58 protein-coding genes and 4 pseudogenes (1 of these 62 only partly in view) are annotated in these 54,509 nt (G+C 66.6%); 23 read left to right on the plus strand and 39 right to left on the minus strand.

What is annotated here, in order from left to right:
* From BN4332_RS23960 to BN4332_RS23970, 3 genes are all read left to right on the plus strand, one after another.
* Nucleotides 1-1,770: ABC transporter ATP-binding protein (locus BN4332_RS23960; protein ID WP_066901985.1), on the plus strand; the 1,770-nt coding region annotated here is incomplete at its 5' end.
* Nucleotides 1,767-3,503, plus strand: coding sequence for an ABC transporter ATP-binding protein (locus BN4332_RS23965; protein ID WP_066901986.1), 1,737 nt, complete (start codon nucleotides 1,767-1,769; stop codon nucleotides 3,501-3,503). The genes BN4332_RS23960 and BN4332_RS23965, both read left to right, overlap by 4 nt.
* Before the next feature lie 219 nt (nucleotides 3,504-3,722).
* Nucleotides 3,723-4,214: a hypothetical protein gene (locus BN4332_RS23970; protein ID WP_066901987.1), complete on the plus strand. Its 492-nt coding sequence runs from the start codon at nucleotides 3,723-3,725 to the stop codon at nucleotides 4,212-4,214.
* A 2-nt stretch (nucleotides 4,215-4,216) separates the two neighbouring features.
* Here BN4332_RS23970 and BN4332_RS23975 read toward each other — a convergent pair whose 3' ends face one another.
* From BN4332_RS23975 to BN4332_RS24000, 6 genes are all read right to left on the minus strand, one after another.
* On the minus strand, nucleotides 4,217-4,891 hold the full coding sequence (locus BN4332_RS23975) for a hypothetical protein (RefSeq protein ID WP_220096865.1): 675 nt from the start codon (nucleotides 4,889-4,891) through the stop codon (nucleotides 4,217-4,219).
* Nucleotides 4,892-5,241: 350 nt separating this feature from the next.
* Entirely contained in the window at nucleotides 5,242-5,448 is a 207-nt protein-coding gene (locus tag BN4332_RS33340; protein WP_160110924.1) for a hypothetical protein, read from the minus strand.
* Between the two features lie 41 nt (nucleotides 5,449-5,489).
* Entirely contained in the window at nucleotides 5,490-6,068 is a 579-nt protein-coding gene (locus tag BN4332_RS23985) for a hypothetical protein (protein WP_066901990.1), read from the minus strand.
* Complete coding sequence (locus tag BN4332_RS23990) at nucleotides 6,068-7,264, minus strand: type VII secretion target (RefSeq protein ID WP_074133169.1); 1,197 nt, start codon at nucleotides 7,262-7,264, stop codon at nucleotides 6,068-6,070. The genes BN4332_RS23985 and BN4332_RS23990 overlap by 1 nt, the downstream gene beginning before the upstream one ends.
* Nucleotides 7,261-7,776: a WXG100 family type VII secretion target gene (locus BN4332_RS23995; protein ID WP_066901991.1), complete on the minus strand. Its 516-nt coding sequence runs from the start codon at nucleotides 7,774-7,776 to the stop codon at nucleotides 7,261-7,263. Before BN4332_RS23995 ends, BN4332_RS23990 begins: the two co-directional genes overlap by 4 nt.
* A gap of 139 nt (nucleotides 7,777-7,915) precedes the next feature.
* The gene (locus BN4332_RS24000; protein WP_066901992.1) at nucleotides 7,916-9,178 is read right to left on the minus strand and encodes an amidohydrolase family protein; all 1,263 of its coding nucleotides are present in this window, start codon (nucleotides 9,176-9,178) and stop codon (nucleotides 7,916-7,918) included.
* 50 nt (nucleotides 9,179-9,228) lie between these two features.
* Here BN4332_RS24000 and BN4332_RS24005 point away from each other — a divergent pair, with 50 nt between their 5' ends.
* Complete coding sequence (locus BN4332_RS24005) at nucleotides 9,229-10,065, plus strand: AraC family transcriptional regulator (RefSeq protein ID WP_074133170.1); 837 nt, start codon at nucleotides 9,229-9,231, stop codon at nucleotides 10,063-10,065.
* Here the strand turns inward: BN4332_RS24005 and BN4332_RS24010 are convergent.
* Nucleotides 10,062-10,721 (minus strand): O-methyltransferase, encoded by a 660-nt coding sequence (locus BN4332_RS24010; RefSeq protein ID WP_066901994.1) that lies wholly within the window; start codon nucleotides 10,719-10,721, stop codon nucleotides 10,062-10,064. The two genes, BN4332_RS24005 and BN4332_RS24010, sit on opposite strands and share 4 nt — an antisense overlap.
* A gap of 56 nt (nucleotides 10,722-10,777) precedes the next feature.
* Here BN4332_RS24010 and BN4332_RS24015 point away from each other — a divergent pair, with 56 nt between their 5' ends.
* From BN4332_RS24015 to BN4332_RS24025, 3 genes are all read left to right on the plus strand, one after another.
* Nucleotides 10,778-11,440, plus strand: coding sequence for a histidine phosphatase family protein (locus BN4332_RS24015; RefSeq protein ID WP_435405175.1), 663 nt, complete (start codon nucleotides 10,778-10,780; stop codon nucleotides 11,438-11,440).
* 142 nt (nucleotides 11,441-11,582) lie between these two features.
* Nucleotides 11,583-11,885: a hypothetical protein gene (locus tag BN4332_RS24020; RefSeq protein WP_066901996.1), complete on the plus strand. Its 303-nt coding sequence runs from the start codon at nucleotides 11,583-11,585 to the stop codon at nucleotides 11,883-11,885.
* 103 nt (nucleotides 11,886-11,988) lie between these two features.
* Nucleotides 11,989-12,885, plus strand: a complete 897-nt coding sequence (locus tag BN4332_RS24025) for a DMT family transporter (protein WP_066901997.1) — start codon at nucleotides 11,989-11,991, stop codon at nucleotides 12,883-12,885.
* On the opposite strand, the gene BN4332_RS24030 is transcribed toward BN4332_RS24025, so the two are convergent.
* The 3 genes from BN4332_RS24030 to BN4332_RS24040 all read right to left on the minus strand — a co-directional run bounded on the left by BN4332_RS24030 (nucleotide 12,875) and on the right by BN4332_RS24040 (nucleotide 15,564).
* Nucleotides 12,875-14,026: an MCE family protein gene (locus tag BN4332_RS24030; protein ID WP_084459398.1), complete on the minus strand. Its 1,152-nt coding sequence runs from the start codon at nucleotides 14,024-14,026 to the stop codon at nucleotides 12,875-12,877. The two genes, BN4332_RS24025 and BN4332_RS24030, sit on opposite strands and share 11 nt — an antisense overlap.
* 243 nt (nucleotides 14,027-14,269) lie before the next feature.
* Complete coding sequence (locus tag BN4332_RS24035) at nucleotides 14,270-14,977, minus strand: SDR family NAD(P)-dependent oxidoreductase (protein ID WP_066901998.1); 708 nt, start codon at nucleotides 14,975-14,977, stop codon at nucleotides 14,270-14,272.
* A gap of 41 nt (nucleotides 14,978-15,018) precedes the next feature.
* Nucleotides 15,019-15,564 (minus strand): TetR/AcrR family transcriptional regulator, encoded by a 546-nt coding sequence (locus BN4332_RS24040; protein WP_066901999.1) that lies wholly within the window; start codon nucleotides 15,562-15,564, stop codon nucleotides 15,019-15,021.
* A 101-nt stretch (nucleotides 15,565-15,665) separates the two neighbouring features.
* On the opposite strand from BN4332_RS24040, the gene BN4332_RS24045 reads away from it, so the two are divergent.
* Nucleotides 15,666-16,226 carry a carboxymuconolactone decarboxylase family protein gene (locus BN4332_RS24045; protein WP_066902059.1) on the plus strand — a complete coding sequence of 187 codons (561 nt, stop codon included), beginning with the start codon at nucleotides 15,666-15,668 and terminating at the stop codon, nucleotides 16,224-16,226.
* 15 nt (nucleotides 16,227-16,241) lie between these two features.
* On the opposite strand, the gene BN4332_RS24050 is transcribed toward BN4332_RS24045, so the two are convergent.
* Nucleotides 16,242-18,431, minus strand: coding sequence for an elongation factor G-like protein EF-G2 (locus BN4332_RS24050; protein WP_066902000.1), 2,190 nt, complete (start codon nucleotides 18,429-18,431; stop codon nucleotides 16,242-16,244).
* A 145-nt stretch (nucleotides 18,432-18,576) separates the two neighbouring features.
* Here BN4332_RS24050 and BN4332_RS24055 point away from each other — a divergent pair, with 145 nt between their 5' ends.
* Complete coding sequence (locus BN4332_RS24055; RefSeq protein ID WP_066902001.1) at nucleotides 18,577-19,368, plus strand: hypothetical protein; 792 nt, start codon at nucleotides 18,577-18,579, stop codon at nucleotides 19,366-19,368.
* Here the strand turns inward: BN4332_RS24055 and BN4332_RS24060 are convergent.
* The 4 genes from BN4332_RS24060 to BN4332_RS24075 form a co-directional block, all read right to left on the minus strand.
* Nucleotides 19,348-20,706: a 9-bladed beta-propeller domain-containing protein gene (locus BN4332_RS24060; protein WP_066902002.1), complete on the minus strand. Its 1,359-nt coding sequence runs from the start codon at nucleotides 20,704-20,706 to the stop codon at nucleotides 19,348-19,350. The two genes, BN4332_RS24055 and BN4332_RS24060, sit on opposite strands and share 21 nt — an antisense overlap.
* A gap of 9 nt (nucleotides 20,707-20,715) precedes the next feature.
* Nucleotides 20,716-21,465, minus strand: a complete 750-nt coding sequence (locus BN4332_RS33345) for a hypothetical protein (RefSeq protein ID WP_074133171.1) — start codon at nucleotides 21,463-21,465, stop codon at nucleotides 20,716-20,718.
* Nucleotides 21,462-22,676: a hypothetical protein gene (locus tag BN4332_RS24070; protein ID WP_074133172.1), complete on the minus strand. Its 1,215-nt coding sequence runs from the start codon at nucleotides 22,674-22,676 to the stop codon at nucleotides 21,462-21,464. Before BN4332_RS24070 ends, BN4332_RS33345 begins: the two co-directional genes overlap by 4 nt.
* Before the next feature lie 132 nt (nucleotides 22,677-22,808).
* A complete protein-coding gene (locus BN4332_RS24075; protein WP_066902005.1) occupies nucleotides 22,809-23,093 on the minus strand; it encodes a WXG100 family type VII secretion target in 285 nt (94 codons plus the stop codon).
* A 219-nt stretch (nucleotides 23,094-23,312) separates the two neighbouring features.
* On the opposite strand from BN4332_RS24075, the gene BN4332_RS24080 reads away from it, so the two are divergent.
* Nucleotides 23,313-24,092: an alpha/beta hydrolase gene (locus BN4332_RS24080; RefSeq protein WP_353961797.1), complete on the plus strand. Its 780-nt coding sequence runs from the start codon at nucleotides 23,313-23,315 to the stop codon at nucleotides 24,090-24,092.
* 22 nt (nucleotides 24,093-24,114) lie between these two features.
* Here BN4332_RS24080 and BN4332_RS24085 read toward each other — a convergent pair whose 3' ends face one another.
* Genes BN4332_RS24085 through BN4332_RS33350 form a run of 3 tightly spaced genes read right to left on the minus strand, consistent with a single transcriptional unit; the run spans nucleotide 24,115 to nucleotide 25,604 of the window.
* Nucleotides 24,115-24,711 carry a TetR/AcrR family transcriptional regulator gene (locus tag BN4332_RS24085; protein WP_066902006.1) on the minus strand — a complete coding sequence of 199 codons (597 nt, stop codon included), beginning with the start codon at nucleotides 24,709-24,711 and terminating at the stop codon, nucleotides 24,115-24,117.
* A gap of 4 nt (nucleotides 24,712-24,715) precedes the next feature.
* Nucleotides 24,716-25,144, minus strand: coding sequence for a TIGR03668 family PPOX class F420-dependent oxidoreductase (locus tag BN4332_RS24090; RefSeq protein ID WP_066902007.1), 429 nt, complete (start codon nucleotides 25,142-25,144; stop codon nucleotides 24,716-24,718).
* A gap of 25 nt (nucleotides 25,145-25,169) precedes the next feature.
* Complete coding sequence (locus tag BN4332_RS33350) at nucleotides 25,170-25,604, minus strand: hypothetical protein (RefSeq protein ID WP_160110925.1); 435 nt, start codon at nucleotides 25,602-25,604, stop codon at nucleotides 25,170-25,172.
* Nucleotides 25,605-25,775: 171 nt separating this feature from the next.
* Here BN4332_RS33350 and BN4332_RS24100 point away from each other — a divergent pair, with 171 nt between their 5' ends.
* The 4 genes from BN4332_RS24100 to BN4332_RS24115 are packed head-to-tail and all read left to right on the plus strand — an operon-like array spanning nucleotide 25,776 to nucleotide 29,603.
* Entirely contained in the window at nucleotides 25,776-26,912 is a 1,137-nt protein-coding gene (locus BN4332_RS24100) for an ABC transporter substrate-binding protein (protein ID WP_066902009.1), read from the plus strand.
* Between the two features lie 8 nt (nucleotides 26,913-26,920).
* Nucleotides 26,921-27,781, plus strand: coding sequence for an ABC transporter permease (locus BN4332_RS24105; protein ID WP_066902010.1), 861 nt, complete (start codon nucleotides 26,921-26,923; stop codon nucleotides 27,779-27,781).
* A complete protein-coding gene (locus BN4332_RS24110; protein ID WP_066902060.1) occupies nucleotides 27,778-28,551 on the plus strand; it encodes an ABC transporter permease in 774 nt (257 codons plus the stop codon). Before BN4332_RS24105 ends, BN4332_RS24110 begins: the two co-directional genes overlap by 4 nt.
* Nucleotides 28,548-29,603, plus strand: a complete 1,056-nt coding sequence (locus BN4332_RS24115; RefSeq protein WP_066902011.1) for an ABC transporter ATP-binding protein — start codon at nucleotides 28,548-28,550, stop codon at nucleotides 29,601-29,603. Before BN4332_RS24110 ends, BN4332_RS24115 begins: the two co-directional genes overlap by 4 nt.
* On the opposite strand, the gene BN4332_RS24120 is transcribed toward BN4332_RS24115, so the two are convergent.
* Genes BN4332_RS24120 through BN4332_RS24130 form a run of 3 tightly spaced genes read right to left on the minus strand, consistent with a single transcriptional unit; the run spans nucleotide 29,600 to nucleotide 31,419 of the window.
* Nucleotides 29,600-30,169, minus strand: coding sequence for an orotate phosphoribosyltransferase (locus BN4332_RS24120; protein WP_003885421.1), 570 nt, complete (start codon nucleotides 30,167-30,169; stop codon nucleotides 29,600-29,602). The genes BN4332_RS24115 and BN4332_RS24120 overlap by 4 nt on opposite strands.
* 30 nt (nucleotides 30,170-30,199) lie before the next feature.
* Nucleotides 30,200-31,000: a HugZ family pyridoxamine 5'-phosphate oxidase gene (locus tag BN4332_RS24125; RefSeq protein WP_066902012.1), complete on the minus strand. Its 801-nt coding sequence runs from the start codon at nucleotides 30,998-31,000 to the stop codon at nucleotides 30,200-30,202.
* 29 nt (nucleotides 31,001-31,029) lie between these two features.
* On the minus strand, nucleotides 31,030-31,419 hold the full coding sequence (locus tag BN4332_RS24130) for a hypothetical protein (protein ID WP_066902061.1): 390 nt from the start codon (nucleotides 31,417-31,419) through the stop codon (nucleotides 31,030-31,032).
* Nucleotides 31,420-31,700: 281 nt separating this feature from the next.
* Here BN4332_RS24130 and treS point away from each other — a divergent pair, with 281 nt between their 5' ends.
* Nucleotides 31,701-33,446 carry a maltose alpha-D-glucosyltransferase gene (treS, locus tag BN4332_RS24140; RefSeq protein WP_066902013.1) on the plus strand — a complete coding sequence of 582 codons (1,746 nt, stop codon included), beginning with the start codon at nucleotides 31,701-31,703 and terminating at the stop codon, nucleotides 33,444-33,446.
* A pseudogene (locus tag BN4332_RS24145) lies at nucleotides 33,443-34,177 on the plus strand (maltokinase N-terminal cap-like domain-containing protein); the annotation flags it as partial. The gene treS and the pseudogene BN4332_RS24145, both read left to right, overlap by 4 nt.
* Before the next feature lie 255 nt (nucleotides 34,178-34,432).
* Here the strand turns inward: BN4332_RS24145 and BN4332_RS24150 are convergent.
* The 9 genes and pseudogenes from BN4332_RS24150 to glgX form a co-directional block, all read right to left on the minus strand.
* Nucleotides 34,433-35,533 (minus strand): acyl-CoA dehydrogenase family protein, encoded by a 1,101-nt coding sequence (locus BN4332_RS24150; protein ID WP_066902014.1) that lies wholly within the window; start codon nucleotides 35,531-35,533, stop codon nucleotides 34,433-34,435.
* Nucleotides 35,534-35,541: 8 nt separating this feature from the next.
* A complete protein-coding gene (locus BN4332_RS24155; protein ID WP_066902015.1) occupies nucleotides 35,542-36,699 on the minus strand; it encodes an acyl-CoA dehydrogenase family protein in 1,158 nt (385 codons plus the stop codon).
* A 57-nt stretch (nucleotides 36,700-36,756) separates the two neighbouring features.
* Nucleotides 36,757-37,509 (minus strand): ABC transporter permease, encoded by a 753-nt coding sequence (locus tag BN4332_RS24160; RefSeq protein ID WP_066902062.1) that lies wholly within the window; start codon nucleotides 37,507-37,509, stop codon nucleotides 36,757-36,759.
* A 43-nt stretch (nucleotides 37,510-37,552) separates the two neighbouring features.
* Entirely contained in the window at nucleotides 37,553-38,365 is an 813-nt protein-coding gene (locus BN4332_RS24165) for an ATP-binding cassette domain-containing protein (RefSeq protein WP_066902016.1), read from the minus strand.
* Nucleotides 38,362-38,805 carry a MarR family winged helix-turn-helix transcriptional regulator gene (locus tag BN4332_RS24170; protein WP_066902063.1) on the minus strand — a complete coding sequence of 148 codons (444 nt, stop codon included), beginning with the start codon at nucleotides 38,803-38,805 and terminating at the stop codon, nucleotides 38,362-38,364. The genes BN4332_RS24165 and BN4332_RS24170 overlap by 4 nt, the downstream gene beginning before the upstream one ends.
* Nucleotides 38,793-39,137, minus strand: a pseudogene (locus tag BN4332_RS24175) (isochorismatase family protein); the annotation flags it as partial. The gene BN4332_RS24170 and the pseudogene BN4332_RS24175, both read right to left, overlap by 13 nt.
* 10 nt (nucleotides 39,138-39,147) lie before the next feature.
* Nucleotides 39,148-39,600: pseudogene (locus BN4332_RS24180) on the minus strand (hypothetical protein); the annotation flags it as partial.
* A 2-nt stretch (nucleotides 39,601-39,602) separates the two neighbouring features.
* Nucleotides 39,603-39,764 (minus strand): annotated as a pseudogene (locus tag BN4332_RS24185) (MarR family transcriptional regulator); the annotation flags it as partial.
* Between the two features lie 300 nt (nucleotides 39,765-40,064).
* Complete coding sequence (glgX, locus tag BN4332_RS24190; protein WP_066902064.1) at nucleotides 40,065-42,182, minus strand: glycogen debranching protein GlgX; 2,118 nt, start codon at nucleotides 42,180-42,182, stop codon at nucleotides 40,065-40,067.
* 71 nt (nucleotides 42,183-42,253) lie between these two features.
* Between glgX and BN4332_RS24195 the strand changes: the two genes are divergently transcribed.
* Nucleotides 42,254-43,069, plus strand: a complete 816-nt coding sequence (locus BN4332_RS24195) for an enoyl-CoA hydratase/isomerase family protein (protein WP_066902017.1) — start codon at nucleotides 42,254-42,256, stop codon at nucleotides 43,067-43,069.
* On the opposite strand, the gene BN4332_RS24200 is transcribed toward BN4332_RS24195, so the two are convergent.
* The 7 genes from BN4332_RS24200 to BN4332_RS24230 form a co-directional block, all read right to left on the minus strand.
* Entirely contained in the window at nucleotides 43,062-43,631 is a 570-nt protein-coding gene (locus BN4332_RS24200) for an isochorismatase family protein (protein WP_066902018.1), read from the minus strand. The two genes, BN4332_RS24195 and BN4332_RS24200, sit on opposite strands and share 8 nt — an antisense overlap.
* A gap of 10 nt (nucleotides 43,632-43,641) precedes the next feature.
* Entirely contained in the window at nucleotides 43,642-44,925 is a 1,284-nt protein-coding gene (locus tag BN4332_RS24205) for a hypothetical protein (protein ID WP_066902019.1), read from the minus strand.
* Nucleotides 44,922-45,362, minus strand: a complete 441-nt coding sequence (locus BN4332_RS24210) for a hypothetical protein (RefSeq protein ID WP_066902020.1) — start codon at nucleotides 45,360-45,362, stop codon at nucleotides 44,922-44,924. Before BN4332_RS24210 ends, BN4332_RS24205 begins: the two co-directional genes overlap by 4 nt.
* Nucleotides 45,359-45,544, minus strand: coding sequence for a hypothetical protein (locus BN4332_RS24215; RefSeq protein ID WP_066902021.1), 186 nt, complete (start codon nucleotides 45,542-45,544; stop codon nucleotides 45,359-45,361). The genes BN4332_RS24210 and BN4332_RS24215 overlap by 4 nt, the downstream gene beginning before the upstream one ends.
* A complete protein-coding gene (locus BN4332_RS24220) occupies nucleotides 45,541-47,367 on the minus strand; it encodes a hypothetical protein (protein ID WP_066902065.1) in 1,827 nt (608 codons plus the stop codon). The genes BN4332_RS24215 and BN4332_RS24220 overlap by 4 nt, the downstream gene beginning before the upstream one ends.
* A gap of 76 nt (nucleotides 47,368-47,443) precedes the next feature.
* Nucleotides 47,444-48,238 carry a DUF427 domain-containing protein gene (locus tag BN4332_RS24225; protein ID WP_066902022.1) on the minus strand — a complete coding sequence of 265 codons (795 nt, stop codon included), beginning with the start codon at nucleotides 48,236-48,238 and terminating at the stop codon, nucleotides 47,444-47,446.
* A gap of 36 nt (nucleotides 48,239-48,274) precedes the next feature.
* Nucleotides 48,275-48,553, minus strand: a complete 279-nt coding sequence (locus BN4332_RS24230; RefSeq protein WP_435405209.1) for a hypothetical protein — start codon at nucleotides 48,551-48,553, stop codon at nucleotides 48,275-48,277.
* Between the two features lie 125 nt (nucleotides 48,554-48,678).
* On the opposite strand from BN4332_RS24230, the gene BN4332_RS24235 reads away from it, so the two are divergent.
* The 5 genes from BN4332_RS24235 (at nucleotide 48,679) to mmpH (ending at nucleotide 52,799) form a co-directional block, all read left to right on the plus strand.
* Nucleotides 48,679-49,011: a hypothetical protein gene (locus BN4332_RS24235; RefSeq protein WP_338066786.1), complete on the plus strand. Its 333-nt coding sequence runs from the start codon at nucleotides 48,679-48,681 to the stop codon at nucleotides 49,009-49,011.
* Nucleotides 49,012-49,172: 161 nt separating this feature from the next.
* Nucleotides 49,173-49,628 (plus strand): PPOX class F420-dependent oxidoreductase, encoded by a 456-nt coding sequence (locus BN4332_RS24240; RefSeq protein WP_066902023.1) that lies wholly within the window; start codon nucleotides 49,173-49,175, stop codon nucleotides 49,626-49,628.
* Between the two features lie 130 nt (nucleotides 49,629-49,758).
* The gene (manT, locus tag BN4332_RS24245) at nucleotides 49,759-51,003 is read left to right on the plus strand and encodes an MMP alpha-(1->4)-mannosyltransferase (protein WP_066902024.1); all 1,245 of its coding nucleotides are present in this window, start codon (nucleotides 49,759-49,761) and stop codon (nucleotides 51,001-51,003) included.
* The gene (locus tag BN4332_RS24250; protein WP_066902025.1) at nucleotides 50,997-51,719 is read left to right on the plus strand and encodes a class I SAM-dependent methyltransferase; all 723 of its coding nucleotides are present in this window, start codon (nucleotides 50,997-50,999) and stop codon (nucleotides 51,717-51,719) included. Before manT ends, BN4332_RS24250 begins: the two co-directional genes overlap by 7 nt.
* A gap of 33 nt (nucleotides 51,720-51,752) precedes the next feature.
* Nucleotides 51,753-52,799, plus strand: a complete 1,047-nt coding sequence (mmpH, locus tag BN4332_RS24255; protein ID WP_066902067.1) for an MMP endo-(1,4)-3-O-methyl-alpha-D-mannosidase — start codon at nucleotides 51,753-51,755, stop codon at nucleotides 52,797-52,799.
* Here mmpH and BN4332_RS24260 read toward each other — a convergent pair.
* Nucleotides 52,796-53,467, minus strand: a complete 672-nt coding sequence (locus BN4332_RS24260; RefSeq protein WP_066902026.1) for a class I SAM-dependent methyltransferase — start codon at nucleotides 53,465-53,467, stop codon at nucleotides 52,796-52,798. The genes mmpH and BN4332_RS24260 overlap by 4 nt on opposite strands.
* A 54-nt stretch (nucleotides 53,468-53,521) precedes the next feature.
* Here BN4332_RS24260 and BN4332_RS24265 point away from each other — a divergent pair, with 54 nt between their 5' ends.
* Nucleotides 53,522-54,091, plus strand: coding sequence for a TetR/AcrR family transcriptional regulator (locus BN4332_RS24265; protein ID WP_066902027.1), 570 nt, complete (start codon nucleotides 53,522-53,524; stop codon nucleotides 54,089-54,091).
* On the opposite strand, the gene BN4332_RS24270 is transcribed toward BN4332_RS24265, so the two are convergent.
* On the minus strand, nucleotides 54,068-54,509 hold the 3' portion of the coding sequence (locus BN4332_RS24270) for a TetR/AcrR family transcriptional regulator (protein WP_066902028.1). The gene runs 176 nt beyond the window's last position; only the last 442 of its 618 coding nucleotides appear in the window; its start codon lies off the right edge, out of view — the gene reads right to left on this strand; it ends in the stop codon at nucleotides 54,068-54,070. The two genes, BN4332_RS24265 and BN4332_RS24270, sit on opposite strands and share 24 nt — an antisense overlap.

Here is a 54,509-nt window from a genome sequence, read left to right on the forward strand (position 1 = left end):
GCCGCCGCCGCCGCGCGGGGCACGTGGCGAGCCCAGGGTGCGGGACGGCTGCTGGCACCGCTGAAAACCCCACTGATCGTGTCGGGCGTGCTGCAGGCGATCATCACCCTGATCCAGCTCGCTCCCTTCGTGCTGCTCGTCGAGCTGGCCCGGCTTTTGTTGACCGGTGCCGAGGAATCTCGGTTGTGGACACTGGGTTTGACCGCGGTCTGGTTGCTGGGCCTGGGTGCGCTGCTGGGTGCGGGTCTGACGTTGTGGCTGCATCGTCTCGATGCCCAATTCGCCCGTGAGCTGCGGACCCGGCTGTTGACCAAGATGTCGAAGCTGCCGCTGGGCTGGTTCACCGCCCGCGGCTCGGGCTCGATCAAGCAACTGGTGCAGGACGACACCCTGTCGCTGCACTACCTGGTGACCCACGCGATCCCGGATGCCGTTGCGGCCGTGGTCGCCCCGGTCGCCGTGTTGGTCTACCTGTTCACCGTCGACTGGCGGCTGGCGCTGGTGCTGTTCATCCCGGTGCTCACCTACCTGGTGCTCATGTCGGTGATGACCATCCAGTCGGGCGCCAAGATCGGTCAGGCGCAACGCTGGGCCGACCGGATGAGCGGCGAGGCGGGCGCGTACCTCGAGGGCCAACCCGTGGTGCGCGTGTTCGGCGGGGCCGCGTCGTCGAGCTTCCGTCGCCGCCTCGACGAGTACATCGGCTTCCTGGTCGCCTGGCAGCGTCCCTTCACCGGCAAGAAATCGGCGATGGACCTGGTCACCCGGCCCGGTACCTTCCTGTGGCTGATCGCCGTCGTCGGCACCCCGATGATCATCGGTGGATCGATGGATCCCGTCGACCTGCTGCCGTTCCTGTTGCTGGGCACCACCTTCGGCGTCCGGCTGCTGGGTGTCGGCTATGGGCTGGGCGGGATCCGCGGTGGCATGCTGGCCGCCCGTCGCATCCAGAACGCGCTCGACGAGGCCGACCTCGCCGTGCGCGAAGAGTCCGGTGCGGCCGGCGAGAGCGGCGCCGTGGTGTTCGACGGCGTCACCTTCGGCTACCGGCCGAGCGTCCCGGTGATCCAGGACGTCTCGTTCACCCTGCGCCCCGGCACCGTGACCGCACTCGTCGGCCCCTCTGGCTCGGGTAAATCCACCCTGGCCGCGCTGCTGGCACGCTTCCATGACGTCGACTCCGGATCGATCACGCTGGGCGGCAAGGACATCCGATCACTGTCGGCCGATGAGCTGTACCGCAAGATCGGCTTCGTGCTGCAGGAGACGCAGCTGGTGGCCGGTACCGTCGCCGAGAACATCGCGCTGGCCGATCCCGAGGCCGGGATGGACCGCATCGAGCAGGCCGCCCGCGACGCCCAGATCCACGACCGCATCATGCGGCTGCCCGACGGGTATCAGACGGTGCTCGGCGCGTCGTCGGCATTGTCCGGCGGCGAACGTCAACGGCTCACCATCGCCAGGGCCATCCTGGCCGACACCCCGGTGCTGATCCTGGACGAGGCCACGGCCTTCGCCGATCCGGAATCGGAATACCTTGTGCAACAAGCACTCAACCGACTGACCAAGGATCGGACCTTGCTGGTGATCGCGCACCGGCTGCACACCATCACCCACGCCGACCAGATCGTCGTGCTCGACGGCGGGCGCATCGCCGAAACCGGCACCCACGAAGAACTGCTGGCCGCCGGCGGGCGGTACCACCAGCTCTGGCAGACCGGCCAGTCGCTGCGCCCCGGCGACACCGTCACCGCAGGAGAAGCCCGATGATCCGCACCCTGATCGCTCTCATCCCGGCCGACCGCCGAGGCCGGGTCGGCGCGTATGCCGCGCTCACCCTGGTCTCGGTGCTCATCCGCGCGGCAGGCACGGTGCTGCTGGTGCCCCTGCTGGCGGCGCTGTTCAGCGATGCCCCACGCGATGCCCTGCCCTGGCTGGGCTGGCTCACCGCCGCGACCGTCGCCGGCTGGATCGTCGACACCACGACCTCGAGGCTCGGGTTCGATCTGGGCTTCGCCCTGCTGGATCACACTCAGCACGATGTCGCCGACCGGCTGCCGGGCATCCGGATGGACTGGTTGAGCGGCGCCAACGGGGCGAACACCGCCAACGCCCGTCAGGCGATCGCGGCCACCGGCCCTGAACTGGTCGGCATGGTGGTCAACCTGCTGACCCCGTTGATCGGGGCGATCCTGCTGCCCGCGGCCATCGCGTTTGCGCTGCTGTTCATTTCGGTACCCCTGGGACTGGCCGCCCTGGCCGGGGTGGTGGTGCTGCTCGGCGCGCTGTGGACGTCGGGCCGGCTCAGCCGCAAGGCCGATACGGTGGCCGACGAGACCAATCGGGCGTTCACCGAACGCATCATCGAATTCGCCCGCACCCAGCAGGCCCTGCGGGCGGCCCGGCGGGTGGAGCCGGCCCGCAGCATGGTCGGTGACGCGCTGAGCGCCCAGCACGGGGCCAGCATGCGCCTTCTGCTGATGCAGGTGCCGGGGCAATTGCTGTTCAGCCTGGCCAGCCAACTGGCCCTGTTGATCCTGGCCGGCATGACCACGTGGCTGACCGTGCGCGGCACCCTCGGCGCACCCGAGGCGATCGCATTGATTGTCGTGGCCGCCCGGTACCTCGAGCCGTTCACCGCGCTGGCGGAGTTGGCTCCGGCGATCGAGACGACCCGGGCGTCGCTCGGCCGGATCCGGGCCGTGCTCGACGCCCCGATGATGACGTCGGGCACCGTGAAGCTGAGCGGTAATGCCGCGCCGCGAATCGAATTCGACGGCGTGACCTTCGGCTACGGCGCCACCCCGGTGCTGCAGGACGTCAACTTCGTCCTGGAGCCCGGCGGCACCACGGCGATCGTCGGTCCGTCCGGTTCGGGGAAGAGCACGATCCTGTCGCTGATCGCCGGGCTGCACCAACCGACGGCGGGCCGGGTGCTGATCGACGGTGTCGACACCGCCGAGATGGATGCCGAAACCCGCAGGGCGGTAACCAGTGTGGTGTTCCAGCATCCCTATCTGTTCGACGGCACGATCCGGGAGAACATTCTGGTCGGCGATCCGGGTGCCGATGCCGAGCAGCTGGCCACCGCGGCGCGGCTGGCCCGCGTGGACGAGCTGACCGGCCGGTTGCCCGACGGCGACGGCGCCAAGGTCGGCGAGGCGGGCACGGCGCTGTCCGGCGGTGAACGACAGCGGGTCAGCATCGCCCGGGCACTGGTCAAACCGGCACCGGTGCTGTTGGTGGACGAGGCGACCAGCGCGCTGGACACCGAGAACGAGGCCGCGGTGGTCGACGCCCTCACCGCCGACGAGCGATCCCGAACCCGTGTCATCGTCGCGCATCGGCTCGCCAGCATCCGGCACGCCGACCGGGTCCTGTTCCTCGACGGCGGGCGCATCGTCGAAGACGGCAGCATCGACGAATTGCTCGCCGCGCGTGGGCGGTTTGACGAGTTCTGGAATCAGCAGCGCGAAGCCGCCGATTGGCAGATCACGCACTAGCTAATCGCCAGATTGGCGCCCGCATGCCCGCCGATTGTCACGCTGGAGTGTCTACCGAGCTCGAGAGCCACTCTGGCGTGACATTGGGCGGCGCGGTGGCCGCCAGCCAGCTGCTTGCGAGCCGATCGGCTACTTGTCGCCGACCTACTGTAACTATTACAGTTGGTCGTCCCGGAATGACTTTGGGGTGCCGGGCGAATCTGCTGGGAGGGCGCTGCGATGAAGAACGACAAGGGCGGTGGCACCATGACATACCGCATGCACGTGATCGCCGGAGGCGCAGCGGAGTTGGCGGCCAACGCTGGCGGACTGATCGTCGACCGGGTGATGAGCGGTTGGCGGGTGACGGTAGGGCTCCTCGACGGCGCCGATTCCCGCGCGGTGCGGATACTGGGCGCCGAGCTGGTCGATGCGGCGATGCCACCGGGCCGCCCGGACGAGGAACAATGTGTACTGGTCATGGGCGCCGATGCGCATGCCCGGGCGATCTCCGGTGATGGCCACGAGTTTCCGGCCGGATATGTCGAGGCTCTGCTCTGGGGTGAATCTCCTGAACCGCCTCACCTCTACGGCCACAATCTCAGCGCGGCGGCGCGGGCCTTCAAGGCCCAGGCGGTTACCGCCGCCGGCCTTACAGTCCACGAGGTGACCGGTGCCGAGACGTTCACGTCGATGAATGCGAAAGCCATCGGCATCAGTCTCCGCGCCTGACCTCAGTTCTTCTGTGCGCAGGTGGTCAGGAGCGTTTTCCCGTCTTGTTCGGCGACCTGGGCGGAGTCGAGCCAGCCGAATCCCGGGAACCAATAGGTGTTCTTGGAATGTCGGGCGGATTCGGCGACGACGGTGGTGAGGTCCATTTGGGTGGTCCAGAACGTGGCACCGGGCTTTATCACGCGCAGAAGCGCTGATTGAGCTGTGCGCCAGTCAAATCCGTTGGGAAGAGGCCGGGCGATGTGAAACCCGGGGTAGGGCCCGGTGGCCGTAAGGTTCTCGAACGGGATGCTGTTGGAGGGATCGGCGGTCAGGACGAGGTCGGCCTGGCCTGGCTGAAATGTCAGGATTACGTTTCGCACCGGGCCGCAGTAAGGGCCGGGCCAAATACGTAGCGCGCCATCGGTGACGCGGGCGCCGAAGATCCTTGGTGGACCGGGGTCTACATCTGGGTCGGGCTCGCAGAGTGTCAGAAGGGTTTTACCGTTCTTGGCGGCGACTTCGGCGGGGTCGAGCCAGCCGAAGCCGTCGAACCAGTACCTGCCCGGGTTCTGCGCGGACCCATCGATCGCTTCGGCGAGATCGGTCTGGCCGGGCCATGAATTCGGCGGGCCGTCCAGCGATATCAACAGAGTCTTGGCCGTCTGCCAGTCGAAGCCGGGCGGTAATGCATGCACTACGTCGAAACCCAGATACGGCTCACTGAGCGTGAGGTACTCGACCTGAACTCCGGGATCCGGTGCGATGTCATCGCGGGATGCCCCTGGCGGAGGGTTGACCTGAAGCGATCTGCCAGGTGTTTGCAGCCGCAGTGTTTCGGCGGCGTCGGGTGATGTCTTGAACATCAGATTGATCGAGGTGGTGCCGATACAGGGCGACCCGGTCCAGATGCGTAGTTTCCCATCGGTGACGCGAACACCGAATGCTACGGGAAGTTCCGGACCGAGGTACCGCCGGTGATGCGGGTCGCAGCCGCAGATCGCCACAAGCAACATGAGTGCGACTGCGCCGACGGTCAGTCGAGTTCTCATCGATAACCACCGTCCGCGGCACCGGCATTGCTCTCGAACGGGTTGAGTTGTTTGGTAATCGACTCGTCCGCCATCTTCTGCGCGTACTGATTTGCTATTTCCTGATGGCCGAGATCCGCCCACTGTTCAGAGCGGCGCTCTTCATGGTGCAAAAGCCGGTCCAGGTCTAGAGCGCCAGGCCGATCGCTGGTCCCATTAGGCATCAGCCTCTGCGCTTGAACTCGGTCCTTCCGTGCGCAGGTGGTCAGGAAGGGTCGGGTGTGCATAACGTCAGGAAAGTCTTGCCATTTTGGGCCACGACATCGGTTGGGGTCAGCCAACCGACGCCCTGGAACCAGTAGGCGTCAGTGGGGTGCTGCGCGGACTCGGCGAGCACGTTCGTGAGATCGGTTGACGTTCCCCAGGCGGTGGGTGGGCCCTCAATGCCGACGAAGAGAGATTTCGTGCGCTGCCAATCGAAATCGAGCGGCAGTGCCTTCGTGATCTCGAGGCCGGGGTACGGTCCGCCGACCGTGATGTACTCGACCGCGACGCCTGGGTCTAGCCCTTGGGCCGCGTCCGTGCCGGTAGCCGGGGACGTCTGCCTCAGTGCGGTTGCGGGCGTTCTGAGTTGCAGCGTCGCCTCGCTGTCGCGGGACATATCGAAAGTGAGATCGACACCCGTCGTGCCGTTGCACGGCGAACCTGTCCAGATCCGTAGTTTTCCGTCCGTCACACGAACTCCGAAACTTGGGTCCAGCGAAGGCTTTCCCAGCGGGTCACAGCCGCAAACAGCGAGTAACGTCATGAGCACGATGAGTATCGCGCTGGTCTGGCGGATCATTAGTGATAACCCCCGTCGGAGGCACCGGCATTGTCCTCGAACGGGTTGCGACTACCGGTAACTTGCTCCTCCAGCATCTTCTGCCCGTACTGCTCGACGAAATTTTTGAAGCCGAGATGAGCCCACTGCTGGGAATGGCGCTCCTCGTGATGCAAGATCCGATCAAGATCGAGTGCGCCCCTGAACGGTCGGTCATCGCCGTCGTACCACATACGACCCGAACTGATGATTGTGCGGAGTTGTTCCGCAGGATCCTCGGGGTCATCGATGTTCACCAGAAAAACATCGCCGTACGTGGAACCGCCTTGTTGGCTCAGCGGATCTTCGATCAAGTTGCCGCCCAATCCCATCAACATGCCATTCGGTGTAGAGGTGAGGCGTCCGGTGAAGTGTTCGGCAGCCGCGTAGCTCCATCCATTCGTGTTCTGCCTGTCGATGATGCGCTGTACCTCTTCCGCTGTGTATGGCGTTTCGGCGAAGTCGTTTTCATCGGGACCGCTCGGATTCCTGATCTTTGGATCTGAACTGCCGTAGCCAGTTCCAGCATTGAGGATGTATGTCATGAGAACTGCCTTTTTGGCGTCCTCAGCGCTGACACCCTTCGGCAGCAGAAAGTAAGTCTTGTCGTCGCTGACATCCGCTGTGCCGTTGTCGTCGGTGACCCGCTCCATGCCCTTGAGCACATCGAAGCTCTGGGGGGTGATGTTGTGGCGCCGCGCGATCTCGACGATGACCTCAGGTGGGACGTCATTGCTTGCGGCATTGGCCAGCCACTCCCGGTAGAAACCCTGGGATGGCCCTTCGAGCAATCCGGCTTCGTGTAGGGCGTCCTCATAATCGTTGACAGGGTCGTACCCAGGTTCGCCCGGATCGTCGCCGACCCGTATCTCTTCTTCTTCCGGTGGGTCGAACTCGATGCGCTCGGCGGCCTCGCTGTCACCGCGCTCATAAAGCGCCGCCGCGGAATCCAGTTTTCCGGAAAACACCGATGCGGCGTCACCGAGAGTTTGTGCATGCCGGAGAAACGCGTCGCCGACTTCGCGGCAAGCCGACCCAGAATCCAGCCCTGACACCGGTGCGGCCGCTGCCGCCAAGGCTGGTCCGGCGCCGTCGTTGAAGAAGCCGCTGGCCAGGTCGGCCAAATCGGACGCGGTGGAGCGCATCGACTCGACAGTCACCTTCAGAGGCGGGGTCACGTCAGCTCCCACCCGACCTTGCGCACCTGGTAGGCGGTGTCGCGGTCGGCAGCCTCGAACTGGGCGAGCTTCAGCTTGATGTCACACTCGACCGGGATACGCCGGGATTCCACGATGAGTGCGTTCACATCCGTCAGCGAGGCGTACCACGAAAGCCAAAGACCGGGCTTGACCGATCCGGTGTCGCCGACATCCCACCATGCCTCGGCGGAATCGATGGCAGCCTTGAGGCTGCTACGGAGTTCGGTGAGCTCTTTGCCACCGCTCGCGAGCGGTGTAGCCACCTCGTAGAGCTTGTCTCGGTATGCCACTTGATCTTCGAACATCTCGCGGCCTTGTTTCTGGGCGGCGTCGGCAGCGGTGCCAATCCAATCGTCCTTCAGCTCGGCGAACTTGCCTCTGACCTCCTCGATCTGGGAATTGACGCGCCGCGCTCCCTCTTGGGCCTGATGAGACGCAGCAAGCAATGCCTCGGGGTTGGACCCCAGCACCTGCGACACCGTGTACGACACGTGACGCCCCCTCGTTCGCGTGAGTAGTCACATTGTCACCCACCGAACGGCACCGCTGGAGCGCCAAATCGGTTGACTCTGCGCTCGGGGCATCGCGTGCTCGAACTTTCGCGCCCCCAACGCAGAGTCAACGGCGAAGTCAGGCCTCGGCGAGCTGCTTCTGCTGGTAGAGCCGGGCCCACTCGGCGCGCGGCCGGATCGAGGTGTCGACATCGGTGGCCTTGGCGCGCAGTGCGCCGACGGTGGCCTGATCCCGGGCGGTGTGCTGGAACGGATCCCAGCTGAAGAACCGCGCCGAGTTCTCCCAGGTGATCTTGTTGATGTCGGAATCGCTTGCGCCGGCGGCATTCAGCTCGGCCAGCACCTGCTCGGGCGCGTCGGGCCAGAAGCAGTCGCTGTGCGGGTAGTCGCATTCCCAGGCGATGTTGTCGATGCCGATCTCGTGGCGCAGCTTGAGCGAGGTCTTGTCGGTCACGTAGCAGGCCAGTGAGTGCTCGCGGAACACGTCGCTGGGCAGCTTGTCGCCGAAGTCGCGGCGCAGCCACTTCTGGTTGGTGTAGTGCCGGTCGCTGCGATCCAGATAGAAAGGGATCCAACCGATTCCGCCCTCGGAGAAGGCGAACTTCAGATCGGGATAGTTGCGCATCGCCGGGCCCCATAGCAGGTCCTGGGCGCACATCGCCGATACCTGGGTGGCCAGGATGATCAGGTTGTCGATCGGCGCGTCCTTTGCCATCGAGATCGCGCCGAATCCGGTGCCGATGTGCAGGCACATCACCACGTTCTCCTCGGACAGGGTGCGGAACACCGGGCCCCAGTAATCCTCGTCGAAGTAGCTCGGAAGTCCTTCCAGATGAGGAAGTTCCGGCATGGTGACGGCGCGGCAGCCCTTGGCGGCGACCCGGCGGATCTCGCGGCACATGGCCTCGGGGTTCCAGGTCGGCAGGATCGCGATCGGGATGAAGCGTCCGGGCGCCGACCCGGCCCACTCGTCGATGTGCCAGTCGTTGTAGGCCGACACCATCACCAGGGTGGCCTCTTCACGGTGCATGTTGAGATGCCGCGCGGAGAACCCGGTGAAGGTCGGGAAACACATCGAGGCCAAGATGCCGTTGCGGTTCATGTCGCGGACACGCTCGTGCGCGTCGTAGACGCCGGGACGCATCTCGGCGAATCCGGCCGGATCCCGGCCCCACTCCTCGGCGGGCCACGATACGACGGCGTTGAGGCCGGACACCCCTTGCGGACGGCCCTGGTACATCCACTGGTCGACGCCCTTGTCGTCGGTGACGACGATGGGGGCCTCGTCCTTGTACTTGGCCGGCACATGCCGCAGGAACATGTCCGGCGGTTCGACGACGTGGTCGTCGATGCTGATGAGGATCAGGTCGTCGGTCTTCATATCGCTCCTCGCGTGCGCACCTGCATACCCAAGTAGTACCGTCTGGCAGCGTGACCGTCTCTGCACTTTCGGACAGAGGTTTGACCCAATCGGCCAACGTGTCGCGTCCGGTGATCGAGCTGCGCCGTGGGGGTCAGGCGCTGGCCGGCAGCTACCTCTACGAGGGCGACGGGCTGATCACCGGATGGCATTCGCACGAGGTGCACCAGATCGAATACGCCCTGCACGGCGTGGTCGAGGTGGAGACCGATGCCGCGCATTACCTGCTGCCGCCGCAACAGGCCGCCTGGATTCCGGCCGGTCTGCAGCACCAGGCGGTGATGAATCCCGACGTCAAGACCGTCGCGGTGATGTTCGATGCGCAGCTGATCGCGGATCCGGGGGACCGGGCCAGGATCATCGCGGTCTCCCCGCTGATCCGGGAGATGATGATCTACGGGCTGCGCTGGCCGATCGACCGGGCGCAAGGCGACGACACCTCGGACGCGTTCTTCCGGACCCTGGCCAACCTCGTCGTCGAGGCGCTGGATCACGAGGCACCGCTGAGCCTGCCGACCACGGAGCATCCGATCGTCGCGGCGGCCCTGGCCTACACCAAGGAGCACCTTGCTTCGGTGACCGCCGACGACGTGAGCCGGGAGGTGGCGGTATCCGACCGGACGCTGCGCCGCCTGTTCGCCGAGACGATCGGGATCTCTTGGCGCACATACCTTTTACATGCCCGCATGCTGCGGGCCATGGCGCTGCTGGCCGGCCCTGGCCAATCGGTGCAGGCGACCGCGACGGCGGTGGGCTTCGAGAACCTGAGCTCGTTCACCCGGTGCTTCACCCAGTTCTGCGGTCAGACCCCGTCGGCGTACCGGTCACGCGCCCGGGAGGAACACTAGGCGCGGCAGCTGAGCTCCATGCTGTCGCTGTCGCGGGCCAGGAAGTTCACGCTCACGTACCCGTTCGACGGTTCCCGGACCCGATCCAGGTACGGCTGGGTGTCGGCCATCGACGTGTTGTCAGCGACCACGAGCGCACCGGTGGTCAGCTGCGGCTCCAGGAGCTCGAGCACAGGAAGGTAGAGCTCCTTCCATCCGTCGAGAAGGACGAACCCGATGTCTCCGGTCACCGACTTCAGCGTTTCCAACGCATCGCCTTCGAGCACGGTGATCACGTCGTCCAGCCCGGTCTCGGCGAAGGTTTGTTTGGCCGCCGCGATCTTGGTGGCGCTGAGTTCGGTGGTGAAGACCCGTCCTGACCCGTTGTCGCGCACCGCCGATGCCAGGTGCAGCGCCGAGAGCCCGAAAGACATCCCGAACTCGACCACGACCGCGGGCTTGGTGGCGCGAACCAGGGAGTACAACAGGCGGCCCGCTTCCGGCGTCACCGGCATGTAGATGTCGCTGAGCGCATCCGCGCGTTCCTGCGCGGTGGCATTCGACAAATCGGCGAATCGGCGGGAGCCGTCCTCGCGCATTTTCGCGAACTGTTCGGCGGATGCGGTGTACATCCGATCAAGGGCCCGTGCGACCCTGTCATCGTTAAGGGTAGTCATGCTAATGAAACTACGCGGAGAGGCTGAGGATAGGTCGGCTACAAATCTTGTGCGCGGTGATCGCGCTCGTCGTCGCGACCCTGCTGGCCCCGACGGCGGCCGCGGGCGGCTACCGCTCCATCACCCTGACCTTCGTCCGGCATGCCCAGTCGGCGGGTAATGCCTCGGGTCTGATCGACAGCTCGACCCCCGGCCCGCAGCTCACCGAACTCGGCCGAAGCCAGGCCGTCACCAGTGCGCAGCGGTTGTCGCCCAACCGCTACGACGGCATCTTCGCCTCGACCATGATCCGCACGCAGCAGACCGCCCAGCCCATGGCCGACACCCTGGGCGAGCCCGTCACTGTCCTGCCGGGCCTGCACGAGGTTGAGGCAGGCATCTACGAGGGCCAGCCGGAAGCGAGCGCGGCCCAGTACTTCGCCGCGCCCGAGCAGTGGTTGCGCGGCGACCGCAATGCCCGGATCCCCGGATCGATCGACGGCAACGAGTTCGACAGCCGGTTCGACGGGGCGGTCCAGCAGATCTACGACAGTGGTGATGACAATCCGGTCGCGTATTCGCATGGGGCCGCGATCATGTTGTGGGTGCAGATGAATGTGGCCAATCCGAATCCGCAATTGCTGATGGACCACCCGCTGAACAACACCGGCTACGTGGTGATCAAGGGCAACCCGACGGACGGCTGGACCCTGACCGACTGGGACGGCGCCGGAAACTAGCCGCCGACAGGGGGCCAATGTGATCCGCCGGTCATAAACTGTCGGCATGCGGCGCCGATCACGTCTGGGGCGCGCCGCGGCCGAGCGCGGTTACTGTGAGCCATGGCATCGGAGATTGGAGCGGGGCTATGAGGTTTCTGCCATGAGGTTTCGAGTGTTGCCATACGTGACCGTCGAGGTGGACGACCGGATACGGCTTCGGGTGCGCCGCGCCGGGGATCGGCTCCGGATCAACCTCAGGGCTTACCTCCGCAGCGCCGCCGATGAGGTCGAAACCGCCAGCGGCCGCGTCCGCGACCTGTGCGACAAAACGGTGAACCGCGTCGACCTGGCTGTGGCGAGCGTCAACGACAAGATCGCCCCCGACCCCGCCCCCGATGCCGCTCCGACACGACCCGCAGGGTCGTCCGACGAGCCTCCGAAGCGGCATCTGCAGGTCGTGTAACCCGGAGCGGCGCGATACCCGCCGGCGCTCTACGGTTGGAGGGCACTGGCCTTCTCCCCTCCAGAGGCGGCCGACACACTGGCCCGAAAGGGGTTGACGAGGCTTGCTCGGCAACAGTCTTGCGGTGCTGTTCGCCCTCTGCGCAGCGGTTTTCGCGGCTGTCGGCATTGTGGTGCGGCAGCGCGCCACGATGGACGTACCGCCCGAGAAGGGCGTCAGCACGGTCATGCTGCGCACCCTGCTACGCCGGAGGCTCTGGTGGGCGGGCACGGCGGCGGCGGTCGCCGGATACGTGTTCCAGGCGCTGGCACTCGGTTACGGTTCGCTGTTGCTGGTCCAGCCGGTACTGGTGTCGGCGCTGCTGTTCGCGCTCCCGCTCAGCGCCCGCTTGGCCAACCGGCGGGTCAGCCGCGCCGAATGGGTGTGGGCGCTACTGCTGACCGGGGCGCTCACCGTGTTCGTCGCTCTGGCCAGGGCCACCACCGGAACCTATGCGGTATCGGTTACCACCACCGTCACCGTCGCGGTGGTGTGCGCGGCGGCGGTCACCCTGTGCGTGCTGGCGGCCACCCGCAGCACCAACTGGCGCCGGGCGGTGCTGCTGGCCCTCGCGGTCGGCGTCATGTTCGGTGTGGTCGCGGTGCTCACCAAGATCGTGATGCACACAATCACCGAAAACAGCGTGCTCGTCGCGCTGACCACGCCCGCCCTGTACCTCGTGGTGATGCTCGGTGTGGTGGCGACGCTGCTGCAGCAGTCGGCGTTCCACGCCGGATCGCTGCAGACCTCGGTGCCGACCATGCTCGTGCTCGAACCCGTGGTGGCGGTGGTGCTGGGTTCCGTCGTGCTCGGCGAGCACCTGTCGATCACCGGATGGGAGCCGGTGGCGCTGTCGGTGGCCGTCGGCGCCATGGCCGCCGCCACCATCGCGCTCGGCCGCGACGAGGGCGCCTACGAGGAGAAGCTCGAGGCCGAACTGGAATCCAAGGTCACGGGTTGATGGTGTGCTCGCCGATCTGGCGGCCCCACACGTACTCGGTGACCAGCGGCTGACCGAGCTCGAAGTGGTTGTAGGGCGCGATCGAGGCACCGGTGTCCATCACCAAATACGGAGCCGGCCACAGATCCTTGGTGATCGGCTGCCAGCAGCCCGGCCGGCCCTCGGGCCCGCCGGTGGCATTCACGCGCGGCAGGTTGTCGGGGTATACCCAGGCGTTGGGCGCGCCGACCAGGAAGTTCTGCAGCTCGAAGCCGTAGCCGTTGCGGGTCTGCTGGGCGAACTTCGGCGCCGCCTCGGCGTAGTTGTGGATCATGCAGTACAGCGCGGGACTGTTGCGGTCGAGCATCGCGCTGACCGGAAGCAGATCCTGGTTGCCGCGGACCAGGTAGGGGCCACCGCGTTCGAAGATGTCGCCGCCGGTGTTGCCGAAGCCGACCGCGGCCACCAGGGCCTGGTCCAGGTTGCCGCGCTGCTCGTTGAGGGTGCGGGCGGTGGTGACGGCGTTGGTCAGCCCGTCGAACAGATCGGGGCCGGCGTTCGCGTAGAGCTCCCCGAGGTCGGCCAGGCCGGCGATGTCGCGCCGGATCTCGGGCATGCGGCCGTTGAGGTCGGCCAGGATGGTGTTGCCGTTGACGATCGACTCACCGAACTTGCTGCCGAGGCCGTCGAGCGCCTGCGCCGTGGCGGTCAGGGTCTGGTTCAGCTTGATCGGGTCGATCTGTTCGGAGATCGCGGTGATGGTCTCGAACAGTGTGTTGAACTCCGTCGTCACGCCGGTGGCGTGAATCGGCGTGGAGGGCGACACCCGCGCCGCCGAGGGATGCTCGGGCGCGGTGAACGAGATGTACTTGTTGCCGAACACCGTGGTGGCCCGCAGCTCAGCGGTCACGTTCTCCGGAATCAGCTTCAGGTACTGCGGCTTGATGTCGAGCGTCAGCTCGGCCTGGGAATCGCCGTCGGTGTCCACCACGTCCACGGCCTTCAGCCGGCCGATCGGCACGCCGTTGAACGTGACCTTCGAACCCGGGTCCATCGACAGGCCCGAGCGGTTGGACAGCACGGTCAGCTGCGTCTTTTCCTCGAACGCCCCGCGGAACTGCAGCCACGTCAACGCCAGCACCGCGACGAGTGCGATGACCATGCCCGCGCATGCGGTCTTGTACGGCGGGTCGTACCGCCAGTGCTTGAACCGCTCACCGGCGCGGTCCCGCAGTGTCGCGGTGGATCCGGCCACGCGCAAACCTCCGAATTATTGACGCAGCCAAAACTAAAAGGTCTGAAAACTTTCCCAAACAACCAGAGATAAGTGCAACTATCAGGGCCCCGGTGCGTCGAAAATCAAACCGCCGGCACCGGGAGACCTTCGTCACAGCGTAAGTGCTGATCAGGTATTACGGCCGCCGTTCACGCCGATGATCTGACCGGTGATATAGCCGGCCTCCTCGGAAATCAGGAATGCACAGGTGGCCGCAATGTCGTCGGGTTTACCCATTCGGCGCACCGGAGTGGCATTGATGGTGTCTTGAATATCGCCGAGTTCGCCCCGAGATTCCGCGGCGCGCAGCATCGGGGTGTCGATGAAGCCGGGCGGCACCGCGTTGACGGTGATCCCGGCCGGACCGAACTCCAGCGCCAGCGATTTGGTCAGCCCGTTCACCGCGGACTTGGCCGAGACGTAGTGGCTCATGAACGGCACACCCGAATGGGTGCTCGACGAGGAGATGTTGACGATGCGGCCCCAGCCCGCGTCGATCATGTCGGGCAGGGCGGCCTGCACCACATGGAACACTCCGTTGAGGTTGACGTCGATTACCCGCTGCCAGTCTTCGAAGGTGATGTCGGTGAACGGCTTGAACCCGCTCAGCCCGGCGGCGTTGACCAGGATGGTCACCGGCCCCAGTTGTTCGCGGACGGTCTTGAACACCGCATCCACCTGGGCCCGGTCGGTGACGTCGGCGGCGTAGGAGTGAGCGTCGTCCGTCGCCGTGAGGTCGAGAGTGGCCACCTGATAGCCGTCGGCGGCCAGTCGCTCGGCGACGGCCTTGCCGATTCCGGATGCGCCCCCGGTGACCAGGGCGGTCTTGACTGTCATCTCATTCCTTTCGGTAAGAGCCTGAATCGCAATACTTTTCGTCAGCGTCGGGGGACCCGCAGGCCGAGAGCGCGCCGAGCCGCCTCGGTCAGATGGCGGCAGAGCTGCTCGTCGGTGAGATCCGCCGAGGCGACCCCGGCGCCGCCGGCGATTCCGGAGAACACCATCGCGGCCTTGACCGTGCCCGCCGGGCCGGGATCGACATCGGCCAGCAACGCCATCTGGCGGTCGATGAGGGTGTCCCACTCGGGCCGGGTGCGCAGCGCCTCGTTCACGCTCGCGTCGCTGGCCAGCACCGACACCAGGGCACGATTGCGCACGGCCAGCTCCGCGTAGCCGCGCACCATGCGATCGGCCCGGGCGTGTGCGCCACGGTGGTTCTCGGCCTCGTCGACGATCTGCTGCATCTGCGCCAGCACCGGGTCGAGCACGGCGGTGAGCAGCTGTTCGCGGGTGCGGAAGTGGTAGTAGATGGCGGCCTTGGTGAAGCCGAGCTCGTCGGCGATCATCTGCAGCGACGTGCCCGCGAAGCCATGCCGGGTGAACAACCGGACGGCCGCGTCGACCAGGCGTTCCCGAGTCTCCATCCTGGACCTCCCTGGGTGCGCTGCGGCCGCTTCTACTTTACGATCGTAAAGTAGATCACTAGCCGATCGTAAAGCTGGGTCGACATGAAGGGACGATGGGCATGCTGACGCCGCTGCCGGCAGAGGGTTGGGACGATCAGGTACGCGAGGCCCTGGCCTCCACTGTGCCGCCGGAGCGCCGACGTCCGGACAAGGTGGGCAACGCGTTGTCGACGCTGGTCCGCCATCCGATGCTGGCCGGTGCCTTCCTGCCGTTCAACACCTACCTGCAGCAGTCCTCCACCCTGCCCGAGCGCGTTCGTGAGCTGGTGATCCTGCGGACCGCCTGCCGGCTGGGCTGTAACTACGAGTGGGGGCATCACAGTGCGCTGGCCCGGCGGATCGGCATGACCGAGGCGGAGGTCGAGGCGGCGCGAACCGGCCGCGCGGCAGACGAATTCGATCAAGCCGTGCTCGACGCGGTCGATGAACTGCACTCCGGGGCGCGGCTGTCGGCCCAGGTCTGGGAGCGCCTGGGCGCGCGCCTGGACGATCAGCAGCGCATGGACCTGATGTTCACCTTCGGCGGCTACAGCACACTGGCCTTGGCGCTCAACACCTTCGACGTCCAATTGGAGGACGGGGCGGGCACCGACGAGTTCTACGCCTCGATGGCGAACTGAGCGGCGCAGCCGCCGTCACGCGGTGCGGCGCACCCGGGCGGCGGCGGAGTCGGGCATCGGCTCGTAGCGGGCGAAACCACGGCTGAACGTCCCGGCCCCGTGCGACAACGACCGCAGATCGATCGCGTACCGCGTCAGCTCGACCTCGGGGATCTCGGCCTTCACCACGGTCCGGCTGTCGTCGGCTCTGTCGGTGCCGAGCACGCGCCCCCGCCGGCCGGCCAGATCGCTCATCACCGAACCGACCAGATCGTCGGGCACCACCACGGTCACCTCGTCGATCGGCTCGAGGAGGTTCACCCCGGCCGCCGCGGCGGCCTCCCGCAGCGCGAGCCCGCCGGCCACCTGGAAGGCGAAGTCCGACGAGTCGACGCTGTGCGCCTTGCCGTCGACCAGCGTCACGCGGATGTCGACGACGGGATAGCCGGTATCGCCGTGCTCACCGCCGACGCCCTTCTCCATCTGGGCCCGCACGCCTTTCTCGACACTCGGGATGAACTGGCGCGGTACGGCTCCGCCGACGACCTTGTCGACGAACTCGAACCCGGAGCCCTCCGGCAGGGGCTCGACCTCGATGTCGCAGACCGCGTACTGACCGTGCCCACCGGACTGCTTGACGTGCCTGCCGTGTCCTTTGGCCTTGCGGCCGAACGTTTCCCGCAGCGGCACCCGAAGCTCGACGGTGTCCACCGACACTCCGTAGCGCCGCGACAACGCATCGAGCACCACCCCGGCATGTGCCTCGCCCATGCACCACAGGACGATCTGGTGGGTTTCCGGATTCTGCTCGATGCGCAACGTGGGATCCTCGGCGGCCAGCCGCTGCAACCCGACCGACAGTTTGTCCTCATCGGTCTTGGCCCGCGGCTGCACCGCGATCGGCAGCAGCGGGTCGGGCATCGTCCACGGACGCAGCACCAGCGGATCGGCCTTGTCGCTGAGGGTGTCTCCGGTTTCGGCCCGGCTCAGCCGGCCGATCGCGCAGATATCCCCGGCCACCACCGACGGGGCCGGGCGTTGCTGCTTGCCCAGTGGGAAGGACAGCGTGCCGATGCGCTCGTCTTCGTCGTGGTCGGCGTGGCCGGCAATCTGGCTTGAGTCGGCGTGGCCGTGCGAACCGGCAGGCGACACTGATCCGTTGAACGCAGAAAAATGGCCCGACACATGCACGGTGGCGTCGGGCCTGATGGTGCCGGAGAACACCCGGACCAGGCTGACCCTGCCGACATAGGGATCCGACGTCGTCTTCACCACCTCGGCCAGCAGCGGTCCGGACGGATCGCATGACAGCGGCTTGCGTGAGGCGCCGTTGGCCGTGAACACCTCGGGCAGGCGGTGTTCGGGCGGTGACGGGAAGCCACGGGTGGCGACCTCCAGCAGTTCGAGCGTGCCGACTCCGGACCCGCTGCACACCGGGATCACCGGGAAGAACGATCCGCGCGCCACGGCCTTCTCCAGGTCGGCGATCAACACCGACTCGTCGATCTCCTCACCGCCCAGGTACCGCTCCATGAGCGTCTCGTCCTCGGACTCCTCGATGATCCCCTCGATCAGCGACCCGCGTAGCTCGGCGATCTCGTCGTCGTAGGACCCGTCGGGCGGCCGGGTGGTGCGGGTGCCCCCGCCGTATTCGTACTGCGTGCGGGTCAGCAGCCCGATCACCCCCTCGCCGGCCGGGAAGTACAGCGGTGCCACCTTGTCCCCGAACGCCTGCTGGGCGCCGGCCAGCGCATTGGCGTAGTTGGCCCTGGCGTGGTCGAGCTTGGTGATCACCACCGCCCGCGGCATGCCCACCGCCGCGCATTCCTGCCACAACGCCTTGGTCGGTTCGTCGATGGCCTCGTTGGCGGCGATCACGAACAGCGCGCAATCGGCGGCGCGCAGCCCGGCCCGCAGTTCCCCGACGAAGTCGGCATATCCGGGGGTGTCGATCAGATTGACCTTGATCCCGTTGTGCTGCAAGGGGGCCAGCGCGAGGCCGACCGAGCGCTGCTGGCCGATCTCGGCGTCGTCGAAATCGCACACCGTCGACCCGTCGACCACCGAGCCCGGACGGGTCAGCACGCCCGCCGCCACCAGCAGTGCCTCGACCAGGGTGGTCTTACCCGCGCCCGACGGGCCGACCAGGGCCACGTTGCGAATGGCGTCGGGACTGTCCGCGGTGGGCACCGTCCCGTTGCCGGCCGAATGAGTCTTGTCCGCCATGGCATTCCTCCTGGTGTCCTGTACTCCACCATTCCCCGATGTGACCTACAGCACAAGGCTTGAGGGCGGCGCCGATGAGCTAATGAGCAATTGCACGCGAGTATTCCGCGGTATTGCCGAATAGGAGGTTGCCAGAATGTGGTCTATGACGAATACGCCGAATCTCGCGACGGCACTGCCGTTGGAACTCGTCGGCACAGCAGCGGTGGTCGATCTTGAGGCGGCGTGCGAACTCTTTGGCTGTGAAACATTGCCGTATCCATTGGGCCGGAGCCGACCGGTGGGGTCGGTGTGGCTTCTCACCAGAGATGTGGGACCGATCGAGGATCGCCTCGACGGCGGCGATCTTCGTGGCCTGAGGACGTGGGTGGAAGCAGTTGCCCGGGCCGAGATGTGGGTGGGATGCCGCGTCAGCTACCGCGATGACGACATTCCCGATCTTCGGTTGAACGGCGTGCGGACCGACGAGGTGGCGTTTATTGCGGTACAGCGGAATCACCCGGAGGTTGTAGACATCGTCGATGTCTACGCGGTGTCTTCGGCGGACTTGGGTGCAGTGGTTGCGGATTCGGTTGGCCTGGTGCGCGCTGGAGTTCATCCGAGGATCGCGGTTTCAGGATGCGGGGACCGGTTGCCGGCCCCGACCGAGTTGATGGACGAATATGACAACTTCGGCTTCCCGATTCCACCCGCCGGACCTTCCGTGCGCGCTGTCGATGGACGCGATGTCGAGGTGATCGGGACCCTCGAATCGCTGTGTGGCCCGGCTCGGCATTGGGTGAGACCCGACGATGATGGCGACTACCTGTACGTGCCCGGTGATGCCGGCTTCGCGGAACCCCTTGATGCCGGGACTCTGCGGTCGTACATCGACGGACTTATCGGCAACGCTGATGCCGACATACGCACCGACACATCAGTCGGGTGGGACGAGTGATGACAGCTCGTTGTTTACGCGCAGAACAAGCGTCGTGTTCACGCGCCAAATGTCTTTGGCTTCGGCTTCAGTCGATCCGGGCATCGACCACAGGTTTTCGCACGTTGTCAGATCGATGGCCTGAGCCAGAGCCTTTGTGTTGCGCCCACCGCCGGTAACGACGACGTCGTCGCCGCTGGAGCCGATATACGAATACCAGAGTGCCTCGTTGTTGCACGTCTTGGCTTCATCGCCGGTGCGCAGGTCATACTGCCGCCACAAGCGATGGTCTTCATCGGTGGAGACCAACAGCGTCGTGCCGGCCAGTCGGGTGTAAGGCATCAGTTTCTGATTCGACAGCTCAAGCAGGGGCTTGCCAGTGATAGTGAGGATTCGGTCAGCGTCATCGGTCCGGGCCACCGGAATAACTGCAGACGCGGAGAGCAATTCTGCTTCGCCGTCCAGCCGACCCTGTTCGCGGCCGGCATTATCGAAGAACGTTATACCAGTGTCTATGTAATTGCGCTCCCGCTGGTAGGCAAAGCCATCCGGGTAGACGACAGCTCGGCGAGCTTTCTCACCGGCGGGCATCCTCGGTGAGAGCACCTTGCCGTCGACCAGGGAGAACACCACATCTGGTTCCCCGAGGCGCGACGCCACAGCCAGGACCGGCGCGGGGGCATCGCTGGCATCGTCTTCGGGGAACGACACGGAACCGGTGCCCGGCACATGCCAGGTCAATTCGGCGTGTGTGCCGATACCGTAGACGCCCTGATCATCGACGGTGGCCACCAGGTAATCGCCTAGCTGTTGGACGGCCGGATCTGCTTTGGGCATGGACCACTTCAGGTCGGTGGGCCCTTCATAGACCAATGCGCCGGTTTCGGTATCGATGACCCAGGCATGAGTCCGGACATCCGGTTCGGGGCCACCCCGAAGGCACGCGACCATCTTCGGGCCATTGGCAAAACAGGCCGAATTCAGCAACGCCTCGGCGCTTTCGTGCTTACCCAATCCGACCGGTTCGAACAGTCTGTGTCCGTTGCTCACGTCGATACCGATCACCCAGCCTTCCTCCTGGGACATTGCCAGGAAGATCGCCCGATCCCCGATATTGTGGATCGGCGAGTAGCGGATTCGGGCTTTGGAATCCAATCCGAGTGTGGCTGCGCCGGTCCGCCAACCGCGCACCGGTTGGCGTCGCATCGGCATCGCGAGCAGAGACTGTTCGGGCAAACCCAGATCCGCTGCCGTGGGTAATTCGTTGCGGGCCGGGTGGCCCTGTGTGACACAGCCGGTGGACATCAGCAGCATGACCACGATGAGCGCAATCGCTTGCAGTCGAGACCAGGTGCGCATCGCAGAGCCTTAGTCAGTGAAGTTTTGCTCATCGAGCCGGTGGACGGCGCGACCGTCAGTCAGTTCGGCACGGCATTCGGGGTGTTGCCAATAGAACCGGGCCCACTCCCGGAGCGCTCGACTGTTCGCGGTAATTGTGTCGGAGACCAGCATGGCATTCCGGCCCTCGGGTAGTGAAAAAACGATCATGTCGCGACGAATCCTTCTGCCTCTCGGCAGGTGGTCCGAAATCTGTTCGACTTCCTCCCACTTTCTATGCACCGAAACGCACCAATGTCCGCTCCATATTTCGAAGCCGTCGGGGGTCAGTCGTAAATGGCTTTCGCAGCCGTACCTGAGCATCCCGTAGAGACCCCATCCGCCGAATATGAGGACGAAAACGGAGATCAGGGGTGCTGTCCGCTGGATGATCCATGACGAGATATCGGAATCCATGCCAAGTGCCGTCAGTGCGAGGTACAGCGTTGCGGCGGAAACTCCAGCTATAGAACCTACGCAGAACACGACGTTGACACATTTTTGCGGCTGGATCAACGTGCCCCCGGATCCGTATTCTGTTCGCGGTCGAGCTCGGCCCGATAATGCATAAATTGTTTGGAATCCGACATCAAAACTGCACAGCGCTGCCCCAAATGCAATTACTGCGATGAGAGGGCTTCCGCGAATCAGCCATATGACGGTCCAGCACGCCCCGAAAAGGGATGCGCCGATGAAGAGGATGCCGAGAAATGACAAGTGGGTTTGTTTGATTGCATTCATCGTGGACAGAAAGTGTTTCCTATCCAGTTGCCCAGGGCTTGCCCGCCTGCGCCTGCAAGTATCGATACCGCTGCGGCACCAAGTGGCGTGCTGGGTGAGGCCACGATGCCGCCGAGGGTGCCGGCGGTAACCGAAGTGGCACCTTCTACGGCGGCGACGCACCTCTTGAAACTTGAGTCGGCAACCGCGACGTCCCATAACGCAGTGGCGATGCCCAGTGCCGGGCCACCGTACTTTGCGCCTGCGCGGATATTGTCAGAAGCTGTCGACAGTTTCTCCAGCGCACTGAGACCGCCGCCGGCGCCGGTCAAAATGGGGTGATTGAAAAAATCGAGCGGAACATCAGTCGGACCGCCATTAGGAGTGACGATCGTGCCGGTGACGTTACCGTTGGCGTGCTCAATCAAGGTAACCGCCGTTTGGTCGGCGAACTTGGTTGTTGTTACTTTTGCATTCTTGTAGCCTTCGGGCGCCAAGTCATTGAAAGTTACGAAACTCGTTTCGGCGATTACCTGGCCGTCTTTGCCGTAGTAGGTTTCTACCGTCGCCGGCCCGCGATCACGGAACGAAGATTGGGCGTTGACAACCTTGACGTGTTTGCTGCCGTCCTGCATGTAGACCGTCGTCGTAGTCGATACCAGTTCGCCGGTGGCGGGGTCGTGCTTCGTCTCTACAGTCGTGTCGCGGACCGTTTGAGACATGTCGGTGTCTCGGAGGATGCCCTGCTGCATCATCCCGACGGGGTTCGACGGGTTGGGGACTTCGTCACCGGGTTTCGGCAGACCGGGCAGCAGGATGTTGCCCGGAGAGCCTGGGTTGGGTGCCTCGAATCCGTGAGGTTGTGCCGCACTCATCACCTTGGCGGCGGCGTTGTCGTCGGCGGCGCCCACCGCCAACAACATCGCGTTGACAGCCACCTGTTCGGACTGAGCCCGCTTCTCCAGGGCGGCCGCTTGTTCGGCTGTCATTTGAGCACCGGTGATCAGGACCACCCATTGGTCACTGACGTGCAACTGGCCGCTTGCGTCGACGTCAGCGGCTTTGTTTAGCAGTGCAGTGCGGGCGCCACCGATCTGACCAGCGCTACTGCTGAGCGCGCCACCTACAGCCGTGGTGTATTTCGAGAAATCATCGGTTTGTTTCTTGGCCCGATCGAACATCGCCGTAGCCGCGTTGTGAGCGTCCCCCGACCATGATTTGGTCTCCGGCATGATCGTGAGGTTACTGCTGATTCGGGATATGGCTTGACCGACGACCGCGCCAGCACTCTTGATTGACTGTCCGGCAGGGCTCAGAGAGTCGGGATTCCAGCGCTCCAACCGGGGCCGTGAGGGGAGCACCGGTCAGAAGATCTTTCCAAAGCTGCCTGCGAGGCCGTCGTCGGTCGTCTCGTAGGTGTTGCCCGCCCCGCGCACAGCGGTACCCATGTCGTTGACGTCGGCTGCGATCTGCTCGGCCACCTCTTTGACGTGCGCGCCGACGAGCCGTGCCGCCCACTGCGTGGTCGATCCCTCCAACCCGTCCGCCGCGATGGCGACTTTGGTGCCGACATTGGCCTCACGAATCAGACCTGACGCGATGTCCACCTGACCGGCGAAGGCACGCAGGATCTCGGGATCAACCTCCACTAACGGACTCCGTTCCCTGGCTTTGTGGCTCTGTGCGGTAGCAAAGACACTAATGGAGGCCGACGGTGGGGTACGGCACCAATTTTGACCACAGCGTGTTCTCACGTGTTCTCAACGGAATCGAAATGTGAGCAGCCGCCGCAGCGGCTTCCTGACCGGCCGATGGGCCGTGGCGAATGCGAGTTGTCAGCGGTCCGTGCCCCACCCAGGCTCGATGACATGGACATCGAGAGGGCCATCGAGAAGGACGTCGACGCACAGGCCCGGCGATACGCCGGTTTTGTGCCCGAGCAATACCGGGACGAGTGGGTGGCGCCGGTATCGACGTGGTGGTCGTGGCGCGGGCGCGAGGTGCACATCGCGCGAGCCATCGTTCCCGACAGCGACATTCGCGTTCTCGTGCTCCACGGCGCCGGGGGGTACTCGGGCGCACTGTGGCCCATCGCCTCCGTCGCGGCATCCGAAGGCGTCGAGGTGCTGGCGCCGGATATGCCGCTCTACGGGTACACGGCCGAACCCCGGGCGGTGGCCGTCAGGTACGACGACTGGGTGGAGTTGGTGTGCGATTTGATCCGGGCCGAATGCGAGCGGGACGACCGCCCGCTGATCGTGTTCGGCGCCAGCATGGGCGGCCTGCTCGGCTACGAGGCCGCGGCCCGCACCGGTCGGGTTGCCCATGTGGTCGCGACTTGCCTGCTGGACCCCGCCGACCCGCCGGCCCNGTGCGACCGACCCGCGCGGTGGCGGAATGCGCGTGCCGCTCGGATTCCTCTGCAGTTGGATGAATTTCGCCCACACCTCGCCCGAGACGTTCGATGCCGCACCGGTGACGTTGGTACACCCGGGCGCGGACCGGTGGACGCCGGCTCGGTTGAGCGTCCGCTTCCTGCAGCGCATCGCCGCTCCCACTCGGCTGGTGATGCTGGACGGGTGCGGTCACTACCCGGTGGAAGAGCCGGGCCTCAGCCAGCTGGTGTCGGCGCTGCGCCGAGTCCGTGACGAAGTCCGCTCGGACTCGGTGTCAGTCGCGCAGCAGCCGCTCGACGAGCTCGAGTAGCGCGTCGGAGTTCATCCCGCGGCGCGGCAGCACGCGGTGCAGCTGCGCGTCCACCGCGTGTACCAGCATCTGCGCGGTGGCCACGGCGCTCTCGTCGTCGAGCCCGCCGACCCCGCAGCGGCGCAGGTGAAACGCCACCTCGTCGGTCAGCCGATCCTCGAACTGCTGCAGCGCCGCGAGCTCGTCGGCGCGCGGTTGCACCACCCGGTGCATGAGCCCGTGCAGGCCGGGACGGTCACTGTGCAGCTCGACCACGGTGTCGAGGATGGTCCGCATGGTGTCCTCGAACGGCGGCTGGCGCAGCCTGAGCTCGGCGCACACCGCCTCCAGCCGCTCGACGGCCTTCGCCACGTGCCGCCGCGCCAGTGCGTGCAACAGGGCCTGCTTGTTCGGAAAGTATTGGTAGATCGACCCGATCGACACCCCGGCCCGATCGGCGATGCGGTTGGTGGTCGCCGAGATACCTTCCCGGTCGAACACCTGCGCCGCGGCCTCGAGCATCACGTCGACGGTCTCCCTGGACCGCCGCTGTCGCGGCGCCTTGCGGGGTGCGTCGCTCATGCGGTCACACCTGCCACGAGGACCAGCGGGTGACGCGGACGGTGACGACCGGCCCGTTCAGCGCAATCCGCTCGTACTGGGGGTATTTCGCGCGCAGCAACCCGTAGCCCGTTGCCATCTCCTCACCGCTGTAGTGCGTCGCGGCGTGCCCGTCGGCCCGCACCCACCACAGCTGCGTCCAATCGTCGGCGTAATGGTCGACCAGCAGGCTGACGCGGGAATCGCCTTCGATGTTGGCCAGCCGGCGCAGGCGCTGGGTGGACTTGGGTTTGGCGTCCACCGCGGTGTAGATCGTGGCCGGGATCTCCGCCGACGTCGACAGTTGGACCGCGAACACCACCGGCACCAGGTGCGGTGCGCCGTCGGACCCCAGCGTCGCGAGCACCGCGCACGGTGCGTCTGCGAACTGGGCGATCGCCTCATGCCCAGGCATGGATCCAGGGTAGGCGTACCGGCGCTCAGTTGCGTGGATGCCGCGGTTGCGGGGCCACGCTGATCGGCGATCGGGTGACCGGGGTGCGCGTGACGCCGATCTCTGGCTTCTTGGTCGCGGTCGGCCGCTGGGTGGGCCGGTACACCGGTGCCTGCTGTGTTTCCTGCGGTGGGGGAGGCGGCGGTGCCGGCGGTGCAGGCGGCACGCCCACCCGCAGCGACGGCGAAGGGGCGGGACTGTCGGCCGAGGGTGATGGCGCAGAGGTCGTCGGCTCCGAGCCGTCAGGTGCCGGCGAATTCCCAAGCAGCAAAAGGACACCCGAAACCACGATGGCGCAGGCCGCCACGGCGACGGCGATCAGCGCCGACATGGCGCGGCGGGTGCGGTACCACGGCACGGCGGCCGGCTTGAAGGACCAGCCGTCGAGATCGAAGTAGCTGCCCGGTCCGGGAACAGACATCACGCGATGCTAACGCCCCGGCCCGCGCAATGCGGCCCCCGTTCGGAGAGGTCACGGTAGGGTGCCGGTGCGTGTTGTCCGCGGACTCGTTCACTCCTGCGACAGGCTGGCGACAGGTTCGCGCAACCGCTGCGCCACCGCGGCGCTTCCTGACCATCGGAGGGTTTGGCAATGACTTCATCCCGGATCGCGAAGGTATCCGCTCTGGCCGCGTCGGCTCTGGTCACGGTGGGGCTCGCGGCCTGTGCGCCGCCTCAGAAAGACGCGTCCGGTGGCGACACCGATACCGGGGTGAAGATCGCGGAGGCCAAGTCGGCAGCCGATTTCGGCGGCATGGACAAGCTCATCGAGGCGGCCAAGGCCGAAGGTGAGCTCAATGTGATTGCGCTTCCCCCGGATTGGGCGAACTACGGTGCGATCATCAAGGCCTTCTCGGAGAAGTACGGGATCAAGGTGAACTCGGCGCAGCCCGATGCGTCCAGCCAGGAAGAGATCAACGCCGCCAACCAGCAGAAGGGCAAGAGCAGCGCGCCTGACGTATTCGACCTGGGACAGTCTGTGGCCCTGGCGAATACCGCGATGTTCGCGCCGTACAAGGTCGAGACGTGGACCGACATCCCGTCGGCCTTCCAGGATCCGGACGGGGCTTGGGTCAACGACTACGGCGGCTACATGTCCATCGGCTTCGACTCGGCCAAGGTGCCGCCGGTCACCAGCATCGACGACCTGCTCAAGCCCGAATATCAGGGGAAGGTCGCGCTCAACGGGGATCCCACCCAGGCCGGTGCTGCGTTCTCCGGTGTGCTGATGGTCGCGCTGTCGCAGGGCGGATCCGCCGACGACATCGCACCCGGCGTGGAGTTCTTCGCCAAGCTCAAGGAGGCGGGCAATTTCCTGCCCGTCGACCCGACCCCGGCGACCATCGAGTCCGGACAGACCCCGGTGGTCATCGACTGGAACTACACGAATGCCTCGGAAACCAAGAAGCTTCCGACCTGGCAGGTGATGGTGCCGCAGGATGCCGCGGTCGCGGGGTACTACTACCAGGCGATCAACAAGGGCGCTCCGCATCCGGCGGCGGCCCGGCTCTGGCAGGAGTTCCTGTTCAGTGACGAAGGGCAGAATCTGTACGGGGCCGGTGGAGTTCGCCCGGTGCGCGCCGACAACATGGCGGCCGCGGGCAAGCTGGACAAGGAAGTCGCGGCGTCCATGCCGATCGTCCACGGCCCGGTCACCGTGCCCACCCCGCAACAGACGGAGGCGGCCACCAAGTATCTGGCGGACAACTGGGCGAAAGCCGTCGGCTGAGCCGGTCGATGTCTGATCGTGTGCTCTTCCGGCGGCTTCGGGATGCACTGCCGCTGTTGCCGTTTTTGACCGTCGTCACGGTGTTCCTGATCGTGCCCACGGCGACGGTGGTCGTCATGGCGTTCTTCGCCGACGGTTCGTTCTCGCTGGACCGCATCGCCGCGTTGTTCACCGGCACCGCGCTGTCGGCATTGCTCAAGAGCGTCGTGCTGTCGGCGACCACCGCGGTCATCGGTGCCGTGCTGGGTGCGGTGCTGGCGTGGTTGATCGTCAGCAGCCCGGCCGAGTCGATGGTGCGCCGCGCCGTGCTGGCGCTGTGCAGTGTGCTGGCCCAGTTCGGTGGGGTCGCATTGGCTTTCGCCTTCCTCGCGACCATCGGACTCAACGGTGTGCTCACCCTGTGGGTGCAGCAGCACCTCGGGTGGAATCTGGCCGGTTCGGGCTGGTTGTACGGCCTGGCCGGCCTGATCCTGGTCTACACCTATTTTCAGATCCCGTTGATGGTGATCGTCTTCCTGCCTGCCCTCGAAGGCTTGCGTGTGCAGTGGCGGGAGGCGGCCGTGAGTCTCGGCGCGTCGCGCTGGCAGTACCTGCGGGAGGTGGCCGTCCCGCTGCTGTCCCCGGCGTTCCTCGGCTCGGCGCTGTTGTTGTTCGCCAACGCCTTTGCCGCCTATGCCACCGCCGCGGCGCTGGTCAGCCAGGGCAGTCCGATCGTGCCGCTGCTGATCCGTACCGCCCTGACCAGCGAGGTGGTGCTCGGTCAGTCCGGATTCGCCTACGCCCTGGCACTGGAGATGATCGTCGTGGTGGCCGTGGTGATGATCGCCTACAACGCCTTGGTGCGCCGGACCGCGAGGTGGCTGCGATGAGCCGCGCCGTCCGGGCCGTTCTCTGGGTGATGTTCGGCCTGTTCTTCCTGTTCCCGCTGTACGCGATGGCCGACTTCTCCACCCGTAACCTGATATCCGGCGGCCGGACCCTGAACGCCTGGCGCAATCTGGTGGCCGACGAGGCGCTGTATCAGGCCATCGTGGTCTCGCTGCTGCTGGCGGTGTTCACCGTGGTCGCGATGCTAATCCTGTTGGTACCCACCATGATCTGGGTCAGACTGCGGGCGGCGTGGGCCGCTCGCTTCGTCGAGTTCCTGTGCCTGTTGCCATTGACCATCCCCGCGCTCGTCATCGTCGTCGGGCTCAAAAACGTATACCTGTGGGTGACATACTTCCTCGGTGAGTCGGCGCTGACCCTGACCTTCGTCTACGTGGTGCTGGTTCTGCCGTTCGCCTACCGGTCGATCGACTCCGCGCTGGCCGCAATCGATCTGGAGACCCTGTCGGAGGCCGCCCGCTCACTGGGGGCGGGCTGGATGTCCACCATCGTGCGGGTGATCGTGCCCAACATCTGGTCCGGGATCCTGTCGGCGGCGTTCATCTCCATCGCGGTGGTGCTCGGCGAGTACACCATCGCCTCGCTGAGCGGCTTCGAGACGCTGCAGGTTCAGATCGTCGCGATCGGCAAGAGTGACGGCCCCACCTCGGTGGCGGCCTCGCTGGCCACGCTGTTGTTCGGCTTCGCGTTGTTGTCGGTGTTGGCGGTCGTCACCCGCGGCCGCCGCGGAAAGGTGGGAATCCCAGCATGAGTGGTGTGCACGCGAACGGCAACGGGGGCGTTGCCGTCGAACTTCGCGAACTCACCCGCACCTATGGCAACGTTCACGCGCTCGACGGGCTGAGCCTGTCCATCGAACCGGGTGAACTGGTGGCGCTTCTCGGGCCGTCGGGCTGCGGCAAGACCACCGCGCTGCGCATCCTGGCCGGGCTGGACACCGCCACCTCGGGCACCGTGCTGGTCGATGGGCGGAACGTCGGTTCGGTGCCTGCCAACAAACGCGACATGGGCATGGTGTTCCAGGCGTACAGCCTGTTCCCGCACCTCACGGTGCTGGACAACGTGGCGTTCGGTTTGAAGATGCGTGGAAAAGCCAAGCGGGACAGGCTTTCCCGGGCGTCAGACATGCTGGACCTGGTGGGTTTGGCGGCGCACACGAACAAGTACGCCAGTGAGTTGTCCGGGGGTCAGCAGCAGCGCGTGGCACTGGCCCGCGCGCTGGCCGTCGAACCGAGGGTGCTGCTGCTCGACGAGCCGCTGTCGGCGCTCGACGCCAAGGTGCGGACACAGCTGCGTGACGAGATCCGCCGCGTGCAACTGGAGGTCGGCACCACGACCCTGTTCGTCACCCACGACCAGGAAGAGGCGCTGGCTGTTGCGGACCGGGTGGGTGTGATGAGCCAGGGCAAACTCGAACAGCTCGCGGCACCCGCCGAGCTCTATGCCCGGCCGGCGACGCCGTTCGTCGCCGAGTTCGTCGGTCTGCACAACAAGGTGCGTGCACAGGTGGCGGGCGGGCGGGCCCGGGTGCTCGGTGCCGAAGTCCCGACGCTGCGGGGTTCGGTGCCCTCAGGTCCGGGCACGGCCATGGTGCGTCCCGAATCCATCACGGTGCGACGCGATCCGCGCGGACGGGCCGTCGTGGCCTCGGTGGCGTTCCTCGGCCCGATCTCCCGGGTGTACCTCACGCTCCCGGACGACTCGGTGATCCACGCACAGCTGCCGAGCTCGCAGGCCCGCGCATTCGAACCCGGCGATCCGGTGATCGTCGGCCTGGAGCCGGCGCCGGTGCTGGTGATCTAGACGTCCTTGACGGGTTCGATGCCGAGGTCGCGGTAGGTGACGAGCGCCGCGAACGGCACTCCGCGCTTGGCGAACCGCCCGGTCGCGATGTCACCGCGGTCGACCATCGGGATCACCCCGGTCACCACGGCCCCGACGGAGGTGACCCGCTCATAGGCGATCTCGGTGGAGCCGCCGGTGCTGATCACGTCGTCGACCAGCAGCACCCGGGTACCGGGTTCGAGCCGGGTTCCTTCGATCCACTGCTCGCGGCCGCGCGACTTCTGCTCCTTGCGCACCGAGAACCAGGCCTTGCCGGTCACCATCGCCACGCCGTGGGCCAGTGGGTCGGCACCCATGGTGAGCCCGCCGACGGCGTCGAACTCGATACCGCTGGCCGCGGCCAGATCGGCGACCGCACGGCTGACGATCGCCATGCGCTCACCGGTGTCGATGGCGAACTTGCCGTCGATGTAGTCGTGGCTCAGCTGCCCGCTGGCCAACCGAAACGGCTCCTCGCGGTGTTCGTAGCCGCGGGTGCGGATCAGGTCGAAGGCGGCTTGCCAGGTCTCCGGGCGCTCAGGCATACCCGCGATCGTATTGCACCGGCAGGCCGGTCAATCCCTGGCCCGGGCGCGCCGGGCCAACTCGACTGTGGCCGCCCGCAACTCACCGTACGAGCCGATCGGTGCGGCGTAGCCCACCCGGATGTAGGCATTTCCGCGCTCGGTGGTGACCCGCAGATCCAGGCCGTAGCGGTCGGCGCCGGTGCACACCGCCGCGGTGGTGTCGGGATAGCCGCCGAGGGTGCGGGCCATGTCGGCCAGCGAATCGGCATGGTCGGCGTTGAGATGTTCGATCGCGCCATGGGCATGCGGCGAGACCGGGTCCGCTTCGGCGGCGGCATAGGCCTCGCCGGTGGTCGAGTCCATCCGGCCGTAGCCGCCGACCCAGCGCACGCGCCGCACCCGCAACACCCACAGTGAGAAGTCGCTGTAGTCGATGTAGTAGCGGGCGGCGGCCACGGCGTCCAGGTGGGCCTGCCTGGCCGCGGCGAGCTCGTCACCCGTGGGCCGTTCGGCGACCCCGGCCAAGGTGATGCGGCTGCTGGCCAACGGATCCGACCCGGAGTCGGGGGCGACGATCGAGATGCTGGCTCGAGGATCGGCGGCGAGGTTGCGGCCGTGCTCGGCCATGTTCGACACACACAGCACCGGGGCTCCGGCCAGCAGGCCGTAGGTGACGAATGAGGCCCAGGGGTCACCGTCGGTGGTGAGCGTGGCCAGCGTGCCCGCGTTTGTCGAGGCCGCGATGGTGCGGGCCTCCTCGGCCGCAGACGGGCGTGCCCCCTCGATTACCTCCGTCAGCGGGGGAGGAATCGAAGGGGCATCACCGGGGTCGCCATGATCGCGGGTCACGCAGTGACCCTATCGGCACATCGGGCGGCTCAGCCGCCGAGAGCGGCGATCAGGTCTTTGATCTGAGCGGTCTCGGACTCGGTGGCGGGCTCTTCGGCCTCGACGGCCTCGATCAGGTCCTTGCGCAGGCCGACGCCGTTGGCGGCTTCCTGGGTGGACAGCTTGGCCCGGCCGCGCGCGACATACAGACGCTGCCCGAGCGTTGCGCCGGGGCCTTCGGAAGCGATCGTCATCAGCTCGTCGTAGCGATGGCGCACGCCGCTGAGCGCGACGATGACCGACGGGGTGACGCGGCTCCGGCCGGCCGCCTCCGACAGCGACGTCTGCAGCTTGCGCAGACCGCTGAGGACGACCGCGGCGCGCTCGGCGAACTCAGGGTCGCCTACCGGAGGTAGTGCGTCGATGGCGGCGATGTACATGTGCATCGCGGCATCGGACAGACCAACGATTACTGGTGCTTCACCGTCATTTGGTGCGGACTCACCCACAGGCCATCCCTCGTCGAAAGTGCGATCGCCGGCCCGAGCCGGCGCGGAGATCAAAACGGGAAAAACGTAACCCGTCCCCGTCTCTTATTCAACCGTTAGTTTTTCCGCAAACACCCGCGAGCCGGCGAATCACGTTGCTGCAGGATCGTTTCGAGTCGGTGCGGTCTGCACCAGGTGTCGAGAGCCGACGAAGTGGGTACGTTGGGAGGCTGATGGACAACGTTGAGGACGGTCACTCGGTGGTCGAGCATCCGACTGCCGAGGACTTCGCTCATGCCAGGACGCTGCCGACCGACCGCGACTGGTTCAAACGGGCGGTGTTCTACGAGGTTCTGGTGCGGGCGTTCTATGACTCCAATGCCGACGGGGTCGGTGATCTGCAGGGCCTGACCCAGCAACTCGACTACCTCAAGTGGCTCGGGGTGGACTGTCTCTGGCTGCCGCCCTTCTACGATTCGCCGCTGCGCGACGGCGGCTACGACATCCGCGACTTCTACAAGGTGCTGCCCGAGTTCGGCACGGTGGAGGATTTCGTCACGCTGCTGGATGGTGCGCACCGCAGGGGAATCCGCGTCATCACCGATCTGGTGATGAACCACACCTCGGATTCGCACGGATGGTTCCAGGAATCCCGGCACAACCCCGACGGTCCGTACGGCGACTTCTATGTCTGGAGCGACACCAGCGACAGATATGCCGACGCGCGCATCATCTTCGTCGACACCGAGGAGTCGAACTGGACCTTCGATCCGGTGCGCCGTCAGTTCTATTGGCACCGGTTCTTCTCGCACCAGCCCGACCTGAACTACGACAACCCCGCCGTGCAGGAGGCCATGATCGACGTCCTGCGGTTCTGGCTGGACCTCGGTATCGACGGGTTCCGCCTGGACGCCGTGCCTTACCTGTTCGAGCGCGAGGGCACCAACTGCGAGAACCTGCCCGAGACCCACGCCTTCCTCAAGCGGTGCCGCAAGGTGGTCGACGACGAGTACCCGGGCCGGGTGCTGCTGGCCGAGGCCAATCAGTGGCCTGCCGACGTCGTGGAGTACTTCGGCGACCCGTCCACCGGCGGCGACGAATGCCACATGGCCTTCCACTTCCCGTTGATGCCGCGGATTTTCATGGCGGTGCGGCGGGAATCGAGGTTCCCGATCTCGGAGATCCTGGCGCAGACGCCACCGATTCCCGACATGGCGCAATGGGGCATCTTCCTGCGCAACCACGACGAGTTGACGCTGGAGATGGTCACCGACGACGAGCGCGACTACATGTATGCCGAGTACGCCAAGGATCCGCGGATGAAGGCCAACGTCGGCATCCGCCGCAGGCTGGCCCCGTTGTTGGAGAACGACCGGAACCAGATCGAACTGTTCACCGCGCTGCTGCTGTCCCTGCCCGGATCTCCGGTGCTGTACTACGGCGACGAGATCGGCATGGGCGACATCATCTGGCTCGGTGACCGCGACAGCGTGCGCACCCCGATGCAATGGACGCCGGACCGCAACACCGGGTTCTCCACGGCCAACCCGGGCCGGCTGTACCTGCCGCCCAACCAGGACGCGGTCTACGGCTATCAGTCGGTCAACGTCGAGGCCCAGCGCGACAGTTCGACGTCGCTGCTGAACTGGACGCGCAGCATGCTGGCCGTGCGCGGTCGCCACGATGCGTTCGCCGTCGGGACGTTCCGTGAGCTCGGCGGCTCCAACCCGTCGGTGCTGGCGTACGTCCGCGAGATCGAGAGCGACGGCGATGCCGTGCTGTGCGTGAACAACCTGTCGAGGTTCCCACAGCCCATCGAACTGAATCTGCAGGAGTGGAGCGGGTATACCCCCATCGAGATGTCCGGGTACGTCGAGTTTCCCAGCATCGGCCAGCTGCCGTATCTGCTGACCCTGCCGGGGCACGGGTTCTACTGGTTCCAGCTCCGCGAGCCTGAGCGAGAGGCCGTGCAACTATGAGTATCGAATTCGGGGACTGGTTGAGCCAACAGCGGTGGTACGCCGGCCGCGGCCGCGAGTTGTCCGCAGCCACATCGGGTCTGGTGGAGGCGTTCAGCCCGGATCTGGACCTGAACTTGCTGCGGGTGGCCTACGCCGACGGCAGCACCGAGCGGTACCAGGTGCTGGTCAAATGGGATGCCGATCCGCTCGACGAGTACAGCTCGGTGGCCACCATCGGCAGCGACGGTGACCGGACCGCCTACGACGCGCTCTACGACCAGGACGCCGCGCGGTTCCTGCTGCAGATGATCGATCGTTCGGCCGGCGTCGGGGCGGTGCGGTGCACCAAGGAGCCCGACGCCGTCCTGCCCCTGGATGCCGTGCCCCGGGTGTCGGCGGCCGAGCAGAGCAACACCAGCGTGGTGTTCGGACAGGACGCCGTGTTGAAGGTGTTCCGCCGGATCACCCCGGGGGTCCATCCGGACATCGAACTCAACCGGGTGCTGGCCCGGGCCGACAACCCGCACGTGGCCCGGCTGCTGGGATCAGTCGACATCGATTGGGACGGTGAACCTTTCGCTCTCGCGATGGTGACCGAGTTCGCCGCCAACTCCGCCGAGGGCTGGGACATGGCGACCGCGAGCACCCGAGACCTGTTCGCCGAGGGCGACCTCTACGCCGACGAGGTCGGCGGTGATTTCGCCGCCGAGTCCTACCGGCTGGGAGAGGCGGGGGCCTCGGGGCATGCCCTCCCCGTCTCTTTTACACATCTTGATGTGTATAAGAGAAAGGCGCCCGGGCTGGGGGTTTTGACGTCCTTGACGGGGTTGGTGCCGAGGTCGCGNCGAGGCCCGGTACCGGCCGTCGTGGTTGCCCGTCCCGCTGGCGTCGGTGGCGCGCCTGATCGGCTGACGCCCGGACGCGCCCTGGCGATACCGAAAGCGCCTCGCCCGCAAGAAACAGAACCGGACGAGGCGCTTTCACAAGCCGCTGAGCGTTTGGTGTCAGAGCGTGGCGATCTCGTAGCTGTCGAGCTGGCCGACCAGCGTCCGTAGCTGATCCGCCGACGAGCCGAGGGTGTGCTCGATCGCGGTCAGCCGAGCGGCGTAGTGGCCGATCGGGTACTCGGCGGTGACACCGATTCCGCCGTGCAGCTGGATGGACTCCTGCGCGATGTGCCGGCCCGAGCGGCCGATCTGCAGCTTGGCCCTGGCGGCGATCACCGGGTCGAGCTGACCGTCGGCGATGGACATCGCGGCATAGTTGCCCATGCTGCGGGCCAGCTCGAGCGACATGTACATGTCCGCGGCGCGCTGGGTCAGGGTCTGGAACTTGCTCAGTGTGACCCCGAACTGCTTGCGCTGCTTGAGGTAATCGGTGGTCAGGCGCAGCGACTCGTCCATCGCGCCGACCGCCTCGGCACACAGGCCGGCCGAGATCCGTACCAGCGCATCGGTGATCGCGGCGCTGGCGTCGCCGCCCTCACCCAGCGGCTCGGCGGGAGTGGACTCCAGGTCGACCTGGGCGCCCCGCTGGCCGTCGAAGGTGCGGTAACCCGTACGGGTGACCTGTGCGGCGTCCACCAGGAACAGCCCGGTGCCGCCATCCGGGAGGGCGGCGCTGACGATCAACGCGTCGGCGACGTCACCGGCCAGCACCGGGTTCTTGGTGCCGGTCAGCGTCCACGCATCGCCGCTGCGGGTCGCGGTCGTCGTCACCCCGGCGGTCCCGCGCACGCCCGGTTCGGCGTGCGCGAAGGCCAGGATCTTCTCGCCGGCGGCGACGTCGTCGAGCAGCGCACGCTGGGCCTGGCTACCCACCTCGGCGATGATGGCACCGGGCCCGAGTGCGCCGTGCAGCACCGGCTCCGGTGCGAGCCGGCGCCCGATCTCGTTCAGCACCACCATGATCTCGATCTGGCCACCGGAGTCCTCGTCGAATCCCAGGCCCAGAACGCCGATCTCGGCGAGTTGTCCCCACACCTGGCGATCGAAACCGGGGTCGGTCTCCACCACCTTGTTGCGCTTTTCGGTGTCGTAGCCGCTCAGCAGATCACGGGTGGTGCCGGCCAGCAGAGTCTGTTCGTCAGTTAGCTGAAAGTCCATGGCTCAACTCACAATCCGAGAATGGTGGACGCGATGATGGTGCGCTGCACCTCGTTGCTACCGCCGTAGATCGAGGTCTTGCGGTAGTTGAGGTAGTGCGGGGCGGCGTGCTGGGCCCATTCGGGCGAGGAGATGTCGCCCGCTTCGTAGGGCAGCGCATCGGCGCCGGCCACCTCGACCAGCAGCTCGGTGGCGGTCTGCTGCAGCTGGCTGCCGCGCAGCTTCAGCACCGACGAGGCCGGGCTGGGCTTGCCGTCGGCCGAATCCGATGTCACCCGCATCTGGGTGAGTTCCAATGCCAGCACGTCGTTTTCGGCCTCGGCCAGACGCGCGGCGAACAGCGGGTCGGCCAACAGGCCGTTGGCCGCCGCACGTTCCTTGACCTCGGCCAGCCGCACCTTGGTGCGGGCGACCTGGGCGATGCCGGTGCGCTCGTTGCCGAGCAGGAACTTCGCATACGTCCAGCCCTGGTTCTCCTCACCGACGAGCTGGTCGGCAGGAACCCGGACGTCCTCGAAGAACACCTCGTTGACCTCATAGCTGCCGTCGATCAGCTTGATCGGGCGCAGCGTGATGCCGGGGGTGTTCATGTCCATCAGCAGGAACGAGATGCCGGCCTGCTTCTTGGGGGCCTGCGGGTCGGTGCGGACCAGGCAGAAGATCCAGTCGGCGTGCTGACCCAGCGTGGTCCAGGTCTTCTGACCGTTGACCACGTAGCTGTCGCCGTCACGCACTGCGGTGGTGCGCAGCGAGGCCAGGTCGGAGCCGGCCTCGGGCTCGGAGAAGCCCTGGCACCACCAGATGTCGAGCGCCGCGGTCGGCGGCAGGAAGCGCTCCTTGATCTCCTGGGAGCCGAACTCGGCGATCACCGGGCCGACCATCCTGGCGTTGAACGTCAGCGGCTCGGGTACGCCGGCCAGCTGCATCTCGTCGAGCCAGATCTGGTGCTGGTTCGGTGTCCAGTCCTTGCCGCCCCACTCGACCGGCCAGTTCGGGACCGCCAGGCCGTGCTCGTGCAGGATCTTGTGGGCGGTGACGATGCCATCTTTGCCGATCGGCAGGCCCAGCCGGTGCTGTTCGCGAAGCTCGGCCGGAATCTTCGTGGTGTAGAAGGTGCGCAGCTCGTCGCGGAAAGCTGCCTCCTCCGGTGTGAGCGCCAGTTGCATGTCTGCACACTAAACCACCCGGTTGGTCGGGAGCTATGTCGGATGCGGAGTCGGGCGTCAGCGAACCAGCCGGCGCAACAGCAACGAAGCCGCGGCGACACCGAGGACCGCCGCCGTGATCAGCACGCCGATGTCGAGGGCCCAGTCGGTCGGTGTGCCGATCAGCAGCCCACGCAGCGCATTGACCTCATAACTGAGTGGATTGACCGTGGACAGCCAGCGCAGCCAGGTCGGCATGATGTCGACGGGGTAGAGAGCGTTGGAGGCGAAGAACAACGGCATGGTGATCGCCTGGCCGATACCCATCAGCCGGTCGCGTTTGCGCACCAACCCGGCCAGGGTCATCGACAGGCAGGCGAAGAACGCCGCACCCAGGGCCACCACGGCCATGGCGGCCAGGATGCGCAACGGGTTAATGGTCATCGCGATGCCCATCAGATACGCCAGCAGCACCACCCCGAGCACCTGCACCACCGAGCGCACCCCGGCCGCGAATGCCTTGCCGGCCACCAGCGCCGAGGCCGGGGCCGGCGTCACCATGAGCTTGGCCAGGATGCCGGCGTCGCGGTCCCAGATGATCTGGATGCCGTAGAAGATCGAGATGAACAGGGCCGACTGGGCGATGATGCCCGGCGCCAGGAACGTCAGGTACGGCACGCCGCCGGTGTCGACGACGTGCAACCGGCTGAAGGTCTGGCCGAAGATCAACAACCACAGGGCCGGCTGGACCATCCGGGTGAACAGCTCGGAGCGGTCGTGGCTCAGCTTCTGCAGTTCGACCAGTGCGAAGGCCGCCATGCGCACCGCCATCGCGCGGACGCGCCGGATCCCGCGCGGGGCCAGCACCAGGGTGTCAGCTGACACGGCGGGCCGTCCTGCGGGTTGCGCGCACGCCGCGGAGGCCCCCGGGCTGCGGCTCGGCGTCGGCGAGGTCGGAACCCGCGTAGTAGCGGAAGACATCGTCGAGTGAGGCGTCCTGGGAAACCGAGGCCTTCAACTCCGCTGGGGTGCCGATCGCCTGCAGCTGCCCGCGGTGCATGAGCGCCACCCGGTCGCACAGGGCGTCGGCCTCGCCCATGTAGTGCGTGGTGAGCAGCACGGTCATGCCGAACTCCGCCTGCATCCGGGCCACCTGGGTCCAGACGCTGTCACGGGCAATCGGGTCCAGCCCGACCGTCGGCTCGTCGAGGATCAGCAGCAACGGACGGTTCACCAGGGCCTGGGCCAGTTCGAGGCGGCGCACCATGCCGCCGGAGTACGTGCCCGCCACCGAGTCGGCGACGTCGAGCAGCTGCATCGACTCCAGGGCCTGGTTCACCCGGTCGGCGCGTTCGGCGCGCGGCACCCCGTACAGCCGCGCGAACAGCTCCACGTTCTGTCTGCCGGTCAGCGCGGCCTCGATCGAGAGTTGTTGTGGCACATAACCGATGTTGTGCCGAATGTCCATGGTGCGGCGGCCCGCGTCGAGGCCGAAGATCCGCACCTGTCCGTGTTGCACCGGGGTCAGGGTGGTCAGCACCCGCACCGCCGTGGTCTTGCCCGCGCCGTTCGGCCCGAGCAGGCCCATGGTCTCGCCAGGGCGTACCTGCAGGGTCAGATCGTCGACCGCGGTGAAGGTGCCGTATCGATGGGTCAGGTGTCTGCAGTCGATGGCAGGAGTGCTCATGCATCCCCCACTTCGCCATCGCGCAGTATTCGGGTCAGTTCGGTCATGACGTCCAATCCATTTGCCAGCTCGTTGATCTGGGTGTCATCGAGCTGCGCGAGTGCGGCCGCCAGCGCTGCCCGGCGGGCGGCCCTGGACTCGTCGGCGATGGCTTGCGCCGGCGCCGTGAGCCGCAGACGGACCACCCGGCGATCCGACTCGTCGGGCGTCCGGATCAGCAATCCGTCGGCCACCAGGCGCGAGACCAGCGTGGACGCCGTATTGGGAACCAGGCTGAGCTCGGCCGCCGATTCCCGCACCGAGATGTCGGGCCTGCGGCCGACCAGGCGCAGCAGTTCAGCCTGGGACTGGGTCAGCCCGGTGGCGTCGAACCCGCCGCCGGTGGACCGGCGCAGTTGCCTGCGGAACCGGCCGACGACGGCGAACNGACACCCTCGAATCCGCTGTAGGCCGCCGAATGGTGGCCTTTCTCGAACACGGCCTCCACCCCGGCCGGATCGAACTCGGGATGGAACGCCGCCCCCGGCGTATCGGCCACACAGTGTGGCGGCCACGAGTTCCGGAAGTCCGGCGTGTCGGAGAAATGGTCGCCCGGATCGATGTGGAAATCCTTGGTGGCCACCACATGGTCGTACCCGTGGTCGGAGGCTAGCAACGCGGTGATCCCCCGGGCGACCGCGGCTCCGCCGGTCACCGCCAGCGAGCCGCCTTCGCAGAAATCGTTCTGCACGTCGACGACGATAAGAGCCCGGGTCGGCCTGGACGCCTGCATGGTCTCGACGCTACCCGCCGAACAGCAGGTACAGCCCGGTGAAGGTGTAGCCGACCATCACCAGCATCGTCGCGAGCTGCCCGGTGAGCTGATGCTGCTTGGGCAGCAGACGCAGCGCCCGGTCGTGAGCCGCGATCACTCCGGCCACATGACCGGCCAGCACGAAGCCGACCTTCAAGGTGGCCAGCAGCGTCGGGTGCATCGACAGGAAGTAGTTGACCTCGACACCCTCCAGGCCGAACAGCATGATCACGGTCTGCTGGCCGCGCTCCACCAGGTAGGACAGATAGTGCGCGAACACGTAGCCGATGACGATCGGGATCAGCGAATGCGCCATGAGACCGGGTAATTCGCGACGCAGCCGGCGATCGACCCCGCCGGTGGCGCGGGTGGCGGCCCAGAACGTGACCGCGACCGTGGCGGCGAACACCAGCAGGCCCGTGGTGCGGATCAGNCCGATTCCCGCACCGAGATGTCGGGCCTGCGGCCGACCAGGCGCAGCAGTTCAGCCTGGGACTGGGTCAGCCCGGTGGCGTCGAACCCGCCGCCGGTGGACCGGCGCAGTTGCCTGCGGAACCGGCCGACGACGGCGAACAGATCGCTGACCAGATCCCGGCGGGTTTCCATACCCGCACGATACCTCTGTGACAGAGGTATATCCGAACGGGTGACTGTTCGGTGAATATCGGGTGAATCGACGGGATTGGGGTGAAAAGGCCTGCGGCAAACCCGCCGTGAGGCCGCAGCCGTGGCCGCAGGGTAGTTGCCGCCGCTCTTCGGCTCGTACCCCCCAGCCCGCCCGGCCGGTGACATCGAACAAGCGCTCAATGTCTACTTAGGCGGCCACGGCTGCTACATGTTCAAGGTACCAGACTTCCTGGTTAGGGCAGGGACATTGGTGCGATGAGCAACGCCTTGAATTGACGCTCAATCTGATTCGGCCTGCAGTACGAGCACCGCGCGCGCGTCCACGCTGACCGTGTTGCCCGCGGCGCTCGGACCGCGGGTGGAGTTTGCCGAAGTGCTGATCGCCGGAAGCCATCGCGCCGCGAATTGTTCCGGTGGTAAAGCGAACTCGATCGGCTCGTAGTGCGCGTTGAAGCACAACAGGAAGGAATCGTCGACCACCCGCTGGCCGCGGACGTCCGGATCGGCGATGCCCTGCCCGTTCAGATAGACCGCGACCGACTTGGCGTATCCGGTCTCCCAGTCCTCCGCGGTCATGTCGGAGCCGTCGGGTGCGAACCAGGCGATGTCGGGCAACCGGGCAGCACCGGTCTCGCGGACCGGCCGCCCGTCGAAGAACCTGCGGCGCCGGAAAACCGGATGCGCGGCGCGCAGGGCCGACACCGACCGGGTGAACTCGATCAGATCGACATCCGCACCGGCCCAGTCGATCCAGGAGATCTCGTTGTCCTGGCAGTACACATTGTTGTTGCCGCCCTGGGTGCGGCCGAGCTCGTCGCCGTGCGAGAGCATCGGAACACCTTGGGAGAGCAGCAGAGTGGCAAGGAAGTTGCGCTGCTGGCGGGCGCGCAGGGTGTTGATCGCCGCGTCGTCGGTGGGACCTTCGGCGCCACAGTTCCAGGACTTGTTGTTGCTCTCGCCGTCGCGGTTGTCCTCGCCGTTGGCCTGGTTGTGCTTTTCGTTGTAGGACACCAGGTCCCGCAGCGTGAAACCGTCATGGGCGGTGACGAAGTTGATCGAGGCGAACGGGCGACGGCCGGTCTGCTCATATAGATCGGCAGAACCGGTGAGGCGGGAGGCGAATTCGTCGAGGGTGGCCGGCTCGCCGCGCCAGTAGTCACGCACGGTGTCGCGGAACTTCCCGTTCCACTCGGTCCACTGCGGCGGGAAGTTGCCCACCTGGTAGCCACCCGGTCCGACGTCCCACGGCTCGGCGATCAGCTTGACCTGGCTGACGATCGGATCCTGTTGCACCAGTTCGAAGAACGCGCTCAGCCGGTCCACGTCGTAGAACTCACGGGCCAGGGTGGCGGCCAGATCGAAGCGGAATCCGTCGACGTGCATCTCGGTGACCCAGTACCGCAACGAGTCCATGATCAGCTGCAGGGCGTGGGGATGGCCGACGTTGAGACTGTTGCCGGTCCCGGTGTAATCCATGTAGTACTGCAGCTCGTCGTCGACCAGGCGGTAGTAGGCCGCGTTGTCGATACCGCGCATCGACAGGGTCGGCCCCAGGTGGTTGCCCTCGGCCGTGTGGTTGTAGACCACGTCGAGGATCACCTCGATGCCGTTGGCGTGCAACTCCCGCACCATGGCCTTGAACTCCTGGACGTGACCACCGGGGGTGGTCGACGAGCTGTAGCGGGGGTCGGGCGCCAGGAACCCGATCGTGTTGTAGCCCCAGTAATTCGACAGGCCCTTGTCGACCAGCGTCGAGTCGTCCACGAAGTGGTGCACCGGCATGAGCTCGATCGCGTTGACCCCCAGCCCCTTCAAGTGCTCGATGATCGCCGGGTGTGCGACGGCGGCGTAGGTTCCGCGCAGTTGCTCGGGGATGTCCGGATGCGTCTGGGTGAGGCCCTTGACGTGCGCTTCGTAGATGACGGTGTCGGCGTACTCATGCCCGGGAGGGTGGTCGACGCCCCAGTCGAAGTACGGGTTGATCACGACCGCCTTCGGCATGTCGGCCGCCGAATCGTCATCGTTACGGCTGTCCGGATCGTCGAAGTTGTAGGAGAACAGCGGCTGCCCCCACGCGAAGGAACCCTCGATCGCCTTGGCGTACGGGTCCAGCACCAGCTTGTTCGGGTTGCACCGGTGACCGTTCGCCGGGTCGTACGGGCCGTGCACCCGGTAGCCGTAGCGCTGTCCCGGCTCGACCCCCGGAATGAAACCGTGCCAGACGAATCCGTCCACCTCGGGCAGCGTCAGCCGGGTTTCGTGCAGCACCCCCGACTCGTCCGGATCGAACAGGCACAATTCGACCCGGTCGGCGACCTCGCTGAACAACGCGAAGTTGGTGCCCGAGCCGTCGTAGGTGGCGCCCAGTGGGTAAGCCTTGCCCCGCCACGTTTCCAAGGTCACGAAATCGACGATACGGCGCTCGGGGACCTGCGGCCGGGCGAACGGGCGGCGGTACCTTACGAGCTGTGACCACTCGCGCCGATCTGCCGCAGTACCGGACCCTGCGGGTCAACCTCGACAGATCCGTCGCGACCATCGCCTTGCACCGCCCGCGGCAGCGCAACGCGTTCGGCGGCGGAATGCGCGAGGAGCTGGCCGACGCCTACACGCGGTGTGACACCGACGACGCGATCCGGGCGATCGTGCTGACCGGAACCCCGCCCGCGTTCTGTGCCGGGGCGGATCTCGGCGCGGGGGAGGGCACCTTCACCGAGCCCGGACAGGAATTCAGTGCCGCCGGCCTGGCCGTGCCGGCCTGGACACTCGGCAAGCCGGTGATCGCGGCGGTCAACGGCCACGCCATCGGCATCGGGCTGACCCTGGCACTGCAGTGCGACATCCGGATCTTCGCCGCCGACGCGCGCTACGGCGTGGTGCAGGCCCGCCGCGGCATGGTCGGCGATGCCTACTCGCACTGGGTCCTGCCCCGGCTGGTGGGACTGGCCAATGCCGCCGAGATCCTGTTGACCGGCGCCACGTTCGACGGCCACCGCGCCGTCGAGCTCGGACTCGGCAGCCGCGTGCTGCCTGCCGAACAGGTATTGCCCGCCGCCCTGGAACTCGCCCACGACATCGCCGTCAACACCGCGCCGATGTCCGTGGCCGCGAGCAAAAGGCTGCTCTGGGACTCGTATGACCTCGACCGGGCGACGGTGGGTGCCCGGGAGACCGAGATCCACCTGCAGCTGATGGCGCATGACGACGCCCGCGAAGGGGTGCGCGCCTACGTCGAGCGTCGGGAACCACGCTGGACCGGCAGGCCCGTCGACCCGACTAGCTGATTTCCACACCCGCCGAACGTAATTCGGTCAACGCCGCGGTTGAGCTCTCGGGTGCCACGCCTGCCGTCAGCCCGGTCAGCACCCGGGTGCGCAACCCGGCCCGGACCGCGTCGGCAGCGGTGGCCGCGACGCAGTAGTCGGTGGCGATGCCCACGACGTCCACCGCTTGCACACCGCGCTCGGCCAGCCAGTCCGCCAACGCCGTCCCGGATTCGTCGACACCCTCGAATCCGCTGTAGGCCGCCGAATGGTGGCCTTTCTCGAACACGGCCTCCACCCCGGCCGGATCGAACTCGGGATGGAACGCCGCCCCCGGCGTATCGGCCACACAGTGTGGCGGCCACGAGTTCCGGAAGTCCGGCGTGTCGGAGAAATGGTCGCCCGGATCGATGTGGAAATCCTTGGTGGCCACCACATGGTCGTACCCGTGGTCGGAGGCTAGCAACGCGGTGATCCCCCGGGCGACCGCGGCTCCGCCGGTCACCGCCAGCGAGCCGCCTTCGCAGAAATCGTTCTGCACGTCGACGACGATAAGAGCCCGGGTCGGCCTGGACGCCTGCATGGTCTCGACGCTACCCGCCGAACAGCAGGTACAGCCCGGTGAAGGTGTAGCCGACCATCACCAGCATCGTCGCGAGCTGCCCGGTGAGCTGATGCTGCTTGGGCAGCAGACGCAGCGCCCGGTCGTGAGCCGCGATCACTCCGGCCACATGACCGGCCAGCACGAAGCCGACCTTCAAGGTGGCCAGCAGCGTCGGGTGCATCGACAGGAAGTAGTTGACCTCGACACCCTCCAGGCCGAACAGCATGATCACGGTCTGCTGGCCGCGCTCCACCAGGTAGGACAGATAGTGCGCGAACACGTAGCCGATGACGATCGGGATCAGCGAATGCGCCATGAGACCGGGTAATTCGCGACGCAGCCGGCGATCGACCCCGCCGGTGGCGCGGGTGGCGGCCCAGAACGTGACCGCGACCGTGGCGGCGAACACCAGCAGGCCCGTGGTGCGGATCAGGCCGGCGCCCAGCGATGAATCCGCGTGCGTGTCGACGAAGTTGCGCCACTGAGGCATGGCCGAGAAGCTGTCGAACGCGGTCGAGCCGAGCAGCACCGCCAGCACGGCGACGAGTCCGGGCCGCACCGGCAGCGACGGCAGATGGTCGAACGGGTTGCCCAGTACGAGGCGGCCGTCGTGCCGGCGCAGCGGTGAGACCCGCGAGGCGACGGTGCTGTAGACCTCGAACGGGTCGGCGCTCTCCAGCCATCGCGGTCCGCAGCCCACCGCTCCGGCGAACGTCACCGCGAGGTAGATCAGCAGCCAGTTACGAATGGCCGCAATAGATCCCGGGTCCGGGCTGGCCAGCTCCAGCCACACGAAGGCGAACAGCCCCGCGGCGGCCGGCCAGTACCCGAGCCGTTCGGGGTAGCGCCGCTCACCCAGCGGCAGGAACCGGGACAGCGTGCGGACCGGTGAGATCAGCCGCCATACCGGGCCGAACAGCACCGAGGCCGCGACCAATCCGACCCACAGCAGCACGTAGAAGACACCGGGCAGGGGGTTGGTGGCCGGCGGCCGGGTGAACGCGGTGAACGCCACCCAGCCGGTCAGCGCGAGCGAAAGCAGCCCCACCGTCCACCGGGTCGCCCGGGAATCCACCACCGTTGTCACCCAGGACGGCAGCGCGTGTCCCGGCTTGGCCGGATCGAACCGGGGCCGCCGCCAGGCCAGGGCCACCACCGCGAAGGTGAACGTCAGTGTCCAGGCCGCGCCGATCAGCGCGTACGTGTACGGAATCGGAAGGTCGGTCGAACCGCCCAGACCATGGGCCAGTACCGCGGTCGACCCGGCCGTCACTGCTGCACTTGCACGCTGGCGATGGTGCGCTTCAGCTGATGCAGCTCGATGTCGACGGTGCCTGGTACCTCCACGGTGAACTGGAACTGCTGACCGTTACGGGGCTCGATCTTGAAGGTGTGCTCGGGATTGGAGTGCACATGCAGCTCGTCGGCGGCATCGCTGTTGACCCGCACCACGATCGGCTGGCCCACCTTGCCCTGCAGCCGCTCGTTGGTCGGCGTGACCTCGCCGCCCTTGATGGTGGCGTCGATGAGCAGCCGGGCCGGCGCCTGCTGCTGGTCGGTCATGTCCGACGGGTTGACCGTGGTCGCCGACGGCGTGCCCGAACCGGCTGGGGCGTCGGCCTTCTCGCTGTCGCCGGAGCCGCCACAACCGGCCGTCACCAGGGCGATCGCCGAGACCAGGACGATGACACTGCGTTTGACGTTGATCACGGTGAACCATCTTCGCCGGAGGAGTGCACGTCGTCATCTTGAGATGGGTCACCGTCCTCGCCGCGTCGCCGGTCGCGCATCGCGACGTAAACCACCACACCCACCACGACCACTGCCGGTGCGAACGCGGGCAAAGCCAGCAGCAGCGTGTGGTCGGCCTGGTACTCGATCGGATAGGTCATTGCAGTCCGGCGGGTTCGCGGCCCGCGGCCAACTCCCTGGCGTTGATCCGCCCCGCACCCCAGGTCAAACCGGCGATCAGGATCAGTGTGCACACCAACACCACCAGCGAGGCCACGTTGTAGAGCCACGTCGGGTGGTCGAGGTTGCGTTCCCGCTGCAGGATCGTGATCTCCTGCACGAACTCCCGGGTGCTCGAGGCCTCGGCCGGCGTCTCCTCAGCACCGATACCTGGATCGGCGGGCAGGAAGATCGGTACGCCGGCCATGGTGGTGCCGTCCTGCACGCGCAGCAGCGTCTTCCAGCTGCCGGACACCGGGATGGGCTGGGTCGAGCGGTAATGCCCCGGGCCGACCTGCTCCAGCCGATCGATCATCAGGCCGCGATCATTGGCCAGACCGCCCTGCCAGGCCAGGATCGACACCCATTCCGGATCGTCACTGACCAGGTCATCCGGGGTGATCTGCACGTCGGCCGAGACCATCCGCTGTCCGTCACCGGCCGGAAGTTCGGTCAATGTGATGGTGGCCTCGGCATTCTCGGGAACCTCGGTCCGCAACCCGTTGGCCACCGCGCCACCGATCACCAGCACGGTGGCCACCACGATGGAGATGCCCACCGCGGGATTCGGCAACGGCCGGCCGGTGAGCACCAGCGCCAGCAGCGCGCCGCACAGGCCCATCGCGACGGCGACCGGGATCGCCATCGCCAGGGCTTCGCCCCACATGCTGGTGGGCCACGGATAGTGGTAGACCGCGCCGATCCACAGCGATTCCAGCCACAACCCGACAGTGGCCACGCCGAGCCCGCTCACGGCGCCGAACAGGATGGGCCGCTTGACAAGTGGGGTCAGCGCGATGAGTTCGACCACCAGGGCCGGGCCCAGGTACAGCGCGAACCAACTCGTCGGGGCACCGAAGACCGGGCCGACGATGAAGGCGACGGCCCCGCGCAGCGCGATCGCGAACCCGGCCGCGATCAGCGCGGCACCCGGGCCGAGCACCAATCGGGCGGCGACCGCGGCCAGGGCGGCCGCGCCCGCGATCATCATCGGTTGCAGTACCAGACGGAACTGTTCGACGCCGAAGTCGTACTCGATCTGGAACACCGACAGACCGATGAACAGGCCGCCGAAGGACAGGAAGTAGAGGAACTTGTTGAACTTGGTGTCCTCGGCCAGTTCCGGACCCATTGCGACCCGGCCCTCGTGCTCCAACAAGAGCACCGCGATCAGTGACAGGCCGGCTCCGCCGATCAGCATCAAATGAGTTGGGCCCCAAAGGGTCACGTCTTGCCCGAAGATCCGGTGCCAGATGTCGTCGAGCGGGAAGCCGATCAGCGCGTACAGCCCGCACAGCGCCATCAGCACACCGCCGACGGGGGCGTGCCAGTTGCGGGTGATGCGGAGCGCCGCAGGACCCGGCTTGTCGTACGGCAGCACGATGGCCATCGAACCGGCGATGAACAGCAGGAACAGCCCGATCAGGATGAAGTAGTGCGCCGGGTTGGCCAGCGGGCCGGCATCGCGGCCCTTACCGATGTGCAGGCTGACGTCCCAGATGAATCCGAACAGCGCACAGATGATGGTCGCGGTGAACAGGAACACCTGGAGTGCCACCCACGGCGGCCGGTGGAATTTACGGCCCAGCCGTTCGGCGAAGTTGTTCAGCCAGGTGATGCGCCGGTTGCGGTGCAGATAGCCGATCCACAGCAGCGCGACCGTGACGATCATCGCGACCACCGACATGCCGATCACCTGATCGAGAGCGGCGCCACCGCCCTCGGTACCGGCGGCCGCGCTGAGCGTTACGTCTGGTGAGCCCATCATGACCCCCGATCAACGGACTGTGGTGTCGGTGGTGATGTTGCCAGAACTAGGCGGGCCGAAACAGGCGTTCCCGTTAGCTCCACGCGGTGACGGGGCGATCCATGGGTTCGCCGTCGACGATTACGTCGACGTGTTCGTCGAAAAAGCAGATGCGGTCGCGGACGGGCGTCGCGTCGATCAGCGGTTCGTGATAGGACCAGGCGAGATCGGCCGGGCCGCCGGGCACCGAATAGTAGGTGGCCCGGCCCTTGTACGCGCAATAGGTGACGGTATTGCTGACGTCCAGGTCGGCCCGCACATCTTCACGGGGCAGGTAATAACGGGTCGGTAGTCCGGTCTCGAATAACAGTAGGGGGCTTGAGGATTCGGCCAGCACTGAACCGTCGACCTCGATCCGGACGCGTCGGCGGCTGCGCCGGATGTCGATCCGGTGGAAAGGATCGTGGGGATGGGCGACGATCGGCTCGTCCTCCTCACGCCATTCGAAGGTCGAGAAGTCCAGGACCAGATAGCCGCTCAGGTCGGCGTCGTCGGGCTGAAAAGCCGCGGCGGCCCCGGTCTCCTCACCGGCGATGACGTCGTACGAGGTACCGGGACAGGTGTGGGCGGTGAACGGCACCGAGGGGTCCAGGAACCCGGGGATCTCGTCGTCGCCCACATCGCCGCCGGCCGGAACCAGTTGCGCGGCGAGAGCCGAACGCGGCACCGCGTACGTCGGGACCACCCGTCGTGGTTCCCACACCAGCAGCGCCGCGTTCGTGTCGGCCACCGGCTCACCACCCAGGCAGGCCCGAATTCGCTTGGCAGTGGGCTGGTATCGCAGGGAGCCGAGTGCACCGCCGAGCAGATCGGCCATCTTCACTGCCATCCGGTCATTATCGACCCGGATGGCAGTGACTGTCTGCTACTTGACGTCGACGTACACCGTGCGCTGCGTGACCGCGCTCAGGGTGTCGGTGCGGCTGAAGTTCGGACCGGGCCGCACGGCCACCACTTCGGCCTCGGCCAGCGGCGAGGTGCCGAGCCGGTTGACGATCACCGTGTAACCCTGTGCCTGCAGCTGCCTGATGGTCTGCTGGGCATTGCTGGGTCCGCTCGGGGCGGCCGCAGCGGAGCCGGCCGCCGCGATCATCGCGGCCGTCAGGCCACCGATGACCCCGGCGACGATTCGTGACTTTCCGATTGTGTTTCGCACTGTGCTGTCCTCTTTTTCCGGATTCGCTACGCTTCGCTTATGTCGGTTGAAACCGGCAGTTCAGACCCTTTAATTCCGATGGCAGGAATTGATCGACCGATGACCGGATCTGTGTGAAGCCAGGGAAGCTGGCGGCGTTGCGGCTGCGGCAGCGAGACGGCATCACGTGCGGCCCGACGGTGGCCGTGGTGGCCGGCGCCATGCTCGACCCCGCATATCGGGCAGGGTTGCTGAACCCGGAAGGCGACGTCTGGTTCGACGCCGAGCAGGGCCGGATCCACGCCGCGGTCAACCGGATCTGGCCCCGCCGGCTTGGCACCACTCCGGCGGGACTGGCCCGCGCGCTGACCGAGCACAGCGCCAAACGCGGTGTGAGATATCGGTGGCGGCGGTTTCGAGGGGGCCGCGGCACCAGGGGCGGTGTGGTGTCTCTTATCAACATCTAGATGGGTATTAGAGACAGGATTGACGGCGCCGTCCACCGGGTGCTGCGTGAACNCGCCTCGGTGCGCGGTGCGCGCCTGACCGGACTGGGATTCCCGCGCCCGTTCGCCTTCGTTCTCCCCGATCAGGTTGCCTGACAGGCTGATTCGGCTACCGTCGAGCCATGGCCCGGAAATATGCGACCGCCGACACCGTCGGCCTCGACGAACTCCTGGAATTCGTCCGCCCCCGACACCACATGGTGCTCACCACGTTCCGCGCCGACGGCTCACTGCAGAGTTCGCCGGTGACCGGCGGGGTGGACGGGCAGGGCCGCATCGTGATCGCCAGCTATCCGCAGCGGGCCAAGGCCGTCAACCTGCGCCGCACGCCACGGGCCAGCGTGACGGTGTTGTCCGACGAGTTCAACGGCGCCTATGTGCAGGTCGACGGCGACGCCGAGGTGATCGGACTGCCCGACGCGGTGGAGCCGTTGGTCGACTACTTCCGCGCGGTGGCCGGGGAGCATCCGGACTGGGACGAGTACCGGCAGGCGATGGTGGATCAGGGCAAGTGCCTGATCCGGGTCACGCCGACGCGGTGGGGACCGGTTGCCACCGGCGGTTTCCCGCCTGCCTGAGCGGCGGCGGACGCGTTGCGTCTGCTAGCCGGTCAAACTATAGTCTGGACACATGTCCAGAGGGTTCGGAGTCGACGCGTGAGCGTATATTCCCAGCTCAGCACGCTTCCGGCCGTCGGGTGATCTGATTATGCGTATCGCGTTGCTGTCCTATCGGAGCAAGACCCACTGCGGCGGTCAGGGCGTATATGTGCGCCATCTGAGCCGTGGTCTTGCCGAACTCGGCCATGACGTCGAGGTGTTCTCCGGCCAGCCGTACCCCGAGGGGCTGGACCCGCGGGTCACGCTGACCAAGGTCCCGAGCCTGGACCTCTACCGCGAGCCCGATCCCTTCCGGGTGCCCAGGCCCAGCGAGATCCGCGACCACATCGATGCGCTGGAGCTGGCCACGATGTGGAGCGCCGGATTCCCGGAGCCGCGCACCTTCACCATGCGGGTCGCCCGGCTCCTCGCCGAGCGCCGCGACGAATTCGACGTGGTCCACGACAACCAGAGCCTGGGCTCGGCGTTGTTGAAGATCGCCGACAGCGGCCTGCCCGTGGTGGCGACGGTGCACCACCCGATCACCCGGGACCGGGTGGTCGAGATCGCCGCCGCCAAGTGGTGGCGCAAGCCGCTGGTGCGGCGCTGGTACGGCTTTGCCGAGATGCAGAAGAAGGTGGCCCGCAGGATCCCCGAACTGCTCACGGTGTCGTCGTCCTCGGCCGCCGACATCGCCGAGGACTTCGGGGTGTCGCCCCAACAGCTGCACATCGTGCCGCTGGGGGTGGACACCGAATTGTTCCGGCCCGCCGAGCAACGGGTGAGCGGCCGCATCATCGCGATCGCCAGCGCCGACGTGCCGCTCAAGGGCGTCAGCCACCTGCTGCACGCGGTGGCCCGGCTGCGGGTGGAACGCAATCTCGACGTGCAGCTGGTGTCCAAGCTCGAACCGAACGGGCCGACCGAGAAACTCATCGCCGAGCTCGGTATTTCCGACATCGTGCACAGCTCCAGCGGGTTGTCCGACGAGGAGCTCGCCGCGCTGCTGGCCTCCGCCGAGGTGGCCTGCATCCCGTCGCTGTACGAAGGTTTCTCGCTGCCGGCCGTGGAGGCCATGGCCAGCGGCACCCCGATCGTGGCCAGCCGTGCGGGGGCGCTGCCCGAGGTGGTCGGCGACGACGGTGCCTGCGCCCGGCTGGTGCGCCCGGCCGACGTCGACGAGCTGACGGCGGTGCTCGGCGAAGTCCTCGACTCGCCGCTGGAGCGCCGCCGGCTCGGTGCCGCCGGACGGCAGCGGGCGCTCGACGTCTTCAGTTGGGAATCCGTTGCCGCGCAGACGGTGTCGGTGTACGAGATGGCTCGCGCGCGGGCCGGAAGGGTGACGCAATGCTGACCGTCGATTTCGACCGGCTCGGTGTCGGGCCGGGCACCACGGTGATCGACGTCGGCTGCGGCGCGGGCCGGCACACCTTCGAGGCGTACCGGCGCGGTGCCGACGTCATCGGCTTCGACCAGAGCGTGTCCGACCTCAACGATGTCGACACCATGCTGCAGGCCATGCGGGAGGCGGGCGAGGTCCCGCTGTCGGCCAAGGGCGAGGCCGTCAAGGGCGACGCGCTCGACCTGCCGTATGCCGACGCGAGCTTCGACTGCGTCATCGCCTCGGAGATCCTGGAGCACGTTCCACAGGATGAGCGGGCGATCGCCGAGCTGGTGCGCGTGCTCAAACCCGGTGGCGCACTGGCCATCACGGTCCCGCGCTGGCTTCCCGAGAAGGTGTGCTGGCTGCTGTCGGACGAGTATCACGCCAACGAGGGCGGGCACATCCGGATCTACAAGGCCGACGAGCTGCGCGACAAGGTGCTCGCCCACGGGCTCACCCTCACCCACACCCACCACGAGCACGCGCTGCACTCGCCGTACTGGTGGCTGAAGTGTCTGGTCGGCACCGAGAAGAACGACCACTTCGCGGTCAAGGCGTACCACCAGTTGCTGGTGTGGGACATGATGGGCCGGCCCTGGCTCACGCGCACGGCCGAGTCACTGCTGAACCCGGTGATCGGCAAGAGCGTCGCGCTCTACTTCCGCAAGCCGGAAACCAACGGGTAGGCCGCCGCTGTGCTTGTGCCTGAGATCCCCGGTGTGTCCGGAGTTTTGACACCAGAAGACTGCCTGCTGACGGCGCGATCGATCGCCGCGACCCAGGAATCCTCAGGCGCTCTGCCGTGGTTCGACGGTGGCCACACCGACCCATGGGACCACGTGGAGAACGCCATGGCACTGACTGTGGCCGGGTTGATCGAACCCGCCCGTGCGGGCTTCGACTGGTGCCGCACGATGCAGCGGGCCGACGGCTCCTGGCCGATCCAGTTGCGCAACGGCGTCGTCGAAGATGCCAACAGCGACAGCAACTTCTGCGCCTACGTGGCCACCGGTGTCTGGCACCACGTGCTGATCACCGGGGATCGGGACTTCGCCGAGACCATGTGGCCGGTGGTCACCCGGGCGCTGGACTTCGTGCTGAGCCTGCAGGCGCCGGGCGGCGAGATCTACTGGGCGGCAAGCCCCGCCGGTCCGGTCGAGGAAGCACTATTGACCGGCTGTGCCAGCGTGTACCACAGCATCCGGTGCGGCCTGGCGCTCGCCGACTACCTCGACGACCCGCAGCCGGAATGGGAGGTGGCCGTCGGGCGCCTCGGGCACGCCATCGCCGCGCATCCAGAGGCGTTCTCCGCCAAGGACACCCACGCGATGGAGTGGTACTACCCGGTGCTCGGCGGGGCACTGCGGGACGGTGCGGCGCAGGCCCGGATCGACGACCGCTGGGACGACTTCGTGGTGCCCGGACTGGGCATCCGATGCGTCGACCACCGGCCCTGGGTGACCGGAGCGGAAACCTGCGAGCTCGTCATGGCGCTGGACGCGATCGGTGACACCCGCCGGGCCCACGAGCAGTTCGCGGCCATGCAGCACCTGCGCGAGGACGACGGATCCTATTGGACCGGGCTGGTTTTCGCCGATGGCAAGCGTTGGCCCGAGGAGCGAACGACCTGGACCGGGGCGGCGATGATCCTGGCCGCCGACGCGTTGTCCTCGACCACCGCGGCCAGCGGCATCTTCCGCGGCGTCGGCCTGCCCCGCGGCCTGGAGGGCGAGTACGACTGCGAGTGCGTGGTCAGCGACCGCTAGTCCAGCACGCCCGGCTCGCCCGAGCTCCGCTGCAGCACCCGCATCGAACCCGTCGCGGCGACCTCGTCGAACGCCCCGGTCGCCAGCGCGCGCTGGTAGATGTGGAACGGCGCCTGGCCACCGTCCTCGGGGTCGGGGAACACGTCGTGGATGATCAGGGCACCGCCCACCTCGACCCAGCGGGCCCAGCCGTCGAAGTCCCGCTGTGCGGCCTCCTCGGTATGGCCACCGTCGATGAACAACAGCCGCAACGGCATTCGCCAACCGCGCGCCACCACGGGTGACCTGCCGACGACGGCGACCACGTGGTCGTCCAGGCCCGCGGCGTCCAGCGTGTGCCGCATGGTGGGCAGCGTGTCGAACAGTCCGGTGACCGGGTCGACCATCGAGCTGTCGTGGTACTCCCAGCCGACCTGATGCTCCTCCGAGCCGTGGTGATGGTCGACGGTGTAGAGCACCGAACCCGTCTCCTGCGCGGCCGCACCGAGCATCACCGTCGACTTGCCGCAGTAGGTGCCGATCTCGACCCCGACCCCGCCGCCGAGATAACGCACCCCGGCGTCGTAGAGGGCGCGGCCCTCATCGGCCGGCATGAAGCCGGTGACCTGCTCGGCGAGGGTGAACAGGCGCTCGGCGCGGGGCGGCAGGGCGGTGTCAGCGGTGCTCATGGAAGCCCAACCTACCGTTGCTGGCCACCGGTAGTTGTAGTAGCGTCCGGACACGTGTCCGATGCGGCCCTGGAGTCGACGCGCCGCCGCCTGAGTGCACGGCAGGCCGACACCGTCGAACGATTGGGAAAGGCTGCGGTGCAGCTGATCATCCGCGACGGGTTCGCCGGGCTGACGGTGCGTCGGGTCGCCTCCGAAGCCGGGGTCGGCGCGGCGACCGCTTACACGTACTTCTCGTCGAAGGAACATCTCGTGGCCGAGGTGTTCTGGCGCCGGTTGTCGGCGGCCCCGCCCGCTGCGCATGAATCGGCCGACCCGGCCACGCGCGTGGTGGAGGTGCTGCAGCACATCGCGTCCCTGGTGGCCGACGAACCCGAGTTCGCCGGAGCGGTGACCAACGCGCTGCTCGGCAAGGACCCCGACGTCGAGGCGCTGCGGCAGCGCATCGGCGCCGACGTCCGGGGCCGCCTGGTTGCCGCGCTGGGGCCCGACGTGGATCTCGACGTGATCGAGGCGCTGGAGCTGCTCTACACGGGCACCCTGGTGTGGGCCGGGATGGGATATGAGACCTACGCCGCCATCTCGCGGCGCCTGGAGAAATCAGCGCGGCTGATCCTGAGTTGAATTCGCGGTCATGATCGCCGTCGACGCGGCCACCGCCGGCCCATAGATCTCGTGGATGTCGCGGCCGTCCTCGACGATCAACGCGGTCAACTCGCGTAGTCCGCCGAGCAGGATGATGGACATCGGCTCGGTGAGCCGAGGCAGGCCGGCCCGCCGGAAACCTGCGCTGCCGCTGAGTTCGATGAGCAGATCGGTCAGCTCGCGCAGGGCTTCGCGCTGCAGCGGGCGGGCCCGGGTGCCCAGGCCGGGCAGCTCGCGGATCCAGCTCAGGGTGATGGCCGGGGCGGCGGCGATGTGGTCGACGTAGGCGCCGACGGCCTGCCCGATCTGGTCCGGCCAGAGGGCCTCGGGATCGACAGCTGACTGGATGCCGTCGACCAGGGCGGCGTTGTTGGCCCGGAGCAATTCGAGGAAGCAG

The organism is Mycolicibacterium houstonense (assembly GCF_900078665.2).
Classification (GTDB): domain Bacteria; phylum Actinomycetota; class Actinomycetes; order Mycobacteriales; family Mycobacteriaceae; genus Mycobacterium; species Mycobacterium houstonense.

What these genes read in the sequence shown, in the direction of transcription:
- BN4332_RS23965 (WP_066901986.1), top strand. Translation starts at nt 1,767, where the DNA reads ATGATCCGCACCCTGATCGCTCTCATCCCGGCCGACCGCCGAGGCCGG.
- BN4332_RS23970 (WP_066901987.1), top strand. Translation starts at nt 3,723, where the DNA reads ATGAAGAACGACAAGGGCGGTGGCACCATGACATACCGCATGCACGTG.
- BN4332_RS33340 (WP_160110924.1), bottom strand. Translation starts at nt 5,448, where the DNA reads ATGCCTAATGGGACCAGCGATCGGCCTGGCGCTCTAGACCTGGACCGG.
- BN4332_RS23985 (WP_066901990.1), bottom strand. Translation starts at nt 6,068, where the DNA reads ATGATCCGCCAGACCAGCGCGATACTCATCGTGCTCATGACGTTACTC.
- BN4332_RS24000 (WP_066901992.1), bottom strand. Translation starts at nt 9,178, where the DNA reads ATGAAGACCGACGACCTGATCCTCATCAGCATCGACGACCACGTCGTC.
- BN4332_RS24010 (WP_066901994.1), bottom strand. Translation starts at nt 10,721, where the DNA reads ATGACTACCCTTAACGATGACAGGGTCGCACGGGCCCTTGATCGGATG.
- BN4332_RS24020 (WP_066901996.1), top strand. Translation starts at nt 11,583, where the DNA reads ATGAGGTTTCGAGTGTTGCCATACGTGACCGTCGAGGTGGACGACCGG.
- BN4332_RS24030 (WP_084459398.1), bottom strand. Translation starts at nt 14,026, where the DNA reads ATGGTCATCGCACTCGTCGCGGTGCTGGCGTTGACGTGGCTGCAGTTC.
- BN4332_RS24035 (WP_066901998.1), bottom strand. Translation starts at nt 14,977, where the DNA reads ATGACAGTCAAGACCGCCCTGGTCACCGGGGGCGCATCCGGAATCGGC.
- BN4332_RS24040 (WP_066901999.1), bottom strand. Translation starts at nt 15,564, where the DNA reads ATGGAGACTCGGGAACGCCTGGTCGACGCGGCCGTCCGGTTGTTCACC.
- BN4332_RS24045 (WP_066902059.1), top strand. Translation starts at nt 15,666, where the DNA reads ATGCTGACGCCGCTGCCGGCAGAGGGTTGGGACGATCAGGTACGCGAG.
- BN4332_RS24050 (WP_066902000.1), bottom strand. Translation starts at nt 18,431, where the DNA reads ATGGCGGACAAGACTCATTCGGCCGGCAACGGGACGGTGCCCACCGCG.
- BN4332_RS24055 (WP_066902001.1), top strand. Translation starts at nt 18,577, where the DNA reads ATGACGAATACGCCGAATCTCGCGACGGCACTGCCGTTGGAACTCGTC.
- BN4332_RS24060 (WP_066902002.1), bottom strand. Translation starts at nt 20,706, where the DNA reads ATGCGCACCTGGTCTCGACTGCAAGCGATTGCGCTCATCGTGGTCATG.
- BN4332_RS33345 (WP_074133171.1), bottom strand. Translation starts at nt 21,465, where the DNA reads ATGAATGCAATCAAACAAACCCACTTGTCATTTCTCGGCATCCTCTTC.
- BN4332_RS24070 (WP_074133172.1), bottom strand. Translation starts at nt 22,676, where the DNA reads ATGCCGGAGACCAAATCATGGTCGGGGGACGCTCACAACGCGGCTACG.
- BN4332_RS24085 (WP_066902006.1), bottom strand. Translation starts at nt 24,711, where the DNA reads ATGAGCGACGCACCCCGCAAGGCGCCGCGACAGCGGCGGTCCAGGGAG.
- BN4332_RS24090 (WP_066902007.1), bottom strand. Translation starts at nt 25,144, where the DNA reads ATGCCTGGGCATGAGGCGATCGCCCAGTTCGCAGACGCACCGTGCGCG.
- BN4332_RS33350 (WP_160110925.1), bottom strand. Translation starts at nt 25,604, where the DNA reads ATGTCTGTTCCCGGACCGGGCAGCTACTTCGATCTCGACGGCTGGTCC.
- BN4332_RS24100 (WP_066902009.1), top strand. Translation starts at nt 25,776, where the DNA reads ATGACTTCATCCCGGATCGCGAAGGTATCCGCTCTGGCCGCGTCGGCT.
- BN4332_RS24105 (WP_066902010.1), top strand. Translation starts at nt 26,921, where the DNA reads ATGTCTGATCGTGTGCTCTTCCGGCGGCTTCGGGATGCACTGCCGCTG.
- BN4332_RS24110 (WP_066902060.1), top strand. Translation starts at nt 27,778, where the DNA reads ATGAGCCGCGCCGTCCGGGCCGTTCTCTGGGTGATGTTCGGCCTGTTC.
- BN4332_RS24115 (WP_066902011.1), top strand. Translation starts at nt 28,548, where the DNA reads ATGAGTGGTGTGCACGCGAACGGCAACGGGGGCGTTGCCGTCGAACTT.
- BN4332_RS24120 (WP_003885421.1), bottom strand. Translation starts at nt 30,169, where the DNA reads ATGCCTGAGCGCCCGGAGACCTGGCAAGCCGCCTTCGACCTGATCCGC.
- BN4332_RS24130 (WP_066902061.1), bottom strand. Translation starts at nt 31,419, where the DNA reads ATGTACATCGCCGCCATCGACGCACTACCTCCGGTAGGCGACCCTGAG.
- treS (WP_066902013.1), top strand. Translation starts at nt 31,701, where the DNA reads ATGGACAACGTTGAGGACGGTCACTCGGTGGTCGAGCATCCGACTGCC.
- BN4332_RS24150 (WP_066902014.1), bottom strand. Translation starts at nt 35,533, where the DNA reads ATGGACTTTCAGCTAACTGACGAACAGACTCTGCTGGCCGGCACCACC.
- BN4332_RS24155 (WP_066902015.1), bottom strand. Translation starts at nt 36,699, where the DNA reads ATGCAACTGGCGCTCACACCGGAGGAGGCAGCTTTCCGCGACGAGCTG.
- BN4332_RS24160 (WP_066902062.1), bottom strand. Translation starts at nt 37,509, where the DNA reads ATGGCGGTGCGCATGGCGGCCTTCGCACTGGTCGAACTGCAGAAGCTG.
- BN4332_RS24165 (WP_066902016.1), bottom strand. Translation starts at nt 38,365, where the DNA reads ATGAGCACTCCTGCCATCGACTGCAGACACCTGACCCATCGATACGGC.
- BN4332_RS24200 (WP_066902018.1), bottom strand. Translation starts at nt 43,631, where the DNA reads ATGCAGGCGTCCAGGCCGACCCGGGCTCTTATCGTCGTCGACGTGCAG.
- BN4332_RS24215 (WP_066902021.1), bottom strand. Translation starts at nt 45,544, where the DNA reads ATGACCTATCCGATCGAGTACCAGGCCGACCACACGCTGCTGCTGGCT.
- BN4332_RS24220 (WP_066902065.1), bottom strand. Translation starts at nt 47,367, where the DNA reads ATGGGCTCACCAGACGTAACGCTCAGCGCGGCCGCCGGTACCGAGGGC.
- BN4332_RS24225 (WP_066902022.1), bottom strand. Translation starts at nt 48,238, where the DNA reads ATGGCAGTGAAGATGGCCGATCTGCTCGGCGGTGCACTCGGCTCCCTG.
- BN4332_RS24240 (WP_066902023.1), top strand. Translation starts at nt 49,173, where the DNA reads ATGGCCCGGAAATATGCGACCGCCGACACCGTCGGCCTCGACGAACTC.
- manT (WP_066902024.1), top strand. Translation starts at nt 49,759, where the DNA reads ATGCGTATCGCGTTGCTGTCCTATCGGAGCAAGACCCACTGCGGCGGT.
- BN4332_RS24250 (WP_066902025.1), top strand. Translation starts at nt 50,997, where the DNA reads ATGCTGACCGTCGATTTCGACCGGCTCGGTGTCGGGCCGGGCACCACG.
- BN4332_RS24260 (WP_066902026.1), bottom strand. Translation starts at nt 53,467, where the DNA reads ATGAGCACCGCTGACACCGCCCTGCCGCCCCGCGCCGAGCGCCTGTTC.